Annotated in this window: 49 protein-coding genes (1 of these 49 only partly in view); 4 read left to right on the top strand and 45 right to left on the bottom strand. The window is 57.5% G+C overall.

The annotated features are described in order from the left end of the window. The 25 genes from BRA1253DRAFT_RS29460 to BRA1253DRAFT_RS44625 all read right to left on the bottom strand — a co-directional run. Positions 1-699, bottom strand: the 5' portion of a protein-coding gene (locus BRA1253DRAFT_RS29460) for a hypothetical protein (protein WP_007600426.1). Its footprint begins 168 nt before the window's first position; 699 of the gene's 867 nt are visible here — the first part of the coding sequence; its start codon is at positions 697-699; its stop codon lies off the left edge, out of view. Between the two features lie 175 nt (positions 700-874). After that, complete coding sequence (locus tag BRA1253DRAFT_RS29455; protein ID WP_007600424.1) at positions 875-2,266, bottom strand: PLP-dependent aminotransferase family protein; 1,392 nt, start codon at positions 2,264-2,266, stop codon at positions 875-877. Positions 2,267-2,301: 35 nt separating this feature from the next. Further along, the gene (locus BRA1253DRAFT_RS29450) at positions 2,302-3,735 is read right to left on the bottom strand and encodes an NAD-dependent succinate-semialdehyde dehydrogenase (protein WP_007600423.1); all 1,434 of its coding nucleotides are present in this window, start codon (positions 3,733-3,735) and stop codon (positions 2,302-2,304) included. A gap of 234 nt (positions 3,736-3,969) precedes the next feature. Continuing rightward, positions 3,970-4,869, bottom strand: a complete 900-nt coding sequence (locus tag BRA1253DRAFT_RS29445) for a dihydrodipicolinate synthase family protein (RefSeq protein WP_007600422.1) — start codon at positions 4,867-4,869, stop codon at positions 3,970-3,972. Between the two features lie 12 nt (positions 4,870-4,881). Further along, a complete protein-coding gene (locus BRA1253DRAFT_RS29440; RefSeq protein WP_007600421.1) occupies positions 4,882-5,721 on the bottom strand; it encodes an amino acid ABC transporter ATP-binding protein in 840 nt (279 codons plus the stop codon). Next, positions 5,721-6,374 carry an amino acid ABC transporter permease gene (locus BRA1253DRAFT_RS29435; protein ID WP_007600420.1) on the bottom strand — a complete coding sequence of 218 codons (654 nt, stop codon included), beginning with the start codon at positions 6,372-6,374 and terminating at the stop codon, positions 5,721-5,723. Before BRA1253DRAFT_RS29435 ends, BRA1253DRAFT_RS29440 begins: the two co-directional genes overlap by 1 nt. Before the next feature lie 11 nt (positions 6,375-6,385). Then, a complete protein-coding gene (locus BRA1253DRAFT_RS29430; RefSeq protein WP_007600419.1) occupies positions 6,386-7,357 on the bottom strand; it encodes a proline racemase family protein in 972 nt (323 codons plus the stop codon). Between the two features lie 4 nt (positions 7,358-7,361). Then, complete coding sequence (locus BRA1253DRAFT_RS29425) at positions 7,362-8,204, bottom strand: transporter substrate-binding domain-containing protein (RefSeq protein ID WP_007600418.1); 843 nt, start codon at positions 8,202-8,204, stop codon at positions 7,362-7,364. Positions 8,205-8,839: 635 nt separating this feature from the next. Next, positions 8,840-10,183: a serine hydrolase gene (locus BRA1253DRAFT_RS40570; RefSeq protein WP_007600417.1), complete on the bottom strand. Its 1,344-nt coding sequence runs from the start codon at positions 10,181-10,183 to the stop codon at positions 8,840-8,842. A 78-nt stretch (positions 10,184-10,261) separates the two neighbouring features. Next, positions 10,262-11,497, bottom strand: coding sequence for an FAD-binding oxidoreductase (locus BRA1253DRAFT_RS29415; protein ID WP_007600416.1), 1,236 nt, complete (start codon positions 11,495-11,497; stop codon positions 10,262-10,264). An 852-nt stretch (positions 11,498-12,349) separates the two neighbouring features. Further along, positions 12,350-12,736, bottom strand: a complete 387-nt coding sequence (locus BRA1253DRAFT_RS29410; RefSeq protein ID WP_007600415.1) for a tautomerase family protein — start codon at positions 12,734-12,736, stop codon at positions 12,350-12,352. 107 nt (positions 12,737-12,843) lie between these two features. After that, entirely contained in the window at positions 12,844-13,404 is a 561-nt protein-coding gene (locus BRA1253DRAFT_RS29405) for a cupin domain-containing protein (RefSeq protein ID WP_007600414.1), read from the bottom strand. Positions 13,405-13,794: 390 nt separating this feature from the next. Continuing rightward, the gene (locus BRA1253DRAFT_RS29400; protein WP_007600413.1) at positions 13,795-15,219 is read right to left on the bottom strand and encodes an amidase; all 1,425 of its coding nucleotides are present in this window, start codon (positions 15,217-15,219) and stop codon (positions 13,795-13,797) included. A gap of 179 nt (positions 15,220-15,398) precedes the next feature. Then, positions 15,399-16,625, bottom strand: a complete 1,227-nt coding sequence (locus BRA1253DRAFT_RS29395) for a RidA family protein (protein WP_007600412.1) — start codon at positions 16,623-16,625, stop codon at positions 15,399-15,401. A gap of 1,325 nt (positions 16,626-17,950) precedes the next feature. Then, on the bottom strand, positions 17,951-18,298 hold the full coding sequence (locus BRA1253DRAFT_RS44630) for a hypothetical protein (RefSeq protein WP_051058470.1): 348 nt from the start codon (positions 18,296-18,298) through the stop codon (positions 17,951-17,953). Continuing rightward, the gene (locus BRA1253DRAFT_RS46320) at positions 18,204-18,398 is read right to left on the bottom strand and encodes a hypothetical protein (protein WP_371261376.1); all 195 of its coding nucleotides are present in this window, start codon (positions 18,396-18,398) and stop codon (positions 18,204-18,206) included. The genes BRA1253DRAFT_RS44630 and BRA1253DRAFT_RS46320 overlap by 95 nt, the downstream gene beginning before the upstream one ends. A gap of 120 nt (positions 18,399-18,518) precedes the next feature. Continuing rightward, a complete protein-coding gene (locus BRA1253DRAFT_RS40560; RefSeq protein ID WP_051058469.1) occupies positions 18,519-18,806 on the bottom strand; it encodes a hypothetical protein in 288 nt (95 codons plus the stop codon). 18 nt (positions 18,807-18,824) lie between these two features. Further along, positions 18,825-19,049 (bottom strand): hypothetical protein, encoded by a 225-nt coding sequence (locus BRA1253DRAFT_RS40555; protein WP_051058468.1) that lies wholly within the window; start codon positions 19,047-19,049, stop codon positions 18,825-18,827. Next, positions 19,046-19,456: a hypothetical protein gene (locus tag BRA1253DRAFT_RS29385; protein ID WP_035994185.1), complete on the bottom strand. Its 411-nt coding sequence runs from the start codon at positions 19,454-19,456 to the stop codon at positions 19,046-19,048. The genes BRA1253DRAFT_RS40555 and BRA1253DRAFT_RS29385 overlap by 4 nt, the downstream gene beginning before the upstream one ends. A gap of 415 nt (positions 19,457-19,871) precedes the next feature. Further along, complete coding sequence (locus BRA1253DRAFT_RS29380; RefSeq protein WP_007600409.1) at positions 19,872-21,653, bottom strand: ABC transporter permease subunit; 1,782 nt, start codon at positions 21,651-21,653, stop codon at positions 19,872-19,874. Positions 21,654-21,675: 22 nt separating this feature from the next. Beyond that, positions 21,676-22,674, bottom strand: coding sequence for an ABC transporter ATP-binding protein (locus BRA1253DRAFT_RS29375; RefSeq protein WP_371261375.1), 999 nt, complete (start codon positions 22,672-22,674; stop codon positions 21,676-21,678). 209 nt (positions 22,675-22,883) lie between these two features. After that, positions 22,884-23,987 carry an ABC transporter substrate-binding protein gene (locus tag BRA1253DRAFT_RS29370; RefSeq protein ID WP_007600405.1) on the bottom strand — a complete coding sequence of 368 codons (1,104 nt, stop codon included), beginning with the start codon at positions 23,985-23,987 and terminating at the stop codon, positions 22,884-22,886. A 472-nt stretch (positions 23,988-24,459) separates the two neighbouring features. Further along, positions 24,460-25,629, bottom strand: coding sequence for a Xaa-Pro peptidase family protein (locus BRA1253DRAFT_RS29365; RefSeq protein WP_007600403.1), 1,170 nt, complete (start codon positions 25,627-25,629; stop codon positions 24,460-24,462). A 158-nt stretch (positions 25,630-25,787) separates the two neighbouring features. Beyond that, positions 25,788-26,948: a Xaa-Pro peptidase family protein gene (locus BRA1253DRAFT_RS29360; protein ID WP_007600402.1), complete on the bottom strand. Its 1,161-nt coding sequence runs from the start codon at positions 26,946-26,948 to the stop codon at positions 25,788-25,790. A gap of 361 nt (positions 26,949-27,309) precedes the next feature. Next, positions 27,310-28,017: a hypothetical protein gene (locus BRA1253DRAFT_RS44625; RefSeq protein ID WP_007600401.1), complete on the bottom strand. Its 708-nt coding sequence runs from the start codon at positions 28,015-28,017 to the stop codon at positions 27,310-27,312. A 758-nt stretch (positions 28,018-28,775) separates the two neighbouring features. On the opposite strand from BRA1253DRAFT_RS44625, the gene BRA1253DRAFT_RS29350 reads away from it, so the two are divergent. From BRA1253DRAFT_RS29350 to BRA1253DRAFT_RS29340, 3 genes are all read left to right on the top strand, one after another. Next, positions 28,776-29,936, top strand: a complete 1,161-nt coding sequence (locus BRA1253DRAFT_RS29350) for a Xaa-Pro peptidase family protein (RefSeq protein WP_007600400.1) — start codon at positions 28,776-28,778, stop codon at positions 29,934-29,936. A gap of 196 nt (positions 29,937-30,132) precedes the next feature. After that, positions 30,133-31,128, top strand: a complete 996-nt coding sequence (locus BRA1253DRAFT_RS29345) for a succinylglutamate desuccinylase/aspartoacylase family protein (protein WP_007600399.1) — start codon at positions 30,133-30,135, stop codon at positions 31,126-31,128. A gap of 349 nt (positions 31,129-31,477) precedes the next feature. After that, the gene (locus BRA1253DRAFT_RS29340; RefSeq protein ID WP_007600398.1) at positions 31,478-32,242 is read left to right on the top strand and encodes a class II aldolase/adducin family protein; all 765 of its coding nucleotides are present in this window, start codon (positions 31,478-31,480) and stop codon (positions 32,240-32,242) included. 543 nt (positions 32,243-32,785) lie between these two features. Here the strand turns inward: BRA1253DRAFT_RS29340 and BRA1253DRAFT_RS29335 are convergent. The 20 genes from BRA1253DRAFT_RS29335 to BRA1253DRAFT_RS29245 all read right to left on the bottom strand — a co-directional run bounded on the left by BRA1253DRAFT_RS29335 (position 32,786) and on the right by BRA1253DRAFT_RS29245 (position 56,634). Continuing rightward, positions 32,786-33,877: an ABC transporter ATP-binding protein gene (locus tag BRA1253DRAFT_RS29335; RefSeq protein ID WP_007600396.1), complete on the bottom strand. Its 1,092-nt coding sequence runs from the start codon at positions 33,875-33,877 to the stop codon at positions 32,786-32,788. A gap of 32 nt (positions 33,878-33,909) precedes the next feature. Continuing rightward, positions 33,910-34,746, bottom strand: a complete 837-nt coding sequence (locus BRA1253DRAFT_RS29330) for an ABC transporter permease (RefSeq protein ID WP_007600394.1) — start codon at positions 34,744-34,746, stop codon at positions 33,910-33,912. Beyond that, positions 34,743-35,537 (bottom strand): ABC transporter permease, encoded by a 795-nt coding sequence (locus BRA1253DRAFT_RS29325; RefSeq protein ID WP_157158642.1) that lies wholly within the window; start codon positions 35,535-35,537, stop codon positions 34,743-34,745. Before BRA1253DRAFT_RS29325 ends, BRA1253DRAFT_RS29330 begins: the two co-directional genes overlap by 4 nt. Before the next feature lie 235 nt (positions 35,538-35,772). After that, positions 35,773-36,864, bottom strand: coding sequence for an ABC transporter substrate-binding protein (locus BRA1253DRAFT_RS29320; RefSeq protein ID WP_007600391.1), 1,092 nt, complete (start codon positions 36,862-36,864; stop codon positions 35,773-35,775). Between the two features lie 615 nt (positions 36,865-37,479). Beyond that, positions 37,480-38,310, bottom strand: coding sequence for an ABC transporter permease (locus BRA1253DRAFT_RS29315; protein WP_007600386.1), 831 nt, complete (start codon positions 38,308-38,310; stop codon positions 37,480-37,482). Between the two features lie 5 nt (positions 38,311-38,315). Then, the gene (locus BRA1253DRAFT_RS29310) at positions 38,316-39,566 is read right to left on the bottom strand and encodes an ABC transporter permease (protein ID WP_007600385.1); all 1,251 of its coding nucleotides are present in this window, start codon (positions 39,564-39,566) and stop codon (positions 38,316-38,318) included. Positions 39,567-39,641: 75 nt separating this feature from the next. Next, a complete protein-coding gene (locus tag BRA1253DRAFT_RS29305; protein ID WP_007600384.1) occupies positions 39,642-40,661 on the bottom strand; it encodes an ABC transporter substrate-binding protein in 1,020 nt (339 codons plus the stop codon). Between the two features lie 63 nt (positions 40,662-40,724). Beyond that, positions 40,725-40,946, bottom strand: a complete 222-nt coding sequence (locus tag BRA1253DRAFT_RS46315) for a hypothetical protein (protein ID WP_083869958.1) — start codon at positions 40,944-40,946, stop codon at positions 40,725-40,727. A gap of 82 nt (positions 40,947-41,028) precedes the next feature. Next, positions 41,029-42,066: an ABC transporter substrate-binding protein gene (locus BRA1253DRAFT_RS29300; RefSeq protein ID WP_245285989.1), complete on the bottom strand. Its 1,038-nt coding sequence runs from the start codon at positions 42,064-42,066 to the stop codon at positions 41,029-41,031. A gap of 87 nt (positions 42,067-42,153) precedes the next feature. After that, positions 42,154-43,248 (bottom strand): ABC transporter ATP-binding protein, encoded by a 1,095-nt coding sequence (locus BRA1253DRAFT_RS29295; RefSeq protein WP_035995492.1) that lies wholly within the window; start codon positions 43,246-43,248, stop codon positions 42,154-42,156. Positions 43,249-43,594: 346 nt separating this feature from the next. Next, complete coding sequence (locus tag BRA1253DRAFT_RS29290) at positions 43,595-45,022, bottom strand: amidase (RefSeq protein WP_007600381.1); 1,428 nt, start codon at positions 45,020-45,022, stop codon at positions 43,595-43,597. Positions 45,023-45,894: 872 nt separating this feature from the next. Beyond that, positions 45,895-46,659 carry a hypothetical protein gene (locus BRA1253DRAFT_RS29285; protein WP_007600375.1) on the bottom strand — a complete coding sequence of 255 codons (765 nt, stop codon included), beginning with the start codon at positions 46,657-46,659 and terminating at the stop codon, positions 45,895-45,897. Between the two features lie 965 nt (positions 46,660-47,624). Further along, a complete protein-coding gene (locus BRA1253DRAFT_RS29280; RefSeq protein ID WP_007600371.1) occupies positions 47,625-48,590 on the bottom strand; it encodes a glyoxylate/hydroxypyruvate reductase A in 966 nt (321 codons plus the stop codon). Positions 48,591-48,852: 262 nt separating this feature from the next. Then, positions 48,853-50,031, bottom strand: coding sequence for a M20 aminoacylase family protein (locus tag BRA1253DRAFT_RS29275; RefSeq protein ID WP_007600369.1), 1,179 nt, complete (start codon positions 50,029-50,031; stop codon positions 48,853-48,855). Between the two features lie 488 nt (positions 50,032-50,519). Continuing rightward, positions 50,520-51,998 carry a gamma-glutamyltransferase gene (locus tag BRA1253DRAFT_RS29270; RefSeq protein ID WP_157158640.1) on the bottom strand — a complete coding sequence of 493 codons (1,479 nt, stop codon included), beginning with the start codon at positions 51,996-51,998 and terminating at the stop codon, positions 50,520-50,522. Positions 51,999-52,115: 117 nt separating this feature from the next. After that, entirely contained in the window at positions 52,116-52,880 is a 765-nt protein-coding gene (locus tag BRA1253DRAFT_RS29265) for an ABC transporter ATP-binding protein (protein WP_007600366.1), read from the bottom strand. Positions 52,881-52,887: 7 nt separating this feature from the next. Next, positions 52,888-53,880, bottom strand: a complete 993-nt coding sequence (locus BRA1253DRAFT_RS29260; protein ID WP_007600364.1) for an ABC transporter substrate-binding protein — start codon at positions 53,878-53,880, stop codon at positions 52,888-52,890. Between the two features lie 33 nt (positions 53,881-53,913). Continuing rightward, the gene (locus BRA1253DRAFT_RS29255) at positions 53,914-54,690 is read right to left on the bottom strand and encodes an ABC transporter permease (protein WP_007600362.1); all 777 of its coding nucleotides are present in this window, start codon (positions 54,688-54,690) and stop codon (positions 53,914-53,916) included. Continuing rightward, complete coding sequence (locus BRA1253DRAFT_RS29250) at positions 54,690-55,451, bottom strand: aspartate/glutamate racemase family protein (protein WP_007600360.1); 762 nt, start codon at positions 55,449-55,451, stop codon at positions 54,690-54,692. The genes BRA1253DRAFT_RS29255 and BRA1253DRAFT_RS29250 overlap by 1 nt, the downstream gene beginning before the upstream one ends. Before the next feature lie 10 nt (positions 55,452-55,461). Beyond that, positions 55,462-56,634, bottom strand: a complete 1,173-nt coding sequence (locus BRA1253DRAFT_RS29245; RefSeq protein WP_007600358.1) for a Xaa-Pro peptidase family protein — start codon at positions 56,632-56,634, stop codon at positions 55,462-55,464. A 91-nt stretch (positions 56,635-56,725) separates the two neighbouring features. On the opposite strand from BRA1253DRAFT_RS29245, the gene BRA1253DRAFT_RS29240 reads away from it, so the two are divergent. Continuing rightward, complete coding sequence (locus tag BRA1253DRAFT_RS29240) at positions 56,726-57,661, top strand: LysR family transcriptional regulator (protein WP_007600357.1); 936 nt, start codon at positions 56,726-56,728, stop codon at positions 57,659-57,661. The last annotated feature ends 10 nt before the right edge of the window (positions 57,662-57,671 follow it).

The raw sequence follows: 57,671 nt of genomic DNA, 5'->3' as shown, positions 1-57,671 counted from the left end.
TTCGGCTCGTTGGGACGACTTGTTGCTGCCGAGCGATCGCCTCACCAGTTGTTTGAATAGGATGTCTTGGAGCTCATCCTTGAATTGAATCGGAAGCCGCCCCGCCTCCAGGCTTTTCTCGACCGTTCGCGACAGGGCCGATCTCAGAAGCGTCAGAAGCGGGCCAGCAAGAAGCGTAGTAAGATCATAAAGGGCTTCTTCGTCGATCCATGTCACCGGTCCAAGCAACTCTGAAGCTGCTCTTGCCAAATCCAAGCGGTGATCCGCCAAAGCGGATGCATCTAAAAGTCCAACGCATGCGATTTCGCCGCCGCCCGGCGGGATGGCCGGACTCAGTCGAACGACCAAAGCCTGTGGTAATATTTCTCGGACGCGTTGAACCTGCGCATCGATTCCTAATGCAAATATGACTCCATTGAAGCTGCGCCACCACTCGCATGAAGGAAGGCGGAAAAGAGCTTGATTCGGTATAGCGGAAAACAGAACATCAACTTTAGCGAGATAATCAAAGCTCACTGGCAAGTAGGTGCCTGCAGTAATGGCGCGCAGCTGAGCACCATTCTCGTGTCTTCGGCTCCAAAGCGGCACATCCAGCCCCAGGGATTTCAGTCGACTTGCCAGGGCTAAGCCAAGCCTTCCCGCGCCTAAAATGCCCAAGCGGTGAGAAAATTCGTCGCATAGGTCGTTCGCCATGGTCATTCAATAGACCTCAAGGGTAAAGGCGGAATCGATGTCTGGGCAAGTCGGCGATCGTGTCCGGCATGCACCAAGCCGGCCTCGCCGGTCATCTCATAGTTGAGCTCGGAGCACGGCCACTGCTGCTACATCTCGCCCGCTTCAGGCAACACCCAGGACGGACCGCATCGATCAGCGGTTATGCGACAGAAACAACGTTTACCGGGCGGCGCCTCAGGATGTCGTCAAGAGTCTGAAGGGCATTAGAGAGCTCATTGGTATCTTTCGGCGCACCAAGGCAGATGCGAACTGCGCCGGGTTCGGTCTCTCCCACCGCGGAGGCAATGCGGGGGGTTACAAGAATGCCGCGAGCCCGCGCAGCGGCTGTAAATTGATCTGCGGACCACTCTTGTGGCAGCGGCAACCAGCCGTAGAAGGCCGGAAACTGAAGTCTTTCGGCTTTCGGAAACACGTCCAGAAACACCCGATACCTCTCGAGCGCCTGCACGCGCCGCTCACGCAGAAGTTCTTCAAGCTTGCCACTCTCAATCAACCGCAACACTGTCTCGCTCAGTATCGGAGCCACGAACCAAGCGGATGCGTGGAGGAGGAGCTCGGCTTGCGCAATGTAGGCCTTCGGAACTGTCAATGTGCCGAGCCGGAACGCCGGTGCAAGGCATTTGGAATAAGACGTGACGTAGAAGGTGCGGCTTGGTGCCAAAGAGGCGATCGGCACAGGACGCTCAGTGAAGAAAAAACCATAGACATCATCCTCGATGACGGTGAGATCAAGCTCCTCGACAACTTCGGCGATACTTTGCCGACGAGCAAGACTCATGGTGCGAGCCGTCGGGCTCTGCAAGGTCGGCATGCAATAGAGCACCCGCGCTCCGGACGTGCGGCAGGCCTGTTTCAGCTCCTCCGGATCCATCCCCTCCCCGTCCATCTGCACAGGGACCAAGTTGAGGTGACTAGCAGCGGCGATGGCTTTGAACCCAGAATAAGTGTACGCATCCACCAATATACTGTCGCCGGGCTTTGCCACCAGGCGTAGGGCGACGTCTATTGCATGCTGAGCACCATTGCACAGGAACAGGCGTTCAGTTTCAACCGCGAACACTGTATGAGACAACGAGGCTGCGATGATTTCGCGGTGTCTTCTGATGCCGCCGTGTGGATGATAGCCCAGCAAAGGTGCAAGATCACGCTCGCGCACCACCTCGCCAAATAGCGCGGACAATATCTGCGTTTCGCTTCCTTGGGCAGGCACATTCAACGCTAAATTGAGCGCTTCATGCCTTGCTGATGCCACCTCGGCACTGGCAGCGGAACGCCGCCGCACAAAAGTGCCCTGCCCGACATGGCCGCTGACGATGCCGCGCTGTTCAGCTTCCTGATAGGCTTTGCTGACGGTGCCGACAGAAAGATTGAGCTCTCGTGCCAAGTCACGGTGTGGCGGCAGACGGTCGCCATCAGACAGCCGTCCGTCAGCGATGTCCTGCTCCAGAGCACCGACGACGGCAAGGTAACGCGGTCCCTCGGAGGCGAGTTTCCGTGGCCGCCACCCCGAAAATGTACCATCCAAGCTCACGTGCCGCGCTCCTTTCCCGTTCCTCTCATCACCAGCTAGACATGAAGATGGCCGACATACTTTCTTACAGTGTAGGCTTCCAACCCCTCGATGCCGCCTTCGCGGCCCCAGCCGCTGTCGCCGATTCCTCCGAATGGCGTTTCTGGGATCGTCACCACCATCTGGTTGATGCCGATGACGCCCACCTCCAGCTCGCCTGCGATCCGATTGGCAATAGCGGCGGAACGGGTGAAGGCATATCCGGCCAGACCGTATGGCAAGGCGTTCGCCCGTGCGATGCCCTGCTCTACGTCATCAACAGGTTGTATCAGTGCAAGCGGGCCGAATGGCTCCTCGCTCATGGCCCTCGCCTGGTCGGGCATGTCAGCCAGGATGGTAGGCTTGTACATTAGGCCCGTCGCCTTCAGCCGCTCGCCTCCGACTACAAGGCGCGCCGAATGCGATAAGGCGTCGGAAATCAGGTTATCCATGGCAGCGACGCGGCGAGTGTTTGCGACAGGCCCCACCGTGGTGCCCTTTTGTAGGCCATCCCCTACAACCTGCTTCTCCACGAACACGCGAGCGTGTTCGATGTACTCTTCGTACACGGAGTGCTCCACGAAGAAACGTGTCGGCGAGGTGCAAACTTGGCCAGTGTTACGTAGCTTGATGGCCATGGAAAGCTCCGCCGCTCGCTGAACGTCAGCGTCTTTCGCGACAATCACGGGCGCATGGCCGCCCAGCTCCATGGTGGCGAGCGTCAACGTCTCTCCTGCCAACCGAGCGAGATGACGTCCAACCGGGGTCGATCCGGTGAAGGAAATCTTGCGGATCACTGGCGAGCGAATGAGGTACTCAGAGACGTCTGCCGGTACGCCGAAGACCACGTTCAGCACGCCTTTGGGTAATCCTGCATCGGTGAGCGCCCGTGCGATTTCGAGCGTGGTGCCGGGCGTTTCCTCAGCCGGCTTGATGATGCAGGTGCAACCAGCGGCAAGAGCGGGCGCGATTTTGCGGGCCGGCGTTACCGCCGGGAAGTTCCACGGCGTGAAGCAAGCGACGGGGCCGACCGGCTCCTGTGTGACTGTCTGGCGCATATCCGGCAGACGCGCCGGAATAACACGCCCATAGGTGCGCCGGCCCTCTTCGGCGAACCAGTCAAAAAACTCTGCCGCAGCGGCGATCTCGCCTTTCGCCTCCGCCAGGGTCTTACCTTCCTCCAAGGTTAGCACGGTTGCGATGTGCTCCACCCGCTCCCGCATGAGATCAGCGGCGCGGCGCAAGATCTGGCCACGTTCGTAAGCCGAAGTACGCTTCCACCCCTCAAAGGCCCGGCTTGCCGCCGCGAGTGCGCGGTCAAGCTCGGCCTTTCCGGCGTGCGGCAGCGTGCCGAGAGGCTGTTCGGTCGCAGGATTGAGTACGATCTCGCTCCCAGCATTGGTCTCCTCGATCCATTCGCCGTCGATGAGGAGTGCAAGTTTGGTATACATCTTTTATTCCTTGAATGAGGTGAATTGGGCTCAGATGCTAGTAGCCAAGCCCGACTGCATGGACCTTGCGTCGATGCAGGTATGAAACGAGTCGTTACGTCGGTCGCGCCACGCAATTCTTGATTTGCAGCCGCTAGTTATCTGCACATCCGAAAATCCACCTCTTCCGTCGTCGGCGCCGCCATAAACCCTCGACCTCTCCTGCGATCAGATAGGACCGCATGTCGACTCTCCTTAAGCGTTGGCCCAGCGAGCAAGTCCGGACTCGGCGATGATCTTCGCGATGGCCGCTTTCTGCTCGGCTGCCAACGGCAGCAAGGGCAGACGCGGGCCACCGGCGTCGCGGCCAAGCTGGCTCATGGTCTCTTTGATCGCGGCGTAATAGGCGCCGGACTGGAAGCAACGGTAGAAGGCGAAGACGTCCCGGCCGAGGGCATCCAACGCTTTATCGCCAGTGAGCGCCTTGTCCCAGTAGTCCCGGATCAACGGACCGGCGATTTGGTGGGCCATGGCGACGACGCCATGGGCGCCAACGGCGCGGGCGGGAACGATCATGGTTTCGTAGCCGACAAAAACACGAATTCTATTGCCCACGCGCTGCACAAGCTCAGCTACCTGAGTAATAAGGCCGGAGCTGTCCTTGATGGCGACCACAGTTGGCAACAAAGAGAGCTGCTCTACAAGAGCCGGCGTGATGTCAACGCCCGCACGGCGGGGGCTGTTGTAGAGCATCAGCGGCAGCGAGGTGTTCCGGGAGATGTGCTCGAAGAAAGCGACGATCTCACGGGGGCTCGGCATAGCGTAAATGGGTGGAAGGATCATGCCGCCTGCGCAGCCCGCAGCGACCGCTGACTGACACGCTTCCAGTACGTCTTCTACACGCAAGTCGGCGACGCCTGCCAGTACTGGCACGCGCTTGGCCACATGATCAACCGTCAACTTGTAGAGCCGCGCGCGCTCGGCCGTCGTAAGTGCATAAAACTCGCCAGTGCTGCCAGCCGCGACGATGCCCTGTGCGCCATTGGTAATGGCTTCGTCGATGAGCGCCTTGTATCTGGACTCATTGATGGAGCCATCGGCTCCGAACGGAGTGACGAGAACAGGGAAAATACCGCTCCAGTTTGTACCAGTCATGATCTGTTATCCTTAGTTGGGAGATGTGAATGAAGCTGCGGCGGGTTGCCCAGCGAGAGGGCCGAGCAGACGAGCCTGTTCTGTGAAACGTCCTACAAAAGCGGCGAGCCGCGGATTGGCGGCTGACAGCAGGAGCTCACGGGGAGCACCGCTGGCAGCAACGACTCCTTCGTCCATGAAGACAACGCGATCGGCCAATTCATAGGCGAAGCCGATCTCGTGGGTAACGATGACCATGGTCATTCCCTCGCTGGCGAGCTGGCGGATAGCGGCGAGCACTTCGCCTACTAACTCCGGGTCCAGCGCCGAGGTCGGTTCGTCGAAAAGCATTATGGTGGGCTGCATAGCGAGTGCCCTGGCGATGGCGACGCGCTGCTGCTGGCCGCCGGACAATTGCGAAGGGTATTTATGCCCGGCGTCGGGAAGACCCATACGGGTGAGGAGTTCGCGTGCTCGAGCCTCCGCTTCGGCACGCGGCACTTTCTTCACTACCAGTGGAGCTTCGATAATATTCTCGAGCGCGGTGCGGTGGGGGAACAAGTTGAAGCTCTGGAACACCATGCCTGTCTTGATGCGCACGGCGCTGACCTGCCTGCCGGAGAGCTTCAGCCGCTCGTCACCCGTGCTGCGGAATAGGGGCGCCCCCTCGATGACGATCTCGCCCTGATCGGGCTCCATCAACAGATTCATGCAGCGCAACAGCGAGGTTTTGCCTGAACCGCTCGCACCAATCAGGCAGACCACCTCTCCGCGATGGACATCGAGATCGACGCCGCGCAGTACATGGTTCTTCCCGTAAGACTTCTCGATGCCACGCACGCTCAGTACGACTTCGGTGGATGTTGCGGTCATCACGCGGCCTCCTTGCGTTCGAACCGGCGCGAAAGAGCGCTAAGGGGAAACAGCATGAGGATGAAGACGGCCCCGATGACGGTGTAGACCTCCATCGGCCGGTAGGTGAAACTGGCAATGTAGCCGGCCTGATAGAGCAGATCAGGAATAGTCAGAACTGAGAGAAGGGTCGTGTTTTTGAGCTGCATGATAGTCTGCCCCATTAGCGGCGGCACCATGCGGCGCAGTGCCTGCGGCAAGATGATCCGCTTCATGCGTTGGAAGTACCCCATGCCCAACGCAACGGCGGCATCAGTCTGGCCGCGGTCGATAGACTGGACTCCGGCGCGCAGGATCTCGGCATAAAAGCCGCTGGCATAGAACCCGAGGCCTAGGATACCCGCCGTTTCCTTGCCAATCTGGATCTGAAGGAAGATTGGCAACGCATAATAGGTCCACATCAGCAACACCAGCAGCGGGATGTTGCGGAAGAATTCGACCCAGATACGGCCGGTCCAGCGCAAGAATGGCCACGGGGTGAGCTGAAGCAGCGCCACAAACAGACCGATCGCGAGTCCGATAGCGCAGGTGTAAATCGTGTACTTCAGAGTGACCAGCAATCCGTAGGCAAGGATGTCCCAATTCGCCAAGACGATGGACGGATCGAATTTCATGGTGCTCTCCGTCAGGTGGGAAGGAAGCCTGCGGGCAGCGGGTCGTCCGCTTCCAGCACAAGGGTGGAGAATGCGCTGATATGAGCCATGCCTCGCACCTCCGGAATCACGGCGGGTTTACCGTCACTAGCCTTAGCCAAGCTCGCCACTTTAGCTTCGAAGGGAACGCCGAGGATGTTCTCTGCACGGTATGAGGCGCCTATTTCCAACTGCCCGCGGGCGTGGAGTTGGGCCAGCCGAGCGGAAGTACCTGTGCCACAGGGCGAACGGTCGAACTTGTTGGCGGCCAGAATGACCAGATGGCGCGCACCACCCTCAATGGAACGATGAAATAGCACGCTATCGACCTGGGGCGCTTCGCTGCGACCATTAAGCGCGTGCTTGATGGACATGCCCGAGCGGCACCACCCGGTCGCATGGTCGATGTCGAAGGGAAGATCGACTTGGTCAGCGTCGACAAGCGCGTATATGATACCGCTATAAGCGATGTCGCAAGTCACTCTGCCGACGCCCGCGATGTCCGAAACAACGTCGGAGGCAAGCACGAAGGAGGGAACGTTCCGCAACAGGACAGACGTCAGCCGACCGGCCTCAAACGTACCGGTCACGTGGATGATCCCCGCCGGTGTCTCGATGGACATGCCGTTTTGCTCGAAGCCCTGCGGGAGAGCTCCCATAGCAGCGAGACTGGCGATGTAGCCGATCGTGGCGTGACCGCACATGTCGGCGTAAACGTAAGAGAAGATGAAGAACAGCCCTTGGTCCGCCTTGCGCGAGGGCACGGGCACCGCCGCCGCCATGGCGGCATGCCCGCGCGGCTCATGGAGCAGTAGTGCTCTCAAGCCGTCATGGGTGTTGCGGAAATCGTCCCGCTGCTCGCGCACACTCTGCCCGCGCAGCGGAGGGATCCCCGCGATGACCGTGCGGGTAGGATGTCCTGCGGTGTGGCTGTCGACGACAGTGAACAGACGGCTCGTACGCATGACGTCAGCAATACTTGCCGGACTGAGGAACGACTTTCATGTCGATGCCGCGGTCGAGCATGTAGCGAGTGATGCGCGAGCAGGCGAGGCCGAGAGAATTCTGCTGCGACATCCAGTTGGCCAAGAAGTTGGAGAATCCCTCGTTGCCAGCTTCGCGGCGGATGCCGATCGTCGCAGGATTGCGCAGGACCGGGGTAGGTACCACGGCCTTGCCGACACCTTTGGAGTCGAGGAGCGCGGCATCCTGGTCAGCGACGATGATTGCGTCGATCTTGCCTGACTGCAGTTCCAGCACCGCTTGGTCGCGCGTGGGGACCACGACGATGGTGGAGTTGGGGATCACGGACTCGGCGATCACCTGCATCGTGCCGCCCTTCTGCACGGCGACACGCACTTCCTTCTTGTCCATCTCACGCCAAGTCTTGGGCGCGAAGCCAGGACGCGCGACAAGCGCCCAAACGCCATCGACAATGGCGCCTGGCACATAGTCAATGACAAGGCCGCGACGAGGGTTGGGATTCAAGGCCACAGCGAGGTCAATCTTGCCAGCCTGGAAGTCGGCCGCGAGGTTGCCCCAGGTAGTCTCGTAATACTCCATCTGAACGCCGAGCAGGCCGGCAATATCCTTGCCCCAGTCGACGAAGAACCCGCTCCATTCGCCGGTGCGCGGGTCCTTGATGTAGCCGGGCTCCTCCGCGACCATGACTGGAAACTTCAACTTGCCGCTCGACTTGATGCGGCCAAGTACCAGAGAGGGGTCTTCGGCCCAAGCTGGCACGGATGCCGGCCCGATCAGAGTGGCCACACTTATGGTGACAGCCACGATCGCACTTACCCATCGGTTCATTGAAATCTCCCTGCTCGTTATTGATTTATGTCATTTTCATATTGCACTATATCATTTGCGCGAGATGATGCAATAGCAAACTTTGCACAAGTGATCCTTTCAATGCAGAAGAAAGTGCACCAGGGGCGGGTTGCGGAGGCGCGCGAGGCGGTCGGCGCTTACGACACTCTAGGCGCCGCTGATACCCTGCGGCCTGATCCATCGGGCGGACCAGCGGACGCGCGCATAATCGCTCGGGAGTGCAACGCCGGCCGTTCGCCCCTCCCCGACAGTCAATACCGTCACGGTCGGAGATGGCTCGCCCGCTTACCGAAAGCAAACTTAGCTACCGATGCACTTGTTCGCGAACGCGAGCTATGCCGCTGACTGTCCCGCCGATGTTTTTCGCCTATCCAATCAGTCTATGTATCGCGTGGTTGTGCGGCCTCATGAGCGCACCATGTTGCTTTACTCTACGTTGCGCTGCGGATCGGTCGCCTCGAAGTTTCGTAATGCCGACGATCCGACGAAGGTGATGGCTACGACTGTCAACGGACGCCGAAAATTCCGAGAGCAACGCGCCGTGACGGCCTTGCGATACGAGCTTAATGAGAACTGGATCGCAATGGTGTGGTCCCGTATTTGTTTGCAGCGCACTACGTTCTGTGTTGAGTTCGATAGCCAAATCCGGCCCAGCAACAGATGATGGAGATACCTTCCATGGCTGCATCGGGCGCCTGGAGGTTGCGGAAGCAGCCATAGGAGCAGTCCGCCCGCTCAGCGAGTGCGGCAGCAGCTGTGTGCAAAGCCTCTATAAAAGGCTGCTCCATTGGATAGTAATCCTTTGCATGATCTTCCGGCCAAACCGAATTGAGGGCGATTACCACATTGTCCTTGGGATAGATGAAGATTCTTTGGCCGGCGTGGCCAATGGCCGCGAAGTGATCCTTGTAGGTCCACCAATTGTAGCCATAGCCCACCGCGCCCAGAAACCCGAAGCCGTCGCTAGCTGACAAGATAAGTTGAGCTTCAGTCGCTTGCGCCAGCCAATCCCGCGGCAGCACTTGGATGTCGCCCGCTTTGCCGCCCTCCAACACGAATTGGCCGATGCGCGCGAAATCGCGCAATGTCGTGAGAAGGGTGCCACCACCGCGTTCGATGCCAGCCGCGTCAGTCACCCAATATGCCTCTTTTTCCATGCCGTAGGGCTGCCAAATTTTTACCGAGAGATACTCGGCCAACGATCTGCCAACGGCTCTGGAGACCAATATCCCGGCGAGATCGCTATCGGCGGAGGAATAACTGAACTTGGTGCCCGGTTCATTTGCTCGTGGTAGACGACTCATGAAAGCGACAGTCGGATTGACGCCATTTACGAAGGGTTCCTTCCACTGCTGATCGAGGAGTGTTTCGTCCCACTTCACGCCCGAGGTCATGGTGGCAAGTTGGCTGATTGTAACCCCCTCATAGGCACTCCCTTTGAGCTCGGGAATGTAGTCAGTGACTAGCGAACCCATGTCTTTGATGTAACCATCCTGGATCGCTGCGCCGATTAAGAGCGCGGTGACAGACTTTGTGGTGGACTGGCCATCCCAGTGGTCCTTTGCCGTGCGCCCGACGCCATAGCGCTCATAGAGTATCTTGGCGTCTTTGAGTACAATGACGCCCGAGACGCGTGTCGCTTCCATGTAGCGATCCACGTCCATAGGCTGGCCATGCCAGGTCCAGTGAGGTGAGATCTGATGCACTACTAGCGGCAAGTGACGCACATTGGACCCATCGCCCACTCCCACCATACGGGTTGGCTCGATCTGCATCCGCTTCATGTAACCGACGATCTGCTGCTCGGGGGTCCAGTGATAGGCTACGCCTCGAGGCGGTAAGGGCTCCACGCCAGTCGCCTTGGAGCGCTCATCCGCGCGAGCCGCCAAGCAGGCCGGCCCGAACAGCGCGGCCGCAGCGATGACACCAGAACCGATCGAGATTATCCCCAGGCTCATTGACAACCCCTCGATTGAACTATGTCAACCTAGTAATTGACCCATTAATGGGACGACGCAAGATTAAACCTGCGCTGCCTATCGCAGCCGATAAGGCGCGTTTGAAATTCGGGGCGCGCGACCCGCCACGAGGTCGGAGATGATCGCCGCAGTCATAGGGGCCCCACTGATCCCCATGTGGCCATGGCCAGTGGCGAACAGGACACTGGCGTGCCTTGGATGGGGACCGATGATCGGGAGGCTGTCTGGCGTTGAGGGCCTTACGCCCATCCAGTCAGTGACTTGGGCGATGGATATGTCCGGCAGCATAGCGCGGGCATATGCTTGCAGCTTTTTGCTTTGCTTTGGGTCACGCGGCGCATTGGGTACGTCGAATTCGGCGATACCTACGATTCGCAGCCCTTCGTCGAGTGGCGTGGCAACGAAGGCAGAGGCTGCATCGGTCACGGGTCGGCTGATGACACCGGAAATACCGGGCATGGTAATGTGATAGCCACGCTCACTGGCCATCGACAGGGAAATTCCGAGGGAGCGCGCCAGATCGCGGCTGGCGATACCCGCCGCGATAATCGTTATGTCGCAGTGATGGTGCCCGCTGCTGGTCTGCAGCGTTACACCTTCCGTGCTGGGCTCTATAGATTGGACCCGCGCGGCCCGCACTGAAACGCCAAATGTGGCGGCTCGATTCATCACCCCCTCCACCAGCGAGGGAGGCGAAATTACATGGCCGCTGCCTGGAAAGAATATTCCGCGCTTGTATTCTTGGGACAAGGCCGGCTCTAACTCGTGCAGCTGCTCGGCGTTGATGCTCTCAAAGGCGACGCCATGCTTTCTCCGCAGACTGTCCACAAGCATATCGAGGGCGGTTGGTGATAGATCGCGCCACACATGGAGAGCACCGCTGGGCCGGAATAACCGTTTCCAGTCAGAGTCGCCGAGCATATCGCGATAGAGGGTAGCACAGGGCTGGTTCAGAGCGTGCAAGGCCGTATACGCCGCCTCCCAAGACTCCAGCCGTCCGGTGCGCAGGAAACGAACGAGCCATGGGAGGGTGCGGGGCAGCTCACGCGGGGCGAGGCGCACTGGGCCGTTAGCGTCAGCGAACCAGCGAAGCGCACGCCACATGACACCAGGATGAGCCATGGGAAAAGCCGATCCCGCATTGTATTGGGCTCCGTTGCCCCAAGAGCAGCCATGGCCTATGCGGCCTTCCTCGATCACGGTGACGCGGTGCCCTTCCCGCGCCAGCATGAGCGCGCAGCTTACGCCAACTATGCCCCCGCCAACTATGGCAACCGTGCGAGCTTCAGCCATTCGACATCTCCTGTTCGCCGCGACCGAGACCCGCGGCGCCTCGACCATCACCGAGATGCGGGCCAATTTTCATGGTAAACTCTCTCTGCGGAGAATTGACCTAGTTCACTCTTCGATATCCCACAGATTGACCCAATACAAACACACCTAATTCTGGGATTCAATGGCGATTTGTTTAGGCGCTGTCATCTCGGTTTGATGTTATCGCGATTACGGCCGACGCCGTCGCTTGCAGCGGCAACCACGAGGCGGAGCGCGACCTGACGAGCTGTCCCACTCGACGGCCGTCACGTGCTCGAGGCCTCACGGTTCTGGGCCGGTGAAGCCCAAGCAAATTGCGGCCGATAGCCCACAATCCTGCAAGTGACAGCAGAGTTGCGAATTGCCGTCCCTATCGCAGCGATCGCAACAGCGATGCAACCCAGTCCTACTGTCGTTTCAGGGCTCGACTGAAGGAGGCGCTGAAGCAGCGGCACGCAAGAAAACACTGGTCACAGACAACTCACCAGAAGGCTTCGACCACGCCACTGGAATTTCGAGGTCTTCGCTCGGCGACGGCCGCGCCCCAACATTGAAGCCTCCAGCCAGCGGCAGACACTGACCATCAGGCAGTCGCTGGCATCGGTTGCCCTGGCGAGACGAAGAAAAGGTTGGACATACGCGGATCAGTCTGCCGACCGGGCCATTAATGGGCGCGATGCGAGAGCCCCGCTTGTCAAACGGGGCGACGCGGGCCATGCGGCGATCAAGGAAATTCGGCTCGAAAGGAATTGGGAAAAGGCAGCGAGTTTCAGTGCGCGACATCGTCGTATGTCTCATAGCCCGATCCGAAGACCAGTCCTGTTCACCAGTCTAGACATCAACCGTGAAACCTAAGTCGATCTCTGATGCGGGATAGCCACCTCTGAGTCCCCAGTTCTCCGCCGGCACTTCAAGCAGGATGATCTTGATTTCGGTCGCCGGAACCCCGAGCAGGGAGAGATTCGTCACGAGTCCCTTATAGAGCGCGCGTTTCGCTTCAAGTGATCGGCCCGAGAACATCATCACCTCAATACGAGTGTAGTGCTCCGAAAGACCAGTCGGGACGATCCGGGCGGCGGCATCGCTGATGTCCAAGACTACATCACGGTCGTATTCAGGTATCTTCAGCGCAGAGAGGAGCGCTGATTGGACGGCTTTGATGATCTCTTGCTCACTTCCACGAGCCCAGCCGCCCGTCGTGATCCGTGTACTTGGCATTCGGGGATTTCCTTGAGAGAATTGGCCTCAAATGTTGCAGCCTGAAGCAAGGGAGGCTGGTATCCGACGCTCAGAGCGCCGTTCTTAACAACGGCGCTTCGTTACTTTCAAAATGTTGGCGGGGAGCACGCACTCACGACTTCGCATGGCTCTCCTCCGATGCATCTAAATCGATGCGGCAGACGGCTCGAGAAATAGTATGCATCGCCAGGGCCAAGTACGCGCCGTTGATCTTCAACAGTGATCTCCAGGCGCCCCTTGATGATAATACCACCTTCTTCACCGGCGTGAGTGAGCCTAACCTTTCCTGTATCGGATCCGGGCGTGTATGTTTCCTTCAGGATCTGAATTGAACGACCAACCATATTGTTTCCAATCTGAAGGTAAGAAATTCCGCCTTTGCCGATTTCCGTGAGCTCTTTGTTTCTGAAGAAGATCTGCTCCCCGCCTGCGTCTGTCAGCGAGAAGAAATCAGCCACGCTGATCGGAATCGCGTCCAATATGCGTTTCAGTGCTCCCACCGATGGATTAGTCTGCCCGGATTCAATCAAGGAGATGGTTGAGTTCACCACGCCGGCCCTTTTTGCAAGCGCGCGCTGTGAGAGCCGATTGTGCTGTCTGACCTGACGGAGGCGAGCACCGATTTCGTCGTTGAGACAACCATTCATGCTACCTGCGCCACGGCATTAGGTTAACTGTACGAGTTCAGAAACAAGATTTGGCAGTCACATCTCAAGCAGCCCGAGTTGTGGCGCCGCAATTTCTTTGGGCCGGCGCGGAAGCGAGCCTAGTGTTTGCGACGCCATCAACTGAGCATAGCTAGCTTTAAAGCCGAAAATCTTTAATCGCGATCCAGTTTTGCAGAAATTCGGCGATCATAGGGCGGTCTCCTTGCAATCACGCGAGCATTGTGAAAACGCTTGCGTAGCTTCCCACTGGCGAAATCCTATGTGTTTCGCTAGTTCGTGAGGCTAACGTTCGATTGGCGCCGCCAATTTTCTTCCCATGGTCCACCTAGCCTCGTTGCGGCTGTGGCTGCGCGCCTATGACTCGACGGCCTAGATCGCCGGCACTCGATCAAACCAAGGTTGCGCGGTCTCCAATTGTGCGGCCAGAGCTAACAATGTCGCCTCCTCCCCGTAACGGCCCGCGAAATGCACACCGATCGGCAAGCCACGTTCCGTCCAATGCAAGGGTACCGCCATCGCCGGGGTCCCGGCAGCATTGTGTAGAGGTGTGACGCCCATGTACTCGATCGTCCGATCAGCATGCAGTTCAACGTCTCCACTCATATCGAAGTATCCGAGTTTTTTGGGGGGGCCGCAGGTTGCAGACAAAACCACATCATATCTCGCGAGGAAATCTGCCAGCTTCCGGCCGGCCGCATGAGCCACCGCTATGGCTTCGACATAGTCGACCGCGGTGATACTGAGCCCGCGCTGGTAAGCCGCCCATGTGACGGGCTCCATATCATCGGGACTTGGCTCTCGACCGAGAGCTTTCCAGCGAGCGTTGCAAACGCGTGCAATGTTCGCGGCCGAGATTCTGCGATTCATGGGGTAGAGCTCGGCGAGGTCGATTTTGGGGCTGTCTTCCTCGATCGCATGTCCTAAATCGGCGCAAAGCTTTGCAGCGTTTTCAACGGCTTTATAGCACTCGGGATCAAGCTTGGCGTCTCGATGATCTTTTAGCATGAGCGCGATCTTGAGTTTGGGCGCTCTTCGCTTTGTGGCGCTCAGGAAGCTGCCCTGGAGCACCGGTACAGTGTAGGGATCGCCAGGCTCAGAGCCTGCTGTGCAATCGAGTATAAGGGCAGAGTCGCGCACGCTTCGGCTAATCACGTGGATCGTCGAGAGCCCACCCCAGCCTTCGCCAGCGTCTGGCGCCATTGAGACGCGCCCTCGCGAGGGCTTGAGGCCGAAAAGGCCGCAGTGTGCCGCCGGCATCCGAATAGAGCCGCCGCCGTCTGTCGCGTGCGCAACAGGCAGAATCCCCGCTGAAACTGCCGCCGCCGCTCCACCAGAGGACCCGCCCGGAGAAAACTCAAGGTTCCAAGGATTGCGGCAAGGTCCATACAGACGCGGTTCGGTGCTGGGATTAATCCCGAACTCGGGTGTGGAGCTACGCCCCATGATGACTAACCCGGCTTGCTTGCAGCGCTTTACATATGCCGAATCATGATCAGCAACAAAATCTTTGAATAACCCACTAGAGATTGTCGCCGGTTCGCCGTTCTGGAACGTGCCTAGGCCTAAGTCCTTGATCAGATACGGTACCCCGTTCAGCGGAGCTTCGGCAGGCGCTGCGCTAAGAGCTTTGCGCGCTTGCTCATATTGCTTGTGCACGATCGCATTGATGAGCGGGTTGACCTGCTCGGCTCGGTCAATCGCGGCATCCAGCACTTCCTCCGCACTGATCTTTCGCTTCCTAACGAGCTCCGCTAAACCAATCGCGTCATATCGACGGTATTCCTCAAACTTCATGGTTCGAATATCCTCTCTTAACTGCAGTGTCGCACTTGTTTGAAACTCCATTTGTAGATGTATTGGGGATCGAAATTGAACACAAAGTGGCTCTGCACCTGGCGAGTGCGGCGCGGTCTGGCCAGACCCCCTCCTGGTATCCTTTGAGCTGCGCGCAAAGGCGGCCACGCGAAGCCTCCTCAACCCTGCGCCACGCCCCAAATCTCGAGGCTCGTTTCCTGAGTGTGCAGCGCGGGAGTCGGCACGACCGTCACGGGTGGAAGCGCCCCAGGTATGCAATCGGCGAGCGTCTTTAGGAAGGCGGCCGTCTCGGCCTCGCTTCCGGTCGAGGTGAAGTAGCAGACCAACAGCTTCAGATCTGCAAGCGTGCGGCCAAACGGACGTAGCAGGTCCTCGAGCAGGCTCGTGACGACGGCGGTCTGGGGCGTGAGTTGGCCCTCCGCGACGCGGAGGCCAGAGTTGACGTAGGGACGGCAGGCGCACTGGCCACCCAGCCACACTACGTCGCGCAGCCTGATGGCTTGTCGATAGGGCAAAGGAATCGGCCAATCCCAAACGCGCTCAGGCCAATGGTCCTCGCGCGGAATGTATTTGTCGAACCCGCTCCGCAGCGTGCGCATGCCCATGAGTTCGATTTTGATCAGGGCTCCCTTCGGATTGAGGCGGTGACAAGGCACTACGGTCCCTACCGGTCCTGGGTCGCGGAAGTGGCTCGCCCGCGCCTTGGCCAGCGGCATCCAATCTGCGCGCGTGGTACCGAAGTAATAGCCTTCCATCTTGATGCTGTCCTGCGTAGAAGCACCGAGGCCAGCCAGCGTCTCCTCGTGCCGCTCCATGATGAAGTGTGTCTGACCCACACCGTCGTCCGGATGGTGCACTGCACCATCGGCGCCCTCCGCCGTGCGGTTGGCCACCGCGATGAACTCGCCAGCGCGCAGACCTGCGGTGACGGTGCGGTCACCGAATAGTGCCTGTTTGGGATGCGGCACACGGCGCGGCACCACACGTAAGTCGGCGTGCTTGCGCCAACCACGCTGGGCGATGGCCTGGATCTGGATCTTCTGACCGCTAAACGGCTGGAATGGGTCTGGCACGGTGCTGATTACAGGCATGGGGTCCTTCCCGAAGAACCGAGCTAGCGCTGCAATGACGTCCCAGTCGTCGCGATCCGCGGTGAAATGCGCCTTCAGCCGCACTATGTCGTCAAGCGTGCAGTTTTCAATGTCGAGCGCGTCTTTTACGTTCGCCATCGCACCTTGGATCTGCTTGTCGAGATCGCCTGGATTGCGAATTCGCCCCGCTGCATCCAAGTCGCCCGCGCCGCCGACGAAGCTCAACGCGCCTGCGCTGGCGCACAGAAGGTGCGTCTTTGCAATTGGCAGATTCCAAATGACTGGCGCTGTCATCTTCACATAATCCTCCACAATGTCGCCATCCGATATTCGTGTAGCAAGGCTAGGCTCGCCTCACGCAGACTTGCACGAAGGTTATCGTCGCCCTCATACTTGAAAAGACGTTTTCTTAGATCCTGTAACCTGTTGATTTGTATGGGCCATGTTTTATAGATCGAACATCGTACTCATTTAGCTCACGCTTTGGCGCAAGACCTTGCGACCAATTGCGAACTTCCGGACAAGGCTCCGCGGGGAACAGAACAGTCGATCACTGATGAACTTGATACGACCGCGGCTGGACACTGCGCTTGCCGTTTTGTCGGCTCGAGCAGAGTGAACTTAACCCGTTGGCCGCGCAGCCTTGGCGAAACGGATTGCGGCTGTCGACGCCTCAATAATGAAACAGCGGTAACCCACTCGCGGCGCGGATTTCGAGGATGACCTTTGGATAGCGCAAGATGCGCTCGAATATCCAGCGAGGTTGGAGCGTACAGTTCGGCGGCCTCAATCGCCCCGGTGCAGCGACCGCGTTGATGACTGAACATTCATCAACGGTCCCATCCTGCCTATTGTGTCCGCGCTTGCAGCTTCTGCTGCTACCAAGAATTCGCATCGTCCTGAATGCCCACATGGGCGAGATCCGCTGTTATCCGGGCAGCTGAGGCTGCTGCCATCACCGGGACACCTAGATGAAAGCAGAACCTGCGCAATCGTAGCAGGGAATCGTAGTCTGGCGTAGAAGACGAAAGCCACGAAGTTAGCCCGGCACAGACCTCACAGTTCCACTGTCATCCGCTTCCAGGGTACCACGCTCAGCCGGCGGAAAAGCTGCCTGAACAAGCGTCGGGCCGCTCCCGTTTGACCCTCGACCAAAACGCGTACCCTTCCCTCCCGGCCTCCGCGTCAAACGGCAAACCTACCTACCGCCGTGAACTGCATCAACACGTTGTACGCCTTCCGTTGCTCCGATGGCTGCATGGGCCGCCTTGCAGTGAGGGTAACCCGCACGCAGGGCCACCGCCCCGCTAGCGATCGCAAGCTGGCGCTGCAGCCTCGCTGACTGACCGCTGATCTGGTTCAGAGCCTCGCCAGAAGATTGACCGATACAACGAGTGGGCACGCTGGGTTGCCTTGTCGAGACCCGTTCTCTCCAGCTTTCCTGGGAAGTCGCACTTGTGTGAGATTAAAGAGAGGCGCACGGAGAGAGTCCCTTCCAGCACGAGGCTGACAGCTTGCGACTTGATCCGCTAAGCCGCTTGCATTCCGCTCAGGAAGCTCTCCAGTTCGTGCCTCAGCTGAGAGCTTTCCTCGGATAGCCGTTCGGCAGACGCCAGCACCTACACCGAAGGCCTTCCGGTCTCATTCGCACCCTCGGTAACTTCGCAAGCCTTGGCCGGTCTCTCAGTGGTTCTGGCCGCCGCGCCCTGTACATTGAATGCGATGCTTTTGCTCGTTGCTTCTTGCTCTTCAACCGCGCTGACCACAGTTCTGGCGATCTGGGAGATCCGACCGATAAGCGCGGCGATTTCACCAACTGCGCCGACCGACTCAGTTGTCGCTGCCTGTATACCACCGATCTGCCCCTTGATCTCAACGGTCGCGTGCGCGGCTTGCTTCGCAAGACCTTTGACTTTTTGAGTGACAATCGCAAACCCTTTGTCGAAATCGCCGGCGCGCGGCTTCAATCGTGGCATTGAGCGCGAGCAAATTAATTTGCCGTGCGATTGCGGCAGTAAGCTCGACTACGTTGCCGATCCGCTCAGACGCTACTGCCAAACTTGTCATGTGCCGCTCGCGGAGTTCGACTTTGCGAACTGCCTCGCCTGCCATATTGGCCCGTTTGTTCAACTTGCCGCCGATATTCGCGATAGTCGCTGCCATTTCGTCAGTCGCTATTGCAACACGCTAATCCTTACTGGAAGCTTCTTCCGATGATGAGGCGACCTCGACCGAAAGTCGCCGGCTCAGATCAGCAGTGCTGGTGAGACTTCGCGCTGATGCTTCAAGCTCGCAAGAAGCGACCGAGACCCTGTAGATAGTCTTGCCGACGGCCGCTTCGAATTGGTTGCCCAATCGCGCGATATCGGCCTTGCGCTGCTCTCCGGCGGCACGATCCTGTTCAGCCTTGGCATCGAGCTCGGCCCGAGATTTTTGACTGGCTTTCAGCTTGAACATTTCGGCCGCTTCGGCCATTTCGCCAAGCTCATCTTTTCAGCCAACTCCCGGCAGAACCACTTCAAAGCGACCTTCGCCGCACATGGCCGCTGTCATCGAAGCGCCCATCTTGGAGATGCGTTGGCCAACGACTAGGGCGAGCAAGCCGAGGAGGATCGTCGTTGTTCCGATAATCCAAATGAGTTTGTGCCGAATCTCCTCAGCTCGCGTTTCCGTCGCGTGCGAACGTGCGTCTGCAACAGCGATGATTTTCAAGATCATCGGGTGAATCCGGTCGTAAATCTGCCCCAAGATCTTCGATTTCCTTTGAGAGAGCGCCTGGTGTCCGCAATCGACAGGAAACTCGATTTGTAGGCGCGGATCAGCTCAAGCACATGGGATCTGACGTCTGGAACTAGGTTGGCCTGAGCGAGCGCAGTTTCGAATTCGCCCGCTAGGTCTACCAGAGAGTCGCTATCTCTGTCCCCCCCGCGCAGGATGAAGTCCTTCTCTAAACGACGCATCAGCAGCATTAAAATCGTGAGGCGCGGCTCGTTCACTTCCGCTAGCCGTTGCTCAAGCGTATGCACGGCCTTGCGCGATTTGCCTTGAAGTGCGTCATCTTCATTGAAGCCGAGGTCACGTTGGGCATCCGCCGCAAAGCGGCACAACTCAAGCTTCACGCTCACTGAGCGCGTCACTACGAGTATGACTCAATATTCCACTTCAACGATTCGGGATTTTTTTCGCAGGACCGAAAGAACCGATAGACAGATTTGTCTGATATCTGAGGGCCACCTTCGTGCGAAGCGGCAGGTGGTTACGATAAGGAAGGTTGGTGCAGAGAACGTGAGAGACCCTTCCTCTCCATATGCCTCCGAACTCATGCGCTGGTGCAGCGGCTTAACATAAGACTGCTACGTGTATTCGGCTGTGTTTGAACACGCAAGCAACGGCTGCCTTCATCACGCGCGCGGCGCGCAGCCTACGCCGGCTCCTCGCGAAAGATGCGGTCCGCTCTATGAGGCTCACGCAGCAGTGGCTATGACTGGTTCTATGTACCGGTCAGGGTCTCTATTTCCGACGCTTCGTCAGGCGAGCGGCTCAGCTCGCGGCGTCCGGAAGCACGTTTTGCCCCCGTGGCCTCGGCCGCCAGCCGGACACGTACAGGGCAACTAGCCAGAGCACGGGCAATAGTATCAGCAGCGATGCCACAGCCGCGATAGTCGGGTCGATCTGGTTGCGTATGTTCTCCCACATTTTCAGCGGCAAGGTACGGATCGAGAACCCACTGACGAGAGATGTTTTGACGACCTCATCAAAGGAGTGGATGAACGCGAATAGAGCCCCGCCGATGACACCAGGTCGGATCAACGGCAACGTCACCCTCCTGAAGGTCTGGAGAGGCCCAGCCCGCATGCTCTTCGCCGCTTGCTCGAGCCGACGGTCAAAATTCGCCAGAGTAGCCGAAACGATCACCACCACATAGGCAATGCCGCCGATGCTGTGTGTCAGGACAATGCCGCTCTTCGTGCCGATCAGTCCGAGGTTGAGCAGCCCAAAATAGGCAGCAATGCCGACAACGATGCTGGGAAAAGTGATTGGCGCGAGTAAAATCAGAGTGAGAAAGCTGCGAAGCCGCGGATAGGTGCGGTTAAGTCCGTATGCCGCTAGCGTCCCGACGATGGTCGACAGGACGGCGACCGCCGCTCCGATCTGGATGCTCATCCAGGCTGCGCCGGTCCAGGAAGGATCGCCGAAGAAGGACCTGTACCATTTCAGCGAAAGGTTAGAGGGCGGGAACTCCAGAAACTCCCCGCCACTGAACGACATGATGATGACTACAACACTCGGAAACAACAAGTAGAACATAACGAGCAGAATGAACAACGTACCGAGGATCGTCCACCAGCCGCTGCTGCCGCCCGGCTGGTAGAGCTTAGCCGTCCAGCGCTTCGCCCGATACGGACTCGCAAGCTCACTAAGATACCGTGTCAAAGTACGGAATGAAGGCAGACCTCTGCTCCAGGATTTTCGCGCTAGCCGCGTCCCGTGGGTATTCGTATCAGCAAGGTCGAGTCCAAGAACAGAGAGCACCACCGTGGCGATACCAAGGAGGATAAACGCCGAGGCCGCGGTTTGCGCCATATTGAAGGAGCTCGCCACTTGCGCGGCGATGAAGGTCGAAAGCATGGCGTCCCGTAACCCGCCGAGGGCTGCGGGCGTGATGTAAAAACCGAGGCAAAACACGAAGACGAGCAACAAGCCGCTGCGCAGTCCGGGCAGGCTGAGCGGGAGGAACACACGCCAGAAGGCGGCAAAGGGGCGCGCGCCCATGCTGCTAGCAGACGCCACTAACGATTTGTCGATGCCCATCATGACGCTGACCAACGGCAGAATCATCACCGGCAGCATAATATGGACCATGCCGATGTAGACAGCCATTCGGCTGTAAATGAGTGCCAGCGGGCTAGAGATCAATCCGAGCCAGAGCAGCAGGTTATTAATCAATCCGCTGTCGCCGAGTATCACTATCCACGCATAGGTGCGCACCAAAAGGCTGGTCAGATAGGGGATGATAACGAGCACGAGCAGAACCATACGCACGCGCTTCGAAGCGGCCGTGATCAGATAGGCCATAGGATAGCCGACGATCACGCAAATGGCCGTCGCTACTACGCTGACCTGAATGGTTTGGAATAGTACGCGCACGTTTGCCGGCTGACGCAAAAACGCCTGGTAGTTGCCGAGCGAGAAGGCCGGCGCATTTATGCTGGCCAGGAAGAGCAGAACGATCGGTAAGCCGAAAACAACTAGCAGGATCGTGAAGGCTGGCACCGTGAGTCCGATAGGCATTCGCCCGAGTTTCTGAAGCGTTTGCATCATCTGCCTTGAACCTCTCAGCGCCTCACGCAGCAACGAAGCGGATATCGGAGCGTAACCATTCGAGCCGCACTTCGTCGCCGGGTCGGAAGATCTCCTGTCCCGAAGCAACATGCTCGCGCACCATGAGCAAGCTATTCCCAACGCGCACACGGTATTTGCGCAAAGGACCGGCGTAGATCATGTCGTCTACCGTGCCGGTGACGGATTGGCGCTGGTCAGCATCCGCGCGTTTCGTTTTGTCGGCAGGAAACAGGCAGATGCGTTCCGGTCGGATCATGGCGAGGGTGCCAAGCGGCTGAGATGCAGCGGATTCGACGTCAAAACCGGGATTTTCGAGAATGTTGGCTTCGCCGAGAAAATTGGCCACAAACCGGCTTGCTGGTCGATCATAGAGGGCTTCCGGCGTGTCAGTCTGCTCGATCCGCCCTTCTCGCATGACGACGATGCGATCCGACAGCGTGAGTGCCTCCTCCTGATCGTGCGTAACGCAGACGGTGGTGATGCCAAACTCTTTGTGCAGGCTCTTGATCTCGCCCTGCATCTGTTCGCGAAGATTGCGATCAAGCGCCCCGAGCGGCTCGTCAAGCAGGAGGATCGGCGGATCGGCGATCAGCGCGCGGGCAAGCGCAACGCGTTGCTGCTGGCCACCACTTAGCTGCGATGGCATGCGCTCACAGAGACCGCTGAGGTGCACGCGCTCGAGGATGCGATCGACCCGCGTTGTCCTCTCGGCTGCCTTGACGCCGCGCATTTCTAGCGGAAACTCGAGATTTCGTCGCACCGTGAGGTGTGGAAAAAGCGCATAGCTTTGGAAGACGATGCCTTGGTCGCGCCGGTATGAAGGCACTGCGGCAACGGATTTTCCGGCAATTAGAATATCGCCATTGGTTGGTGCCTCGAAGCCGGCGAGCAGCATCAGTGTGGTGGTCTTGCCCGAGCCGCTCGGACCAAGAACGGTCAGGAATTCACCGCGATGAACCACCAGCGAAAGATCCCTGACCGCCGCAACGGGGCCGTACATCTTTGTGACGCGGTGAAATTCGATTTGCGTCGCCGGAACCAAGCTCTTCTCCAATGCTACATCCCGGGCAATTGAGAGTGGATTTCTGACATGCACAGTTTGCAAATTGTGCTCCAAAGTAATCTGATTGTATATCTAACCGGACTGGCGCGCCCGACGTGCGGACCAGGCGCGCTGTCCGACTTACTGGCTGATGAATAGTGATTATATCAGAGCAAAACCCACTCGTTCCAGCGCTGACGGAGCTGCTCGGCGTTGGTCAGGCCACCCGCGCCAACCTCACCGTACCACTTCGCATTCCAAGGAAGGCTGATCGCCATGTAGTCTGGATGGCTGGCTAGATTGCGCGCTACCTTCTCGGGGATTAGCTTGAAGGCATTACGGTTAGTTGGGCCGTAGTTGAGCAGCTGGGCGAAGACGGCCTGGCGGTCGGCGCGGGTGGCGAATTCAATGAACTTCTGCGCGTTGGCGGCATTCGGACTACCCTTTGGGATCGCCCAGTAGTCCCATCTCAGCTTCGCCTGATTTCGATTGATCTCGAGCGGCGCGCCCTGATTGATCAACTGGCTAGCCCGGCCATCAAAAGCATTCACAAGGTCGGCCGTCTTGTCGTGCATTATTTGCTGGATCTCGGACCCAACAGTCCACCATTTGCGGATATGCGGCTTTATCTTATCCAAGCTCTTGAAAATGCGGTCAATGTCCATGGGATAGATCGCGTTCATAGGAACGCCATCCGCCAGCAGGGATTCCTCCCAAGGGCCCTCAACGCCACGCTGGCCGGTCGGCAGCACGCGGACGCCAGGAAACCTGTTCACGTCCCAGAACTCGGCCCAAGACTTGGGCCGCGGCTTGCCGGCCGGAAACTTCTCCGTGTTGTAGACCATCACGTTCGCATACATGAGCGATCCGACGGCGAACGGTTCTTTGGCGAAGTCAACGATGCCATCGAGCTCGTCCTTTTTGTAGATGGAGTAATCAATCTGTTCAAGCTGACCTCTAGGGCCTGCGATGGCAACCGACGGCGCGCCTAGGTTGATCACGTCGAGGGTCACGTTTTTTGTGGTCACCATTAGCTCAAGCTGCGCTATCGTCGAATCATCGGTGATTGGATTCACCTTGATCCCCGTTTCGGCTTGAAACGGTTTCACATACGCTTCGATGTTCGCCTTCCCCCATTCGCCTCCGCCGACGGATACCCGAAGCTCGTTCGAGGACGCCCAAGCACGACTGGTGACAGAATTTAGCGTCCCCAGCATGAGGACGGACGAACCCGCCTGCATGAGGCGCCTACGATTGATCAAAAAACTCATGTTTCCCTCTCCAGCGTTTCATTCTGCTATCCGCGTCTCTTTCCCGTGACGGTCTTTTCTTTGCTTTGGAATAGAGTATTCGGGTCATCGAGGTCGATTCTCCCAAAGTAACAGCGAAACCAGCCGGAATCCTGCGCCTCATTAGGAAGAATGCAAGCTTTTCTGCGGTGACGCGTCCCTGTCGACCTGAACAAGACTCAAGAGGGGTCAGGCTCACGGACACCTGCACGAGCGGTAAGTACCGCATTCAACTAGGCGTAGACCACGACATCTGCATCGCCGAAGTTGCGCTTGGCGAAATAACCTCGAGCTGAACTCCCTGAAAGCTAAACGCGGCAAGCGTAACCGTAGAGCCGTCCAATCGGCCTTCCCGAGACCGGTGCCTATTGCGGTCACTTCTTGAAGAAGGGACGCCTCAGACCAGCCTCCAGACCGCTATCACGCTCTGCAGGCTGGCCCTCATGTGTCGAAATTAGACTTCGAATACTTGCCGTGGCAGTTTGGAAAAGGTTTCTGCTCCCGTGTCGGTAACGCGCAATGTTTCGCTGATCACATAACCGAAGTCCTCATCGATCCAATTGCCGAGCATCAGATGGAAAGTCATGTTTGGCTGCAGGACAGTCCGATCACCTTCCCGAAAGCTGGCCGTTGGCTCTGTCCAGTCGATTCCGATGGCGTAGCCGCACCGGGATTCTTTCTCAAAACCATGCTTTTTTAGAGTGCGGTTAAACGCCGTCGCGACATCGCTACAGGTCGCACCAGGTTTGACGGCAACGAGCGCGGCTTCCAATCCGGCAACTTCACCTTCGTGGAGTCGACGCAGGCGATCTGAGGGCTTACCAATCGAGACTGTCCTCATCAGAGCCGAGATATAGCCATGACGCACGCCGCCAAATTCGAGATTGATCTGTGAACCTTGGCGGAAACTATCTTCGCTCCATCGGATGTGGGCGGTGGCCGAACGCGGTGAGGCACACAGAAAAAAGGCGGACAGATCCGTGCCGGGCTTGCCATTCGCGCCGCGCACTAGTGTCGCGATGATTTCCGCGGCCGCATCGGCTTCTCTCACACCCGGACGGATTACCTCCTTTGCTCGCAACATACCAGCATCTGCAATTGCAGCGGATTCGCGCATCACGGCAATTTCGAGGGCGGACTTAATGCCCCGAATCCAGTGGATTGCATTTCCGAAATCAACCACCGTGGCTTTCGGCATCCTCGTCTTGAACTTGTCGACAGCTTGAGCCGAAATGAACTTGGCCTCAAGACCCACGCCGGCGTCGGCAAGGCGCTTGTCATGCAAGAGATCGATCACCGCATCAAAGCCGTCCAGGTCGGGATGGGCGATAAAATGTTCCGGATAGCCAATAACCCGAGTACTGTCGATGAACATTTGATGCATCGCCGCCGGCGCATCCATACGTCGCGTAATGAACGTCGGCTCCTCCTCCTGCAGGCTAAGGATCAGGCCTTGCGGCACATAAGCAGATTTGCTGGTGTAGCCAGAAAGATAGGTGATGTTGGCGGGACTCGTGACGATCAGCGCCTCGATCTCGCGTCGTTCCATTTCCGCCTTAACTGCGGATAGTCTCCGTAGATATTCAGCCCGTGGAAAAGCCAGCGGTGCTTTTGGCATTGCCATTGTGCGTATCTCCTTCTGTATATTCTGCCGTAGTAGCGCCGAACGGAAGCAGTCGCAGGCGGCGATCGATCGTTTGCGGTGCGCGATCCGTTCTACCCGAGACAGGCGCGATGCGCGCCCGCTGATCAAGATGTCAAAAACCCGCCCAGACTAGCGTATCACGCGCGGTAGAGGGTCGGAGGCGTCTTGCTGAGTATCTCCGCTCCGCGCTCGGTCACTAGGACGCTCTGGCTACAACCCGACAGGTAGTCGCCCGCGCCGATGAGAATTATTGGCATGTGAAGGGTCATCCCAGCCTTAATGACGTCGCCCGCGCCTGGCTCCAGGCTCAGATTGCCGCGCTCGCTCCAGGGGGAGCCGATCTGATATCCTACCCGATGGTTCAAGCCCTGCGGACGAACGGACCGCTCGACCACCTTGCGTCCGGCGGTGTCCACGTCTCCCGCTGTCACGCCCGGCTTAATGGCTGCGATAGCGGCCGCAAGGGCTTCCTCGGCCACAGCGTGGAGCGTTTCGGCCTCGGCGTGGCGCCCAAGCACGGCGCTCCGGACCAGCCCTGCCGTGTATCCGTTCTTCGCCCCGCCGAGCTCGACCATCGCGGGCTCGTCGTTTCCAATGGGATGGCGCGTCAGCTTCGTGTGTGGCAGCTTCGTGCGCTCGCCGAAGCCAATGGAAACCAACCTGGGGTCATCCCCCCCTGTTCTCCTGACCTCAGCGAGGATCGCCGCGGCCATTTCCACTTCGGTGATTCCTTCTCGAAGCGAATTCTGGAACGCCCGCACTGCAACATCGGTCATGGCCATCGCCTCGCGGAAGATCTTGATCTCCAGCTCATTTTTTACGGCCATGACAGAGGAGACCAAACGAGAGGCATCGGTAACCTTCATCTCCGGAAGCAGCGACTGGAGTGCGGTCACATCGGCGTACGCAAGGTTCCAGCAGCCGAGTTCGAAGCCGACTCGCTTGCTCGCTAGCCCGTACCGTCTGAGCACATCGGCGCAAACCTTCGCAAAGTCCGTCTGCTCGGTATATCCGATGATTTCCTCGATACAGCTTTCCGCGCGAACGCCAACCAACTCGAATTCACGGACCACATAGGTAGGCGCTCGGCCCGGAACGAGGATCAATGGAAACGGCATGAAGTACCCACCCATCCCATCGTATCCCGTGAGATATCGTAGATGGCCGTGGGCAGTAACCAGGAGGGCGTCGAGTTGGGAACGCTGCACAACTTCCAGCACGTTTCGTTGCCGGCGTTCGTACTCTGACTTTGCAAATGGCGGATGAGTAAACGGAATTGGCTTGAAAGTTCTGGTCATTGATTAGCTCCTTTTCGTTTTCCCTGTTTCGTTGTTATTCGGCCAGTCGGTCGGACACCTTGCTATCTGTTGGCGACCTCGACCCGGCCAGGGCCGGAATTCAGTTGAAGTTCGCGCATCATGTCGTCTCCGTTCTCCTTCAGCCCGGGGGGACTGCTGAACTAAGGTCGTGAGTGCACTGCTCAACGGATCCAAAGCGACCCCACTCTCTCTGGTCCATCGGACTGTTGCCGAGATTGCCGCGCTGTCCTATTTCAGTCTCGATCACTGCACAGACCAGCGCGCCTACGCGCAATGTGCGCGTTTGCTCGCTTCGTCTCAGATTCCTCTGCGTCAAGCTGGCCGAACGAGAGAAGTGACCTCAGCCAAGTGACATCAAGGTCATCCGACAGAGGGTGGAGATATCGTACAAGGGCAGAGTCGTGACGCGACGGATTGCTTTGGTTACTAGCGGCGCAGCCGTACATTCGAACACAATCGCCGCAATTTCCGGATGGGCCTCGCACAAGCGCACAACACAGGCGACGAACTCCGCCTCTACATCGGCGACGTCGGTCGGCGGCGGCGGGCGCTTCATTTCGTTCTCCAAGAGCTTACCGCCTTCGATGCCTCCGACAACAACCCTCGCCCGTTCGGCGGGATCATCTACGCAGAGCAGATCTTCACCGCAATTGGTCGAGTCGGCTGTCACGACGGCAAGCTTTGCAGATCGTGGCAGCTGACGGAGTAGAGTCGGCACCAAAAGCAGACTTGAGATCACCACAGGAACATTCACCGATGCCGCCACCGCCGCCTGATGCCGAATAGAGAAGCCGCAGTTCGCGGTTATCGCGACCGCGCCTCGCTCGACCAAACGCCGGGCAGCAGCAACGTACGCCGACTCGAGGGCTGGGTCACCGCAGATGACTCTGTCAGCCCAACCTCCTACTATAGTTTCCGAAATGACCGGGAACCCGCAGGTATCCGGATTCAGGAGCGAGCCGGGCTGCGGCGGCGGCGGCGGCGCCTCGGGCGGCCTCCCGCGTTCGAGGTTCAGGACTCCGAGATAACGTGAGATCTTCGATGTCATTGTAGAACTCCAATAGAGCGATGCGATTGCAGTGCCATGGTGCCATGCGCCTTGCTGCGCAATTTGGAAGAATGAGGCATGGCGGCTGGCCAGCGGAGCAGGTAAAGTCGCTTGCGGAGGCGCATGTCGGTCGCTACGTAGCTCGCCAACTCCAGACCTCATTCTTCATCCACTGATGATCAGACAATGTCTCGCGGGGCTTTGTGCGTTTTTCGACGTGAATTTGCAGCATATCCGCATTCTACCTGGCGCAACGCCGGAAAGCGGCAGCGGTAAACTTCCGCCGCATGCACGGACCGAGTGCAACCTTCAGTTAAGTTGGCCGGCAAGGTTGAAGACCTGCTAAGCTTGGTAAGCTAACTGCGAAGCGCGCTGTTAACGGGCGCAGAGATTTACTTTAGCGCCCGTTTCCTTCGCAAACTTTTTGCCAACGCTGGAAATCGGCGCCAAGTTTCAAATACGATCTCGCTATCTGCAAGCCGCCTGGGAGCATCTGCGTTCGAACCTGAAGATGGAGCTGGTGGCGATAATCATAGCGGCTCGTCCGCTGTCTAACCAGACTTCGCCCCGCATCGTTGATCGGGCGAGGCGCTCCGGTCGAAGTCCTTCCATCGGACACTGCGTTTGACTCGAACCGCTGTTGCGAGTGAACTTCTGGCAAGGCCAACACACGAGTTGCGCTATGTATTCAAACAGCGTCGAACTCTGACTTCGGATGGCGCCCCTTCAGAACAACAACTCTTCAATCGAGGTGATAAATGACTAGCACGTCTTTAACGGCACCTAGCGCCCTTGCATTCCCCACTGCCGAGTATGAACTACGTCAGCGGAAAGTGTTCGAGGCTATGGAAAGAGCCAAGCTCGACGCTCTCGTGGTAACCGCTCACGGGCATCTTCAGTATCTTAGCGGATACGATGGACTCGGCGCATATTTCATGCCCTTCCCATTGATCCTCGTCCCGGGGCGAAAGCCGACCTATGTCATCCGAGAGTATGAACTAAGCAGTGTCCGTCCAAATAGCTGTATTCAGGAAATCCTCACTTACGCGGATCACGAAGGCTTTGCCCCAGCCTGCGCCGAAGCGATTCGCCGATTTGGTTTGAGCGGCAAAAAAATTGGGCTCGAACTCGGCTGCTGGAATCTTGCACCAGCGGACGTGAGTGCGCTTCAGGCCCACCTGCCGGATGCGAACTTCGTCGATGCGACTCGGCTGGTAGCGACGGTCGCAGCTGTGAAGACGCAGTTGGAGCTCGAAGCCATGCGCTTTGCAATGAAATTGACTGATGTGGCTGTTAGAACGTTCCAGCAGTCCTTGCGTGAGGGCATTACCGAAACCGAAGTGCTTGCGAACATGGACCGAGAAGTCGAAAAGGCTGGTGGTGTAATCAAAAAGCCCTCGGTGACTCTGCTTTTCGGCGAGCGGACGAAGCTGTCGCACGGCAGACCTCAGGATAATCCCATACGAAACAACGAACCGGCGTTTACTGAGCTTGGCGGTCTCAAAGCCGGTTATCCCTGCGGGTTGGTCCGGTGTGCTGTACTTGGCCGACATCCAGAGACTGAATTCCTGCACAGTCTATCGATCGAAGTCCTCGAGGCCGTTATTTCGGCGATCAAGCCTGGTGCAACGGCCGGCGACGTTGATGCCGCTGGACGAGCTGTACTTAAGCGCCATGGGCGTCCAGAGTTGCTCAATCATCGGGTGGGATACCAGACCGGCATCAACTGGTTGGAGCGCGGTAACATAAGCCTTGAGCCTGGTGCTACGGACATACTCGAACCAAACATGACCCTGCATATGCCAATTATTCTGCGCGGAGAGAACGGTTACCAATTTGGCACTAGCGAGCACGTTGTGGTGACGGAGAGAGGCGCAGAAATACTCAGCCGGACACCTCATACTCTGCATTTTGCATAACGGAAGGGGCGGAACGGGCTGTACGACCGCTAATCAATTGCTTCCGACTACTTTGCAGATGCAGGCTACGAACGAGCGCCTTTCCTGAGATCGGCGGTCTGTTTGGCAAGGCGGCACAATTTCTAACGTGGCTTCAAAAGGCGATCGATCCCTGGTGTTGTCATGTTAGCTCGACGGATAAAGGGCGAATGAACTAATGAGCAAAACATCACAGGTAACTTGCGATTTTAACGCGCTTGGCGTGAATACGGGACATGTTGTTGTCGGACAAGGCGAAGATTGCGAAGCGCTCTCGCTTCCGGTTATCAGTATCAACAGAGGAGAAGGTCCGAGCCTCTTAATCACAGGCGGATGCCATGGCGACGAATTGGAAGGGCCAATAGTCGCTCGAAGGGTTGCTGAATGGTTGCCGGAAGCGCAAACCTGTGGAAGAGTCATTATCTTACCCGCACTTAATCCACCTGCCGTGCAGGCATGGACCCGTAACACACCGATTGACGGCTTGAATCTCAATCGCGTGTTTCCGGGCCGTGCCGACGGATCGGTGACTGAACGCATCGCGGATGCTGTTTCGCGCCTGCTTTTGCCTCTGGTCGACATCGTGTTCGATCTGCACAGCTTTGGACCGGCTTGGGATTTTCCGCCCGCGACCACGACGCATCCCATTGCAGATGCTGATCTGATGGCCAAAACGCTCCGGATGGCACAGGCGTTCAGACTACCGGTGTCGTTGGTCTGGGAATCCAACGAGACGCCAGGAATGTTCGACACATGGGCGCAGAGTCAAGGCAAGGTATTCGTTTGCGCTGAGTTCGGCGGCGGCACGGTTGGCGCCGAAGTTCTGGCTATCTATGAAACCGGCGTCCGAAACGCTCTTATCACGCTCGGACTGGTTAACGGACAAGTCGCGCTACCAACCTTCCGTCAGCACAAGTCGAGCCGGACACTAGAATCGCTTTCGTCTGACGTACTAAAGTCCCCCGCAGTGGGGATCTTCGAGCCTCGCTGCTCAGTGCTGAGCGAAGTGAAGCAAGGAGACCTCATAGGGATCCTGCATCCGATGGATTCTCTATCGACCGGCTCCAGTTATATTCGAGCGCCTAGCACGTCGACGGTCTGCGCAATTCGATCCGGAGGACACGTGCGCCCTGGCGTGGGGGTAGCGTATCTGGCGAGACCCCTAAACTCCTGAGGTTTGGGGAAACACAATAACGAAGCCGCCGCCGGCCGATCTCGGTCTTATCGTTGAAACGGGGCTCGCAAACGGACCTACTGCGCTCGGCGAGCGCATAGCCGGGGCGATTCAATAAAGAAAATCTGGTGTTGGACAATCGTACCCAACCGCACAACCAGTTACGCAGAGCGAGGTGGCAACTCCTGCGGTGAACGCAATCACCGGCGCAATCGGACAATGTTAAAAGGAAGGGCAAATATCTCCTGTCTCTCCCGGCAGATACACAGGTCCGGTTGCAGGACTGCAATATGGGAGGAAACTGCCCGTCGAACACGGCTACTCTACATAGCTCGAACGGAGACACGACATGACTTCAAATACGCTACGGACCCATAATTCTGACCGCGAGCAACAGATAAATGCTCGGATCGATTTGGCCGCGGCGCATCGCCAAGCGGTGAACGACGGGTTCATGGAAGGGATCGACAATCACTTCACTCTAACCGTGCCGGGGCACTCGGATCGCTTCTACTTAAATGCATTTGGACTGCATTGGTTAGAAGTTAAGGCATCAAACCTTATTGAAGTCGGCCTTGATGGCCAAGTCGTCGCCGGCAATGGCATGGCCAATCTCTCAGCAGTCAGCATTCACGCACCCATGCATCGGCGGGGAATTGCCTGTGTTTTGCACACGCATATGCCGTACGCGACCGCACTGTCGCAGCTGGAGAATATGACGTTGGAGCCGTCTAGTCAGAACGGGATGGTTCTGCACGAACTAATCGCATATGATTATGATTACAAAGGCCTGGCGACCACCCAGGAGGAGGGTGAGAGACTGGCCGATGTGCTCGGGAACAAGAAAATACTAATGCTCGCGAACCACGGAGTTGTAACGACAGGAGAAACGGTAGCGGAGGCGTATCACAGGCTTTACTTTCTTGAGCGTGCGGCAATGACCCAAATGATTGCGTCGGCAGCGGGAAAACGACGAATGATAGCCGGTGAGGTTCTCGCAAATTCACGTACCCTTTTGCAGACCGCCAAACAGGAGTTCTCGGACGAGGTCAACCTATACTTCAACGCTGTCAAGCGTGTCCTAACTGCCGGCGGTTCGGACTATGCGGAGTGACCTGAGCCTCAACTCTCGCTCGCAAGCATGTTACGGTCTGGCCTTAGGAGGCTTGTTTTCCAGCAGTGTTTCACTGCGAACTCCGCCGGCGTTAAGTTGGCGAGGGCTGGGTCGCTCAGTGGCGCTTGCAATATCCCGATGAGGTGATCGCGTTGTCGTCTGCGGCAACCAGCCCCTGGGAATGGCCGAGGCAGCTGCCGCCGCTCACGTGCGTCATTCGGTGATGTGGTGGTTGGCATCGTAGGGTGGTGGTTTGCGCTACGGTCCGTCGGCTTCGTGCTCACAAACTCAACTCGCCGGGAATGATCCGATCTGTCGGGTACGACGGCGGTCGCTTCGACAAAAATTAGCCGTCCCCACCACGAGTAAGTCAGCATTGCCTATCATCGCATGCTCGTCTTGGCATCTCGATGAAGCTGGATCCGCTTGTGTGGTGTAGCAGTCTTCAAGGTCAATGGGGCGCGAGTGCCGGCAGCATACCCCCAAGGCGTCCGCAAACGGGCGTAGCCAGCGCGACGGGCGCCTACATGGGGCGCCTCAGCACTAGTTGCCCGGGACGATCGTCCCGCGTTCAGTCCGCCACTCGATACTGACTTCCTGACCCAAATTCGGCGTGAAGCTCAAAGCATCAGTCTGCAAGCGAGCATAAACGGTTTGATTTAGTGCTTGCAATTCGTATTTGAACGTATCGCCGAGGTATACCACTTGCCGCACACATCCGGTGATACGCTGGCTTCCAGGGGCCCGCGGCGAGTCGAACGGAGCCAACGTCAATTTATCGGGTCGGATCACCAATGCAGCTCGGCACCCGGGTGCAAGGCCATCATTGGACTGAACCGGTCCACACAGATCCCAGCCATTGCCTTTGATCGTGGTGGTTCCTGAGTCTTGGCTCATCACTCCGTGGAAGATGTTGGAGTCACCGACGAAGTCTGCGACGAAGACTGTCTTGGGGTTATCATAGAGCCCTCTCGGACTGTCCAGCTGTTCAACGCGCCCACGACGAAATACTGCGATTCTGTCGGACAGCACGAGGGCTTCCTCTTGATCATGTGTCACGTGCAGAATTGTTATACCAAGCTCCTTATGCAGGCGCCGGACCTCTAGCTGCAAAGTCTCCCGTAGCTTCTTATCAAGCGCGCCAAACGGTTCATCCATGAGCAAGAGGCGCGGGCGATAAACGACGGCACGTGCGAAAGCCACGCGTTGTTGCTGACCGCCCGAGAGCTGCCGCGGGAACCGATCCTCGAGACCTTCCAGGCCAACGAGGCGCAGTGCCTCATGAATTAATGCTGCCCGCTCAGATTTCGGGACGCGAACTAGTGGGAAGGCTACGTTCTGAGCTACGGTAAGGTGCGGGAATAACGCATAGTTTTGAAACACCATCCCAATGCCACGCTTGTGGGATGGAATGTGAGTTGCGTCCTGCCCATCAATGAAAATCCGCCCCGACGTCGGCTGAACAAACCCTGCTACCATGTTGAGCGTGGTCGTTTTACCGGAGCCAGAAGAGCCGAGAAGGGTCATAAATTCGCCCTTTCGTAGCTCAAGGTCGATCGCATCGACGGCGATAAGGCTTGCAAAGGCCTTGGTAACGGCTTGCATCCGCAGAGCCGGCTGCGTTACTTCCGTCATTATCTCACTCCGTCGGACGTCGGACAGGATGTTCATCGCTGCTCGCTTTCTCCAAGGAGTTGCCTGCTGCCGCGAAGAAGCATTAACCCGAGGACGAGGGAGCTGATTGCCAGGAGAAGGCTAGAAACAGCGGCGGCTGTCGGATCGACTGAAAGCTTCACCTGGGAAAAGAGGCCAACCGGAATGGTATTGACCTCCGCGCTCGAGAGAAATGATGCAACGATATATTCGTCCCAGGATCCCAGAAAGGCAAAGACGAACCCGAATAGAATCCCCACCTGTATCAGCGGAGCGGTTACACGAAAGAACACTATGAGTGGGCTGGCGCCCATGATTGCTGCGGCCCTCTCTAGATTGCGATCCACCGTAACGAGGGCGGAAGTTATCATGATGATGGGGAATGGCAGATTCATAACGGCATGTGCCAAGATCAGCCCTGTCACGGTGCCTTGGAGTTCACCTCCTAGCGTAACTGGCCCGATCGACCACCCAAGGGTCCACACGAAGAACATGCCGATGGCGATCACGACGGTTGGGACAACGAGGGGCGACAGAAGAAGTGCCGACACTAAACGCTTCCCCGGAAAGCTGCCCCGGACGAGGCCTAGCGCAGCCAACAACCCAAGCGCGGTCGCGAGCGCAGCCGAACCCATTCCGATCTCGAGCGAGGTCACAATACGCTCCCGCCAGTCAGAACTCATCAGCACGGTCTCGTACCAGCGGGTGCTGAAGCCGATCGGTGGCCAAATCATTTCTTCGGCATCTGTAAAGCTCAAGGGCACGATAATAAGCAGTGGCGCCGCCAGGAAAAAGCAAACCAGCACGCCAAAGACGCCCAGCAGCAACCAGGTGGAACGCTTAGGGGTCATTCGGGGACTGCCACGCCGAAGACATCACGGAGTCGTACGGCAGCGCTCGCTGCAAGGAGCACGCCGAACGTCACAATGAGCAACGCCACACTAAGCGCGCTACCGTATCCCCACTCTACATGTCGAACCGCTAATACAACCTGCTCAGTGACGTACAGATCTCGGCCGCTTCCCAGTAGGGCTGGCGTAATGTAAAAACCTAGGGAAAGAACAAACACGAGCACGCATCCTGCGAGCACACCAGGTACGCTGAGCGGCACGATGACGCGCGCAAATGCGCGGGCAGGAGGTGCGCCGAGTATAGCCGCAGCCCGCCAATAATCGCGATCAATCCGACGCATGACAGCGTAGATTGGAAAGACCATGTACGGCAACAGGACCGCCAGCATTCCGAACATCACTGCGAAATCGTTGCGAATTAGTGGCAGGGGAGTGCCAATGAGCCCGAGATCGATCAGCGTCTCGTTTATGACGCCCGTGTCGCGGAGAAGCACCGTTAATGCATATGTTCTCACAATGAAGCTGACCCAGGACGGGATTAGCACAGCCAGCTGGAGGACTGCCGCGAGCCTCGCTGATGATATGTACATGAGGTAAGAGTATGGATATCCGACGAGCAAAGATCCGAGCGTCGCCACGAGAGCCGTCTCAATAGTCGTAACGAAGGTCTGAACGACAAGTGAGGAAGTGAAAAGACGGACGTAGTTCTCGAAGCCCGGATCAGGCTCCACAAAACTTTGGACAACCACGAACGCCAACGGCCACAGGAAGAACGCGATAAGAAATACCAAGGCGGGTAGCACCAGCCAACCCCATCTGTTGGCTGAGGCCCCTTGCGCTCCGGCATTCCGCAGCATCCCACAGATAAGTCGGAACCGCTGCCAGAATAAACCGTGAGGGTCGGACTTTTGATTTTCGATGCGATCAAGTTGTGAGTACATCTCTATCGAGACTCCGAAGAGAGAGCTGTTCCAAGGTCCTGAGATGTTTTCTGTCGTCCGTTGGCTCAATGGAGTTTAATGCTGACTATTTGGATTTCCATTGCTGGTAGCGACTGTTCATTTCATTGTAGTAATCGCCAAGCCACGCCGCGACCTGCGGAGTGTCAAGGAGCACATGCGGCTCGTTCAAATGATTGACCGGATAAGCGTCCTGCCATTTAGGGTTGGCTTCCGCGTGTATATTTGCAGGGCCGAGCGCGATGCAGTTGGTCTGCTGACCATTGATCTTTTTGCTAAGAACAAAGGCGAGATACTTCATTGCGGTTGCCTTGTTCGGATCGCCCTTGGGCACGGCTCGCATGTCCGAGCTAACGATGAAGCCGTTCCACACCTGCCCTACGGGCTTGCCATCGACGCGTGCCGACGCAACGCGATTGGCATAAGCCATGGTGAGCGGCGTTTCTCCAGATATGAGGAGATCCTGTAGTTGCGCTCCCGTTTCCCAAAAGACCAACTGCTTCTTTATGGTATCAAGCTTTTTGAAGGCGCGGGCGAAGTCCAAGGGCACAATATCTTGGGGAGCTACGCCATCGGCGAGCAAAGCCATTATGAGAATTGTGGCCGGGCCATCTCCCACGCCGCGTTTTCCTGGAAATTTCTCCAGGTCAAAGAAATCCGCCCAGCCGGCCGGAATCTTCCCCCCTGTTTTCTGTAAGTTGTAGGCGAGAGTGAAGGCATAGTTATCGAGCGCGACTGCGTAGGTTTGCGCCAAATCTGGGATTAGGTCCTCTTTATTGATGATAGAATAGTCGATGGGCTCGAGATATTTCGGCCCATTCGGGGGTTGAGCAAAAGCTGAACCCAAACCCATTACGTCGGCGGTGTAGTGACGAGTGGTCACCGAGAGTTTAAATTTGGAATTATCAGCATTTTCGGGGATCGTGAGGATTCTGATCCCCGTCTCCTTTGTAAATGGTTCAAAAAATGAAGTACGTAGACAGTCTGCATACATGCCGGTCCCATTTTCGACCGTGAGCGTTGGGCTGTCCGCCTGCACTCGATCAAGCGATCCTTCTAGGGCAAGGGCAGCTGAAAGCGTAACTCCACCGACCAGCAGGCAAGTTAACCTCTGCCGCCGTATGGGTTGACCACACATTTTGGACATTTCCGGTACCATCGTGCCCCTCCTTTGCAATTTGCTGTTGTTCTCTGATAAGCAATTTCCGAGCGCTGGGAGACTTCGCAGCCTGGCTTAAGTGGGTCTTCGAGAGTCTAGAGCGGGAACGCCGACCACAGTCGCCTGACACTTCTCCGCAAAGCGCGCCAAACGCGACTTGCAAACGATCGCGAACACGCCTTCAACTTGGCGCGGAAATAGTGCTAGCAATTCAATAGCACCCCTCCCTCGCATTCGCTGCGAAGTTCGTTTGAAGTCTTATTGAAGCATAGTAGCTTGGTAAGGCTAGCCTACGGCTCTGCTTTTCTCGTGCGATTTCGAGCTGGACGCGCAGTATCGCGGCTTTCTCGACTGTCATTCCGCGGGAAAGCGGCGAAGTGACATCGAAGTCGTCCGTCTAGGAACACAAAGCTCTTGCGCGGAAGGCCAGCCTAGATTCTTATCGCGATTAGACCATGAGAGGTTATGAACCTTCGACGGGTCAGTACTATTTCCGAATCTGATTTCCGGGATCTTCGCTTCGGGGGCAGCCTTGTCTAGCCGATCGAAACTCTGGCAGAGACGTGCAGAGTTTTCGAACGAAAAGAAATAAGTGCCTCAATCGGACAGGCACTTTTAGCTGTTGCGGATCCCGCGCAACCGCTCCGAGCGTCGGCGCAACAGCTCGACGGTAGTTAGCATGACGACGGTGAATAGCACCAGGACGGCGGCGGCCGCTATCATGGTTGGGTTGTACTGCTCTCGGATGCCGGAATACATGACCATGGGCAAGGTGCGCTGTTCAGGGCCAGCAACGAAAAGGGCGACTACCACCTCGTCAAAGGAGGTGAGGAAGGCGAAGAGGGCCCCGGTGGCCATGCCAGGCAGGATGAGCGGCAGGATGACCTTGAAGAACACGGCGATCGGCGGCGCCCCCAGACCGGCCGCCGCGCGTCCGAGCGACTCATCAAAACCTGTCAGGGTGGCGGACACGGCGATAACGACAAAGGGTGTCGCCAAGGTCGTGTGTGCTAGGATCAGTCCGGCATAGCCGTTCAGCAGCCCGATCGCCGCATACAAGAAATATACTGCGACCGCAGTGATCACGATCGGCACGATCAGCGGCATAACCAGTATGTTCATCGCTAGGGTGCGCCACCGGGCGCTTAAGCGGACGAGTCCAATTGCGGCTAACGTACCCAGCGCCGTCGACAGCAAGGTGACCGAAACTGCAACGAAGATTGAGTTCAGCAGCGCGCTCTGCCAGAGCTCCGTTAGGAAGAATTGCTCGTACCATTGAGACGAGAATCCTGCCATTGGATAGGTGAAGAAAGCGACAGAATTGAAAGACAGCGGAAGGATCACTACGATCGGTGCGACCAGGAACAGCAACACTGCCGCACAGATCAGCCGATGCAGATAGTGCCAGCCCTTTTCTATGGGGGAGGCGTAAGTGAATTTGGCCATTTTTCTTACCTCATCATAAGCCGGTCGGCGCCAGCAAGCCGATTGTAAACAAGGTAGAGCAACATCGTTGTCGTAAGTAGAATTGCACCAAGGGCCGAGGCCATGCCCCAGTTGAGCTCTTCGTTAGTATAATGCGCTATGAAATAGCTAATCATCTGGTCGGCTGGCCCGCCCACAATCGATGGAGTGATGTAGTAGCCCAGACACAAAATGAACGTCAGCAGGCAACCAGCGACGACTCCTGGCAGGGTCTGGGGGAAGTAGACCTTCCAGAAGGCGTAGAATGGACCAGCGCCGAGCGAGCGCGCGGCGCGCACGTAGTTGGGCGAGATCGTTTTCATGACGCTGTAGATCGGCAAGAGTGTAATAGGCACCTGAATATTAATCATCGCTCCGACCGTGCTGAACCGGTTGAAGATGAGCTCAAGGGGTTGCGATATGATGTGCAGTTCCAATAGCACGTTGTTGATAACCCCGTTCTTCTGCAGGAGCACGACCCAAGCGATGCTGCGTACCAGGCCCGAGGTCCAGAATGGCAAGACGACCATGATCATTAGCAGATTGCTTGTCTTGGGCGGCACCGTCGCAAGAAGATAAGCTACCGGGAAGCCTAGTAGTAATGTCGCGATGGTCACAGCAGTGCTGATACCAAACGTGCGCAAGAAGACGTCGCGGAAGATCGCGGTCTCCGCGGGAGCGGAGACGATCTTTCCATCGGGGTCGTATTGATAATCGACGGAACGTAGCAAATAATATGCGGTGTATGGTGAACGGGCGCGCTTCAAAAGGCTCCAGACATCGTGATGTCCCCAGAGGGGGGCGAATGCAATTATGGCCTGCTTGTAAGGTCCGGCAGTCAACACGCTTACCTGGCGTGCGCTGGATAGCACAGAGCCTGCTGCCCCCGGCAATTCGTAGTTAATTCGATTTCCGATCTGAAATGCATTGTTGTGCGCCCAAGCTTCTTTGAGATCGCCCGCCAGCGCGGCGAATGCGGATTCGTCGGGTACGTCCGTGCCGTCCCACGATTCAATCGCAATCATAGTCTGGGGCATCAACGTCAGCAGTATTTTATCGTAGACCGCGTTCTCGAGCATTCGGCCAATCGGGAAGGCAAAGGCGGTGAGGACAAATAGTAGGAGCGGAAGCAGGAGGGTGAAAGCCCTGAGCTGGCGCCGGGACTCGACTCGCCGAAATTTGACACGTAGCGGCACTCGTTCAGGACTGGCTGAGAATTTGACCGCAATCGTGTTCATCGGGTTCTTCCTCACTCGCTTAACTTCAGTTGTTTCTTTAGCGGCGAGGAGAAGACCTCCTCGCCGCTCTTTTCATTACTTCGCGAGCCAAGCGGTAAAGCGCTGACGCAACTCATCGCCGTGAATAGCCCAGAAGTTTGGGTCGAACTTCAGGGCCACGGCTGCATGCTCGGGCGAGGTTGGAAGCTCGGGCAGCACCGCCGGATCGACAAGCGCCAGCGCGTCCTTGTTGGCGGGGCCGTAAGGCGCGTAACGTGTCAAATCGGCCTGCGGCTGGGCTGAGCCAGCGAAGGCGAGGAACTTGTAGGCATCTTGGATACGTGGACTCCCTTTAGGGATGACCCAGTAATCAAAGGCTCCTTGCGCAGCGTCCCACATGATGCCGTATTGCTTGTTCAACTCGTTGTCGGTCCAAGCCGCCGTCATGATGACTTCGCCACTAGCGAGTAGCTGCGTCATCTGTGGGCCGGTCGTCCACCAGATGATATCATTTTTGACGGTGTCGAGCTTCTTCAACGCGCGTTCGACACCTTGCGGCGTGCCGAGGACCTTATAAACGTCGTCCCTTGACACGCCGTCAGCGATCAGCGCCCATTCGAGAGTTGGATAGGGATTCTTCCACAGTCCGCGCTTGCCTGGGAATTTCTTGGCGTCAAATAGGTCGGCGATCGTCGTCGGAGCGGGCGTCAGTTTCTTGCCATAGTAGACGATCGTGGCATTGGTCTGGCTTGGCACCCCGCACTCAAACTTTCCAACTTCGCCAAACTTTGCCCGGTCAAGACCCAGCTTCTTCCAGTCTATCGTCTCGATGAGGCCTTGGGCACACATAGCCCAAGCATTTGAACCGGCATCGACTACGTCCCAGCTCACACTATTGGTTTCGACCATGGCACGAACCTTAGCTGCCTCGCCCGCGTACACCCCTTGGATGACCTTGATCCCAGTGGCCTTCGAGAAGGGCTCGAAAATGTACTTGGCCAGCGCGTCCTGATAATTCCCACCCCAGCTGACGATCGTCAGCTGATCGGCCGCCAAAGCCGGAGTTCTTAGGGCACCCAACGCCAAGCCCACGGCGGCCAATGCGCCGGCGACCATTATATGCGTCCTCATCGTATTCCTCTCTCCTTTTAGTCCGCCCCCAGACTAGGAGCGGCGCTGTCAAAGTCCCTGCCCGCCAGGTCCACGGCGCTTCGGGCCACTGTCAAGACGCATCGAGCGCTCGACAATGGTCCGTTTTCCATCCATTGATCGCTGCCCGGCTCGCCAACCTCGCCCGACGAATTGGGCGATGTAGGCGTTGCTCGGCTGTTCGTACAACTCGGCGGGCGCAGCGAGTTGCTGGATCGCCCCCTTATTGAACACCGTGATGCGGTACGACATGGTCAGCGCTCGCTCTGATCATCCGTCACAGACCACGGTGACACCGGATGCTTAGAGATATGCTTGATCTCAGCTGCTTTGATTACTTCGCGAGCCAAGCCGTAAACTGCTGACGCAGATCATCGCCGTGAACAGCCCAGAATCTTGGGTCGAAAGGCAGAGCAATGGCTGCATGCTCCGGCGTATTCGAAAGGTTTGGCAAGGTCTCTGGATCTACTAGAGCCATTGCATCCTTGTTGGCCGGCGCCAAGGGCAGCTCGCGCGTCATGTCTGCCTGCGGTTTGGCTGAACCGGCGAAGGTGAGGAACTTGTACGCTTCGTCGAGGTGTGGGCTACCCTTGGGAATGACCCAGTATTGATACGCCCCTTGCGCAGCGTCCCACATGGTATCATACCGCTTGTTCAATTCGTTGCTCGTCCAAGCCGCGGTCATGATGACTTGGCCACTACCGAGTAGCTGGTCCGCTTGGGCGCCGGACGTCCACCAGATGACATCGTTCTTGATCGTGTCGAGTTTCTTCAACGCGCGATCAACTCCTTGCGGCGTGCCGAGGACCTTATAGACGTCATCCCTTGACACGCCGTCAGCGATCAACGCCCATTCGAGACTCGGATAGGGATTCTTCCACAGCCCGCGCTTGCCGGCGAATTTCTTGGTGTCAAACAGGTCGGCGATGGTCGTCGGAGCGGGCGTCAGTTTCTTGCCATAGTAGACGATCGTGGCATTGGTCTGGCTTGGCACCCCGCACTCAAACTTGCCCGCTTCACCAAATTTTGCCCGGTCAAGGCCCAGCTTCTTCCAGTCTGTGGTCTCGAGGAGTCCTTGGGCACACATCACCCAAGCATTTGAGCCGGCATCGACTACGTCCCAACTAACAGTCTTGGTTTCGACCATGGCACGGACCTTAGCGGCCTCGCCCGCGTACACGCCTTGAATGACCTTGACTCCCGTGGCCTTCGAGAAGGGCTCGAAAATGTACTTGGCCAGCGCGTTCTGATAATTTCCACCCCAGCTGACGACCGTCAGCTGATCGGCCGCGAAAGCCGGCGTTCTCGACGCGCCCAACATTAAGCCCATGGCAGCCAACGCGCCGGCGACAATTGAATGTGTCCTCATCATATTCCTCTCCCCTTTTAGTCCGCCCCAGAATAGGAGCGGCGCTGTCAAACTTCCTGGCCACCTCGCCGACGGCACTTCGGGCCACTGTCAAGACGCATCGAGCGCTCGACAATCCTCCGTTTTCCATCCGATCGTGATCGCTGCGCCCGGCGCGATCTGCGCCATGCCGTCCGAATTCGGCAGCTTGATCACAAAGTCGTCTTGGCCGCAGACGGAGACCCGGGCCCGCACGTGGTCACCGAGGTAGATCACCTCCGCAATCCGCGCGCTGAAGATATTTGGTAAGGACCCCGGCGTTGGGTTGAGCTTCACCCGCTCCGGCCTTAGCGATAACACTGTCGGTCCCCCGGCCACCTCGATGTTGACTGCGAGCGCCTGCACGCCACCCGAGCCAGGAATCTCGACCTTGCACGTCGCACCATTCATCGAGACGACCTTACCAAGAAGCCGGTTATTCTCGCCGACGAACTGGGCAACGAAGGCGTTGCGCGGCTCTTCGTACAACTCGGCGGGCGCAGCGAGTTGCTGGATAGCCCCATCATTGAACACCGCGATGCGGTCCGACATGGTCAGCGCCTCGCTCTGGTCATGCGTCACATAGACCACGGTGACACCGAGATCCTCATGGATATGCTTGATCTCAAGCTGCATCTGCTCGCGCAACTGCTTGTCGAGGGCGCCGAGCGGCTCATCCATCAGGACGAGCTTGGGATCAAAGATGAGCGCGCGAGCAAGGGCGACGCGCTGCTGCTGTCCTCCGGAAAGCTGGCCAGGCCGCCGCTTGCCATGGTCCCCGAGCCGAACCATGTCGAGCGCTCGCTTGATTCCTATCTCGCGCTCGGCCCTGCCGAGCTTTCGAACTTTGAGCGGGAAGGCGAGATTCTCCTCCACCGTCATGTGCGGAAAGAGCGCATAGTTCTGAAATACCATTCCAATGTCGCGCTTGTGTGGAGGGACGTTATGAATGGAGCGCCCCTCCAGATGGATGGAACCTTGAGTAGGCACCTCGAAGCCGGCGAGCATCATAAGCGTCGTCGTCTTGCCCGAGCCGGATGGCCCCAGCAACGTCAAGAACTCACCCCGCGCTACATTCAGGTTGAGATTCTTAACAACGAGCGCTTCACCATCATAAGTCTTCTGGATATCGGAAAACTTCACAAACGCGGTGTTCGTGTCGGCCATGGAGACCCCCGTCAACGCTGGCGTTTTCCCCGTTAGCGTCTCATCGCCAACCAGCCCGCGGCGTTCTTTTTTGTCTGATCGCAACTTGTCCACCTCGCAGTCGAGACCATCGGGACAGCTCCGCGTTGGACGTGTGCGATTAATCAACTGGCTCATTCTTCCTCCCACGCTTAGTTCTCCGTCCTTGGTGCTGACACACGATTGTCATCAAGACAACGCGACGTGTCTGTCACCTCAGGTATTGCATTCCGCGCGCTACCAAGTTGCTCATCGAAATGGTCCCCTCCTACCAACAACGCGCGTCATGGCTGGCGAGGGTGAAAGCCATTCTCGCCACATGTTGTAGTTACTTCGCGAGCGGGGCAGTTGTTTGCAGCTTTAACGCACATGGCCTCGGCGGGACCAGACGCCCAAATGCACTTTCAAGAACCTGTGCTGCGGATAGCACAGTCATATCGTTGTAGCGCGCAGCGACCAATTGGAGGCCGACGGGAAGACCATTGCTATCTAATCCAGACGGCAAGGAAGCTGCTGGTTGCTTTGTGATGTTGAAAGGGCCGGTGAATGGCGTCCAATTTGGATGGTCTGGCTCATCACGCCCAACTGGGAAAGGTGCGATCGGCATCGTTGGCGTGACTAGGAGATCAAATTCTTGGTGAAACGCAGCCATCTTAGCCGTAAGTTCGAAACACGCTTCTTGAGTGTCTTGATATTCCGAAAGAGTGACCGACAAACCTCGCTCTGCGTAATCCAAGAAGCTGGGTTCAAGGAGAGAACGTTGCTCGTTGTTCAGTCGGCGAAGGATCCGGGCCACGCCGGCAAACCAAATCGTTCGGAGTAGTGGTCGCGGATCATCGAAACCTGGATCTATCTCGACTACTTCTGCGCCGAGGGACTCGATCTTCTGAATGGCCGCATCCGTAACCTTCAGAATGTCTCTGTCCACATCCACAAACCCGAAGTCTCGGCTATAGGCTACTTTCAACCCTTTTAATGTGGATCTGAGAGGAACGTCGCCGAATGGATATTCCGGACCCGCATATCCGTCCCTGACATCGTGTTGGCCGATAACCCTCATCATGAGGGCCGCGTCGGCCACTGTGCGAGTTATCGGCCCGGTATGCGAGAGCGTGGTAAATACGCTGGGCGGCCACTGGGGGACATACCCGAAGCTCGGCTTGAAGCCGAACGTGCCTGTGAAGCTTGCGGGAATCCGTATCGATCCAGCGCCATCGCTTCCTTGATGGAGAAAACCGAGATTCAACGCTGCGGCAACTGCCGCACCACCGGACGACCCACCTGGCGTGAGGTCTGGATTCCAAGGGTTACGAGTAATTCCGAAAAGTAGACTGTCGGTAACACCTTTCCAGCCATATTCCGGGGTAGTTGTCTTTCCAAGAAGGACGGCTCCCGCCTCCCGCAGACGTGCAGCGGCCGGGGAATCGACATCCCAGGGCCCCCCCTCACTGGTCGACTTCGAGCCCCAGCGTGTAGGCATACCGCGAGTGAGCGTGACGTCCTTTAAGGTTACGGGCAATCCATCAAGCAAACCCAATGGCTCGCTCCGGATCCACCGGGCTTCTGAGACTCGCGCTTGGGCTTTGGCCTGTTCGACGCCGATGAAGCAGAATGCGTTGAACTCGGAATTTGTTTCATCGATGCGCCTCAAGCAGTCATCGGTCACTTCAACTGGAGACAAATCCCGGCTCTTATAAAGCGCAAGGCAGTCATGCGCAGTAAGATCTGCAATCTGTGTTGCCGGTTTCGTAGACATTATAAGTCCCCTTGCCTCCATTGCGCTGGAGTTCGCGGTCGTTGTCGCTTGAGTGTTAGTAGATTTCACTTCAGCGCCCGTTTCCTGCAAAAGATATCAGCGCGCGACTAAATCCGGCGTGCGCACATACTGTTGCGCAGGTTATGAATGTGCCGAGTAGTGGCCTATCGTCCACGCGGCAGAAATGCATGAGTTCCCTCAAGCAGGTATACCGACGTGGTTATCGCCGTAAGAGCCGGCGCCAGCTTCTTTCCCTTGGAGCACGGCGCCACTCGCGATCGATTCAGGCCCAGTTCGATTTTGCTGCCGAGCTGCACAAATGCGTGCTTCCGATTGGTGATCTGATCGAGCCTGCCTCCTGTCGGGGCCCGTCCTGGTAATATCCAACCGAAGTCTGCTATCGACCCCGGACCGGCGCGAGGTCATCCACGTCGTCATGCAAGAGGTGGGAAGCCGCGGCACGAAGCCTGGGGGCTGCACAAGGCGAGTGGTTTTAGGAACGCCAGATCCCCACGGCACGGTGTCCGTCGATGAAGAAGATGATCGCCCTATGGGATCCGCCGTCCCAAAGTACGTAGATCTTGCACAATATTCATTGCGCCTCGCGAACCTCCGGCGTCTCGAAGGACGTGCATTCAGCTTCTGGAATGGCGGTCCATCCGTCCCAGGCAAGCTTTCGGGCTTGCATGGTGGCCGCAACGTCGCTCGCAATCGAGCCGGCGAGGTAAACCGCGCGAGACCCTCTGGCAAGTCCCAAAAGACGCCAACGCGCTCCTGTAGTCTCGCGTGTTGTGCACTAGCGCGCGCTTGCGTTATTACAGGCCTTGTGTGCTCTCAGAAAGAATTGGATGCCCCCGCGCGCTGTCTACAATCTAGCCAACGCCGGTGAACGGTCTGCGTATCAAGCCACGGACAAAGAATTCCACCATTGAAGTGAAGTCGAAGACCGGAATGCCGGTAGCGCGTTGGACCGCTGCTGCGAAAGGCGGCAGCTCTGAGCATTCGAGGAGGAGCATCCCGATATCCGGGCGTGTTTCAAGTAGTGCCACCGCAGCATCAACTGTCTCGCTCTCGACAGCGGCAATGTCCAAATCGGCGTTGCAGGACAAAAAAGCTGCGCTAAAGGCCGGAGCGCCTTCGAGGCCCGAAATTACAACTCGTTCAGCGCGCAGCCCTGCTGCCGCCAGCAAGTCCGGTGAGAGAGAGGACGCGTTTGCGGTAATGATGCCTAGTGCTTTGCCCTGAGGAAGTGCTCTTTCAAGAAAAGGTCCGAGGAGCAGGCTGGACAAGAGTACGGGCACATCGACCGCGGCTCGAACCGGCTCTTGGTAGCGAATCATGAACCCGCAGTTGGAGGTGATGAGTTGAGCACCTTCGTCGACGAGTTCGGCCGCGGCGTGTGCCACGATCTGCGCCACGTCCCCAGCGTTAGGCCCAAGAATTCGGTCGAAGCTGAGGCCGGGCATCGTCTTGTATCGCACTGGGACACTCCAACTGCTGGCGTTGCCGACGCTCCCTGGAATGAATGGGCGGTCAAAGGGGTCGCGAGGACGCTCGAACATCAGAATGCCCACAGGCGCCCCATAGAACTGCGGTTTTGGCTTCAGCGAGGCTTTAGTTTGAGCTGGATCGATCATCTGTGTCAGGTCCCTTCCGCAGTAGGACGTCGTAGAAGCGGCAATGGTCGCTCAAAGCGATCCAGTCTAAGCTCACGATCGGCCCTTGGAAATATCTTAGAGCCACTTCAACGCCTAATGGTTGCAGACATAAGCGCTAAATTGGAGAAATACTGCCAAATCATAGATGGATGACTTTGTAACCGGCATCTAAAGCAGTACCGACAGCACGCTTCCCTCTTCGTCCGTGATTGCGTCGTTCCCCGAACCGAAACTTTTTGGGTGGGTTGGATTGCCCAATTGCGTGCGGATGCCAGACCGAAAAAACAAGCATCATGCGGCCCCGATCTCTGAGACCGAAGCAGATTGAGCGCTGCCCGAGGAAATGGCTGAGCTGTTGCTCCAAGGTGTGCTTCAGGACGTCACATATCCTCCTGGAGGCTGGATGTTGACTCACTCCGATCGATCCCGATTGGGTGGCCACATCGCGTCTCTCCAGCAAACCCATTCAGAGTTGAGTTGAGCGCGCTTATTATGTCTACTGCAGGTGAAGGCCGGGCTTGGCCACCGCGCACGGCGACCACAGAGCTTGCCTTGGTGGCCCCGCAGCAAGCGTTCGGATGGAGCTCCAACCAAAATTGTGCGCATTAGGCCCGCCATATACCCGTGCCGCAAGCCCCTGAAGCTAGAATTCCATCCCTACCGGAAATAACCTCAATCCAACGAATCGCATGATGGCGGAGATTTATGCAAGGAACTCCCCTGCCCCGTTTGCCTCGGCCGATTCTGTGATCATCGAACCTTGTGAATCATGTACGCCAACTCTGGGCCCCTATCGCGCAAGTGCGCGGGTCGAATGGCCTGATCTCGAATCTCGGGCCTTTCGTTCGGCGCGAGCTTCACCCAGCAATCGTCCGGACCGGTCGATAGCGACATCAATCACCGCGGCGGCCGGGCGCCTCGCCGCTGCCGGTCAGCTGAGGGCTTCAATACCCACGCGCCCGATCCACCACATTCTCTAGCGTTCCGCCGGCCTCGAACCGCGTGATCTGCGCGGCGATGTATTTCGAGATCTCGTCGGCATCAGTGTCGGCCGCATTGTGCGGCGTCAGGACGACATTAGAATGAGTCCAGAAGCGGCTGTCCTTGGCCGGCGGCTCCTGCACGAAGACGTCGAGCGAAGCGGCGCCGAGTGTGCCGTCGTCGAGACAGGCCAAGATATCGTCCTCTTTCTGCAAGCCGCCGCGGCCGGCATTGATCAGCACCGGCGCGCCGAGCGGGCTCATGCGGTCGAGCTTGGCAAAGACATCACGATTGAGAATGCCACGGGTATCGTCCGTCAGCGGCAAGAGACAGACAAGGATATTGCTCTTGTGCAGGAAAGCCGTCATTTGCGCGGCGCCGTGAAAGCATTCAACCCCGCTGAGGGTGCGCGCGCTGCGGCTCCAGCCGACGACGCGGAAGTCGAACCGGGCCAGGACCTTGGCGGCATCAGCGCCCAGCGTGCCAAGCCCCATGATCCCGACAGTAACCGCACTGGCCGGCCACTGATATCTCGGCTCCCAGATTTTGTCGCGCTGCGACTGCCGCAGATACAGCTCCTGCCGATGATGCATCAACACATGCAGCACGACATATTCGGTCATGCGGCTCGTGAGATCAGGCACAGCGATGCGGACCAGCGGCACGTCCGGCAGCCTCCTATCGGCCATCAGCGCGTCGACACCGGCACCCAAGTTGAAGATTGCGCGCAGGTTCTTGAATGCGGCAAGCTCGCCTGGTAGTGGCTTCCACACCGCCGCATAATGGACCTCGGTCGGGTCGAGCCGGGCATCGGGCAACAGCACCACGGGTCGGTCGCCGCAGACCGCCTCGAAGCGTGCCTTCCAGCGCTCCGGCAGCCAATTCTGCGAGCGGCTGTTGATCAGGAGCGCCATCGCGCCGTTAGCCATTCAGATTTCCTTTCAGTTCCGTGTCTCGCGGCTTTTCTACGCGCCTCGAAAGTAAGGGGCGAGCAGCTAGAGCTACAGGGTGACGAGACTGATGTACGCACGCGAAGGCGATCCGACGATTTGGATTTCGCCAATCAATTGAAAGTCGCATTATAGCGCAATCCCAGAACCAGCCCGCGCAACAGACTATCCGCGGCGACACAAAGGTTAGATTGAGCCGGATGGGGTTCAACTCCTCCAGGAGAGCTGGAATTTCTTTGCCTCAGGCGGCTAGCGCTGTCTCGACTAGATTCACCCAATAGCCAATGCCATAGGGCAGCGCTTCGTCGTTGAAATCGTATGCCGGGTGATGCACACCGGCGCCCGGCCCGTTGCCAACGAAGATGTAAGCGCCCGGGCGGGCTTCTAGCATGTAAGCGAAATCCTCCGCTCCCATGCTAACAGCTTGCTTGTTGTTGACGGCACCTGGCCCGACGAGCCTACCGGCCGCCCTGATCGCCAGTTCGGTTTCCTCCGCATGATTGAGCGTGACGGGCACGTAGCGCCGGTAAGAGAATTCAATATCAGCGCCATATGCCGCAGCAATTCCTTGCGCGGTTACGGGCATTTGTTCTTCTGCAAAATCTCGGAGGGCAGGCACGAGCGTCCTAACGGTGCCGCCCATCTCCACAGTATCTGGAATGATATTGTTGGCCTGAGCGGCCCTGAGTTTGGTTACGGATATCACCAGCGACTCGATCGGATTCGTCCTGCGCGAGACCAGGGTTTGCAGACCGATGATGATCTGTGCTGCAATGACAACCGGATCGATGGCTTGATGCGGCTTGGCCGCGTGACCTCCTTTACCTTTCACGGAAATTTCGAAATCGTCCTGCGCGGCCATAATTGGTCCGTGGCAGATACCGAATTTGCCCACATCCATCCCAGGCGCGTTGTGCATGCCAAAAACCCTGGAGATACCGAAACGCTCCATAATTCCTGCTTCGACCATCTTTTGAGCGCCCAGTTTGTCGCCCCCACCATCCTCCTCCGCAGGCTGAAAGATTAGGGCCACCGTACCTTTGAATTTGCGCGTGCTCGCGAGATATTTAGCAGCGCCGAGCAGCATGGCCGTGTGGCCATCATGGCCGCATGCGTGCATTTTGCCAGGTGTTGTCGAAGACCACGGCTTGTTTGTAGCTTCCAAGATTGGCAATGCGTCCATGTCTGCTCTCAGACCAATGGTCGGCCCCTCGCCGCCTTCACCCTGAATCAACGCAACGATGCCGGTTTCAGCTATGCCGGTTTCGATGTGATTGATGCCGAATGAAGCCAGCTTCTCGGCTACGAAGGCAGCTGTGTTGTGGACCCGATAGTCGAGCTCAGGATTCTGATGGAGGTAGCGGCGCCAGGAGATTGTCTCGCTCTGCAGAGAGCGGAACCTTTCAACATTGTGGTGCATGCCTGCTCCCATTCTGAATATCAGCTAGATCTCTTCGTTTTCGACCAAAGTGCACAACGCATCTCGATCGGTAGCGTCACCGCTCTAGCACTTTCTGCGGCTGGCCTGCGCAGGGACGCACTGCCCTTGCGAACCTGAATTGCTCGGAATCTATCGTCTCACATCATCTCGGTCGCCCGGCGAGATTGAACCCGTCCTAGGGTTCTCATCCTGCTTTTTTTTGGGTCGCCCGCAGTATTGCTGCGCTGTATCTAAGATGACGCTGGAAAACTACGGCAGGTCGGCAGCTACGATAGGCTGACAGCGTCACGCCATCCCGCGGCGTCTCGGGAATAGCAGTTGCGAACAACCTGCGAATTCACCCCACTTTGGTTGGTAAACAACCGCAGACATACACTTTGGGGATCTCGTCCGTTTCCGTTCTCATCATCATTCACGCGCCGCATCTGCCTGCCGCAGCAAAGCACGCCCACATCGTCAGCTTTTGATCACTCCGCAATTGCGTACGAGGACCGCCGCGGATCGGCACCACCGAATAGCTGGCCTTCGGTTCTCCGGATCGCATTGACTCCGCCCATCACACGGGACCAGCTATCTACTCGCTTCACTGCCCAACCGGCTTTCGACAGAGTCGAGTCCCAGCTCGACGGACATCTGCGCTCCAGCATAACGTCCCGACCGGCGTCATGGCGTAGACGCGGCCACTCGATGGCCGATTGAATGTCCAGGCCCTGCTCAAAGTGGCGCCGCATGACTTGGAACAGCGACTGCGGTTGGCCGTGATCCCCTGGCGTAGCTATGGCAAGCTCCACGCCTCCCGTCCCGGTGACCAAGGCCGGGCACAGGGTGTGAAAGGGACGAAACCCGCCGCGTAGACCGCGCACCGGATCATCATCGAGGCGCTCGAGCATGGCGCGATTGTGCAGGACGAGGCCGTGATTTGGGCAGACCACGCCGGATCCAAACGCCTCGAACAACGACTGAACCCAAGACACAGCGCGACCGGCAGCGTCTACAACGACCAATGTCGACGTATCGCCGCCGCCCGCGAAGCTCATGGCGGGACCTGCATCGAGGCTCAATGTCCGCAACCGATCAGGCGAGAGGAGGTCTGGCGGCATACGGATTCTTCGTGGGTCCGCACAGTAGGCGTCGCGCATCGCAAACGCGACGGTTTTCCGCCTCAGATATGCAACGGGATCTATGAGAGGATCCGATCTATCGGATGGCGGCGGGGCAGGCTGAGCCTCGGCTAGTCCGAGCATTGCGAGCAGTGCTAGACCTTGAGAATTCGGGGGCGCCACATGCACTTGTAACCCTCGCCACCACGTCGACAGCGCGCGCTGAAACAAAGTGGCGTGCGCTGCGAGGTCTTCCGAATCGATCAGAACGCTCTGAGCGCGGGCTTCGGCTAGCCATTGCCGGGCAAGATCGCCCGAATAGAACGACCGCCATCCTTGTGTGGCTAGAACCCGCATCGTCTCGGCGGCGCTGGGCTGCTTTAAACGCTCTCCGATTTGGCGTCCGCCAGCTGGACCGAACTTGGCGGCAAGTGCAGGGAACTCGCTGACGAGAGCGGCGTATTCGGCACCGTTGAAGAACTCCACCGCCGAAACGTCGAGCGCAACGCCCTGCTCGGCGAGCGCAATCGCCGGTTCAAGAATTTCCGCCAGAGGCCGGCTGCCAAACCGATTGAGCGCCTCGCCCCAGGCTGCGACCGCGCCGGGCACCGTAACCGGAAAAGGGCCTCGCTGTGGCATTGCGGTCAGACCGTGGCTGCGCAAGCTAGCAACCGACATCGCGCGTGGCGTTGCTCCGGAGCCATTGATCGCGGTGACATCGCCTCCTGGCATTGTGTAAAGACCGATGGCGTCTCCTCCGAGACCGTTCATGAACGGGATGGCGATCGCAAGAGTCGCAGCGGCTGAGATCGCCGCATCCATCGCGTTCCCGCCGTTCCGCAGCATGGCCGCTCCCGCTTCGGATGCCTTGGGGTGACCAGCCACTACCATCCCGCGGTCGCCCATGACGACCGGTCGATGCGACCTGAAGGTCTCGCTTTCAATTGTTACATTCACTTGGGACTACTCCATAAGTCCAGACGCGTTCATCAGCAGGCGTATCCGCTCACAGGCTCTATGAAATTCTGGGTCGCGCAGAGAAGAGAAGTCACGAGGGCGCGGCAGTCCGATTTTGATGATCTCCTGGATGCGTCCGGGGCGCGGGGTCATGACCACGACTCGATCGGCAAGCATGACCGACTCCGTGATACTGTGCGTAATCAGAAGGACGGTCTTGCCAGTCTCGATCCAGATCCGCTGGAGTTCGAGATTCATCTGCTCCCGGGTCAGTGCATCCAAAGCCCCGAACGGCTCGTCCATGAGGAGCAACGACGGATTGGTCACGAGTGCGCGGCATAGTGCCACCCGCTGTTGCATGCCCCCAGACAATTCGTAGGGCCTACTTCTCTCGAAACCACGGAGGCCGACCAGCGCCAGCAGCTCGTCAATCCGCTTTGGCTCTTTGCCAGATCGTTGAATGTCCAAGGGTAGCTGAACATTTTGTTGTACGTTGCGCCATGGGAGAAGCACTGGCGTCTGAAACACGATTCCGATCCCGGGTGAAGGCTCAGTGACGACTTTACCGCCGATCAGGATTTGTCCATTTGTCGGCGCCATCAGGCCAGCAACAAGTCGCAGCAGTGTGGATTTTCCGCATCCCGAGGCGCCAACGATGGCTACGAATTCGCCGGCGTTCACTTCAACATCGATGTCCTGCAGGGCCTCAATCTTCCCCTTGCCAACGCCGAACGCTTTCGAGACATGGCGTACTACAATCGGCTGAGCCATACCGCACTCAGCCCTCGATCAAGTCGTTTGTATAGAGCTTGCTGGGCTCAACGGCTCGAGACAGTCCTCCATACTTTAGCAATAAGTCTTGTGTGTCATGCCAATCCTGATCGGCCATAGAGCCAAGCGGTTTTCCCACTGTGTTGCGTGTTACAAGAGACGGGAACGTCAGGTCGAGTTGTCGACGTAGAACATTTCTGTTACGCGCCTGCTGTGGCACCCGTTTGATGAGCAGGTCGATGGCCTTATCTGGATCCTCCTTGGACATCATGAACGCATCCAGAGACGTACGAACGAACGCCTTGGCTGCATCGCGGTTTTGCCGAACCCAATTGGTGTTAGCGACGATCCCATTGTTCATCATTTCGACGCCGAAGTCGCTGAATAGAAAATGATAGAGTTTGGCCCCCTGCTCCTCGAGTTGCGCGATTTGTACGTTCACGTTGGCGGGAATGGCGTCGGCGCGCCCCTGCAGAAACACCGCATTTTTTGCTCCGGTAGCCGGATTGAGCACGTTGATCTTGCTGGCATCGACATCCGAGCGCTGCAACAGCGCAGGAAGCATCTGGCCGGTGCTCTCGGTAGCTCCATACGCAACGACCTTGCCCTCGAGCTCCTTTGGCGCGCGGATAGGCGCCTCCGCGTGACTAATGACACACATGACGTTCGAAATCACTCGCCCGATCGCAACCAGCGGAATACCCTGTTCGACAGCCCTAATGGTGCTGGTGAAATCGAGAAAGCCGACCGGATCATTCCCTTGCCCGACGATTTTGGCCACCGTGGCCGAACCCTGCCCCTCACCGATGGTGACGTCTAACCCGGCCTTCTCGTACATTTTCTCCTGGAGCGCCAGGTAGAACGGCGCATGCGAGCCGTAGATCGCCCAATCAAGCCTGAAGCTGATCGGCGTAGATGCTTTCGCTCGCCTGATTAATGGCCCCGATAGTGCGAATGTCCCCGCTCCAAATACGGCGGTCCGTCTTGAGATCTTCTTCATTGTCTCCACCCTTGTATCGATCCGTTGGGAAGATCACGCAGCCATGTTTTGTAGACGTATCGTGCTGTGCCACGGTATGACTAACTGCTCGATAAATTCGACCAGATAGTAGAGCACTACGCCGATAATCAGCAGCATCACCAGCACGGAGAACAACAGACTCGTATCCAGATTGGCATTAGCCTGCAGTAACAAATATCCAAGTCCTGAATTGGTCCCTACCCATTCGGCAATCACTGCGCCGACCACGGAAAAAGCGATTGAGACTTTCATGCCTGCGAAGATGTTCGGCAGGGCCATTGGGAGTCGAAAATGGAAGAACATCTGCAGCGTGCTCGCGCGAACAGAACTCGCGAGCTCAATCATCTCCCGCTCGATGCTTCGCAGGCCAACGATGGTCGAGATCAAGATCGGGAAGAAAGCGACCAGAAACGTAATCACGAATTTCGGCCCCAGCCCTAGGCCGAACCACACCACGATGAGTGGCGCCAAAGCGACCTTTGGGAAGGTCTGGCTCAGGATTAGCCAGGGCATTAGCGCACGCTCAAGTATTCGCGACGCTACCAGAGCGATCGCGAGCGGCACACCGAAGGCGATCGACAACAGAAACCCGCCCAAAGTGATGCAAATGGTGATCCAGCTGTGATGAAGCAGAAACCAACAATCTTCTCTCATGCGCTGGATTACGTCACCCGGCAGAGGCAGGAGATATGGTGGGACGCGAAAGATTTTCACCGCGGCGTACCAAATCGCGAGTAAAGCAACGAGCGTACTGACGGGGTAGAGAGCAGATATGATCCGGCTAAGCATCAGAGCAAACCCGAAAAGGGCGTCCGCGCACACGCATGATGAACAAGAGACACCAAATGCGTGAAATCGAATACTGGTAGGCCAATTTCCGCCTGAACCGCGGCGGCATAGGGCGGCAGCAACGAGCATTCCAGGAGGAGAGCTCCTGTATCGGCAGCCTCGTGAACCAGTCGCTTGGCGACGGTAACCACTTCGTTGCTCACGCGTCCAAAGTCTAACGTCGTCTTGTCCTCCCAAGCCGTTGCCGCAAACTCAGGGCAGTCGTCCATCCCGACAACGTGGATTCTCGCGGGGTCGATAGCTGCCGCGAGAAGATGACGCGCGGATAGGCTTCTTGCATCGGCAGTAATTACTCCGACGCGACGTCCCTTTCTCAAGGTAGACGCGACGAACGGGACCAACATGAGTGATGAGGAGAAGACTGGGATGTTGACCGCCTCTAGCAGGTATTTCTGAAACAGAATGGCAAAGCCGCATGACGTTGTAATCGCCTGGCACCCCTGGTCCTCGAGGTAACGAGCACCGTTGACCCAAGGCGCTATTGCCTTTCGGAACTCGTCGCTTTCGGGATCGAGGGCGGCAAGATGGCGCACGGTTCGGTTGCCCGAACATCCTTTTACGACGTGGTGCATCACCGGAAATGGGAATGATGACGCGTTCCCGATCGCACCAGCTGGTCGCGGGAAGCGGCCTTCGATCATCAAAATGCCAATCCGATGACCGTAGAGGTTATGCCCTCCGTTGAGCAAACCGCTTTCCATCAGAAGCTCCTCAGCTCTTGTACAGGAGTTCGCGGGGGTATTCGGCGAAGACATCGGCACCTCGATCCGTCACCGCGAAGGTCTCTGAGATCACAACACCAAAGTCCTCAGTCCAAATGGCCGGAATGCAGTGGAACGTCATGTTTGGCTCCAGTTCAGTGCGATCACCTGCACGAATACTGGCGGTGAGCTCTCCCCAGGTTGGCGGGTAACCAATGCCCACAGGGTAGCCAATTCGGCTTTCCTTCTCGACGCCGTATCGCGAGATTACCTTCTTCCAAGCGGCGGCAAGTTCTTCACATACGACACCGGGCCGGACCTTCTCGAGAACGGCATTCAAGCCTTCGGCGATCACCTTGGCGGTAAACATCATTCGCTCGGTCGGCTTGCCAAGGTAAATGCACCGGGAAAGAGGCGAGTGATAACGATGCCTTACGCCACCGAGCTCGATATAGAATAGATCGTTTCTGACTAAGGGCGCATCAGTCCACGACAAGTGAGGCGCGGTACAATATTCACCCACCATGGCATTGGGAGGCTTGCACGGAAACGTTCCACCAAACTCAGGTAGTCCCGCCGTGGTGACGCGGTAGACTTCAGCCATGACGTCGCATTGGCGGACTCCGGGTTGCGCCGCATCAAATGCGGCCCTCTGGGCTGCAGCAGCAATGCGCCCCGCTTGGCGCATGTACTCGAGCTCGCGCGCAGATTTTGCCATCCTGCAGCGATTGACTAGCAAGAACGCGTCGACGAATTCGGCATTCGGAAGATTATTCTTTAGGATCGCGTCCCACTTGGCTGTGTAATAGTAGTCATCGGTTTCAACACCGATTCTGCCGCGATCCCAGCTGCGACGCTGCAGCTCCTCGCTGACGAACTGAATTGGATGAAGTTCTGACGAGCCGACGTATTTATCGGGATAGGGCACGACGTTCTTGGCTGCGAGAAACGCCGTAAACTTGGCCCCGACGGCATCCATACCACGGCCGATCCAAATCGGCTCTTCATGGCGCTGACTAACCACCACCATCTGGGGGGTGTAGAATGACCATCCGTCGTAGCCCGTCAGCCAGAATTGGTTTGCCGGCGAAGCTACCAACAGAAGATCGATGCCACGCTGCGTCATCGCTCTTTTGATCCGGGCGACGCGTGTCAAATATTCCGATCTCTCGAAGAGCAGCATGTTGGTCCTTCTCGTTGAATGTGCCCAAGAGTTGCGCGTCCCGCATATTCTGTCTAATGAATAGTTCTGCGGACTACATAATCGATTGGTAATGAGACGCCTCAACCTAAGACTGCTGGAAGTGTTCAGAGTTGTATTCGAGACGCGCAGCGTAACGGCCGCCTCGATGAGGCTTGGAGTCACGCAGCCCGCAGTTAGCAAAGCCCTGGTCGAGCTAGAGCAGGATGTGGGCTTGGTGTTGTTCGGGCGCGAGCGACGACGGCTGATCCCGACAGAAGATGCGACTCGACTTTACGACGAAGCAACACGCCTTTTCACGCACGTGACGGCTTTCGAAGATCGGGTTAAGGAGTTCCGGTGCGGACAAGCAGGGGAAGTTTCCATCGCCGTGATCCCGACATTGGCGACATCCGTTGTTGTTCAAGCAGCCGTGGCTCTGCAGCTAAAAGCACCGCATGTGAAACTGAGAGTGGTGACGGGATCGCGCGCCGAGGTGATAAAGGCGGCAGCTCATCATCAGGTGGACCTTGGGCTATTGCACGGGCCCGTAGAGGATCGCGACCTGGACACTGAGATAATCGGTGAAAGCGAGATCGTTGCGGCTGTTCATCGCGGCCATGTCTTTGAGAGGTATGAATTCCTGACTCCACGCGATCTGGAGGGCCACCCCCTCATAATTACGTACGTCGGCGCGCCGGCGAGTTATTTGCTGCGGGAGTGCTTCGAAGCGACCAGAATAAGGATGCAAGTGGCAATGGAGGCAAATAGCTCGGCTGTAGCATTCGCGGCTGCTAGTTCTGGGCGCTGCATAGCGCTGATCGATCCCTGGCCCAGCTGTGTCATCCGCGATGATCGATGCGTGCTGGTTAGGTTTAGACCGCTCATACCTCAACGCGTCGCGCTGCTGAACTCGAGCTTCCGACCGCCATCGCATCTGGCCCGGCAATTTGCCGAGGAACTAAGGCAACAGATGAACACGGCTGCGGCTTCGAGTCATTTTGTAAGAGGAACGGTCAATAGCACCTAGCGCGGCGCTA

Origin of the sequence: Bradyrhizobium sp. WSM1253 (assembly GCF_000244935.1) — a bacterium.
Classification (GTDB): Bacteria; Pseudomonadota; Alphaproteobacteria; order Rhizobiales; family Xanthobacteraceae; genus Bradyrhizobium; species Bradyrhizobium canariense.
Note: the sequence above shows the minus strand (reverse complement) of the source record. Positions and strands in the feature narration are given on the sequence as shown.

What these genes read in the sequence shown, in the direction of transcription:
- BRA1253DRAFT_RS29330 (WP_007600394.1), bottom strand. Translation starts at nt 34,746, where the DNA reads ATGACCCCTAAGCGTTCCACCTGGTTGCTGCTGGGCGTCTTTGGCGTG.
- BRA1253DRAFT_RS29365 (WP_007600403.1), bottom strand. Translation starts at nt 25,629, where the DNA reads ATGGCAATGCCAAAAGCACCGCTGGCTTTTCCACGGGCTGAATATCTA.
- BRA1253DRAFT_RS29335 (WP_007600396.1), bottom strand. Translation starts at nt 33,877, where the DNA reads ATGACGGAAGTAACGCAGCCGGCTCTGCGGATGCAAGCCGTTACCAAG.
- BRA1253DRAFT_RS40570 (WP_007600417.1), bottom strand. Translation starts at nt 10,183, where the DNA reads ATGAGCCTGGGGATAATCTCGATCGGTTCTGGTGTCATCGCTGCGGCC.
- BRA1253DRAFT_RS29405 (WP_007600414.1), bottom strand. Translation starts at nt 13,404, where the DNA reads ATGAATGGTTGTCTCAACGACGAAATCGGTGCTCGCCTCCGTCAGGTC.
- BRA1253DRAFT_RS29265 (WP_007600366.1), bottom strand. Translation starts at nt 52,880, where the DNA reads ATGGCTCAGCCGATTGTAGTACGCCATGTCTCGAAAGCGTTCGGCGTT.
- BRA1253DRAFT_RS29310 (WP_007600385.1), bottom strand. Translation starts at nt 39,566, where the DNA reads ATGAACACGATTGCGGTCAAATTCTCAGCCAGTCCTGAACGAGTGCCG.
- BRA1253DRAFT_RS29250 (WP_007600360.1), bottom strand. Translation starts at nt 55,451, where the DNA reads ATGGAAAGCGGTTTGCTCAACGGAGGGCATAACCTCTACGGTCATCGG.
- BRA1253DRAFT_RS29440 (WP_007600421.1), bottom strand. Translation starts at nt 5,721, where the DNA reads ATGACCGCAACATCCACCGAAGTCGTACTGAGCGTGCGTGGCATCGAG.
- BRA1253DRAFT_RS29425 (WP_007600418.1), bottom strand. Translation starts at nt 8,204, where the DNA reads ATGAACCGATGGGTAAGTGCGATCGTGGCTGTCACCATAAGTGTGGCC.
- BRA1253DRAFT_RS29395 (WP_007600412.1), bottom strand. Translation starts at nt 16,625, where the DNA reads ATGACAGCGCCAGTCATTTGGAATCTGCCAATTGCAAAGACGCACCTT.
- BRA1253DRAFT_RS29360 (WP_007600402.1), bottom strand. Translation starts at nt 26,948, where the DNA reads ATGACCAGAACTTTCAAGCCAATTCCGTTTACTCATCCGCCATTTGCA.
- BRA1253DRAFT_RS29410 (WP_007600415.1), bottom strand. Translation starts at nt 12,736, where the DNA reads ATGCCAAGTACACGGATCACGACGGGCGGCTGGGCTCGTGGAAGTGAG.
- BRA1253DRAFT_RS40555 (WP_051058468.1), bottom strand. Translation starts at nt 19,049, where the DNA reads ATGATCTTGAAAATCATCGCTGTTGCAGACGCACGTTCGCACGCGACG.
- BRA1253DRAFT_RS29315 (WP_007600386.1), bottom strand. Translation starts at nt 38,310, where the DNA reads ATGGCCAAATTCACTTACGCCTCCCCCATAGAAAAGGGCTGGCACTAT.
- BRA1253DRAFT_RS29295 (WP_035995492.1), bottom strand. Translation starts at nt 43,248, where the DNA reads ATGGCCGACACGAACACCGCGTTTGTGAAGTTTTCCGATATCCAGAAG.
- BRA1253DRAFT_RS46320 (WP_371261376.1), bottom strand. Translation starts at nt 18,398, where the DNA reads ATGACAAGTTTGGCAGTAGCGTCTGAGCGGATCGGCAACGTAGTCGAG.
- BRA1253DRAFT_RS29415 (WP_007600416.1), bottom strand. Translation starts at nt 11,497, where the DNA reads ATGGCTGAAGCTCGCACGGTTGCCATAGTTGGCGGGGGCATAGTTGGC.
- BRA1253DRAFT_RS29270 (WP_157158640.1), bottom strand. Translation starts at nt 51,998, where the DNA reads ATGCTGCGGAACGGCGGGAACGCGATGGATGCGGCGATCTCAGCCGCT.
- BRA1253DRAFT_RS29380 (WP_007600409.1), bottom strand. Translation starts at nt 21,653, where the DNA reads ATGATGCAAACGCTTCAGAAACTCGGGCGAATGCCTATCGGACTCACG.
- BRA1253DRAFT_RS40560 (WP_051058469.1), bottom strand. Translation starts at nt 18,806, where the DNA reads ATGGCCGAAGCGGCCGAAATGTTCAAGCTGAAAGCCAGTCAAAAATCT.
- BRA1253DRAFT_RS29240 (WP_007600357.1), top strand. Translation starts at nt 56,726, where the DNA reads ATGAGACGCCTCAACCTAAGACTGCTGGAAGTGTTCAGAGTTGTATTC.
- BRA1253DRAFT_RS29255 (WP_007600362.1), bottom strand. Translation starts at nt 54,690, where the DNA reads ATGCTTAGCCGGATCATATCTGCTCTCTACCCCGTCAGTACGCTCGTT.
- BRA1253DRAFT_RS29375 (WP_371261375.1), bottom strand. Translation starts at nt 22,674, where the DNA reads ATGTACGGCCCCGTTGCGGCGGTCAGGGATCTTTCGCTGGTGGTTCAT.
- BRA1253DRAFT_RS29345 (WP_007600399.1), top strand. Translation starts at nt 30,133, where the DNA reads ATGAGCAAAACATCACAGGTAACTTGCGATTTTAACGCGCTTGGCGTG.
- BRA1253DRAFT_RS29400 (WP_007600413.1), bottom strand. Translation starts at nt 15,219, where the DNA reads ATGAAGTTTGAGGAATACCGTCGATATGACGCGATTGGTTTAGCGGAG.
- BRA1253DRAFT_RS29450 (WP_007600423.1), bottom strand. Translation starts at nt 3,735, where the DNA reads ATGTATACCAAACTTGCACTCCTCATCGACGGCGAATGGATCGAGGAG.
- BRA1253DRAFT_RS29285 (WP_007600375.1), bottom strand. Translation starts at nt 46,659, where the DNA reads ATGATCGATCCAGCTCAAACTAAAGCCTCGCTGAAGCCAAAACCGCAG.
- BRA1253DRAFT_RS29245 (WP_007600358.1), bottom strand. Translation starts at nt 56,634, where the DNA reads ATGCTGCTCTTCGAGAGATCGGAATATTTGACACGCGTCGCCCGGATC.
- BRA1253DRAFT_RS29305 (WP_007600384.1), bottom strand. Translation starts at nt 40,661, where the DNA reads ATGGTCGCCGGCGCATTGGCCGCCGTGGGCTTGGCGTTGGGTGCCCTA.
- BRA1253DRAFT_RS29290 (WP_007600381.1), bottom strand. Translation starts at nt 45,022, where the DNA reads ATGTCTACGAAACCGGCAACACAGATTGCAGATCTTACTGCGCATGAC.
- BRA1253DRAFT_RS29260 (WP_007600364.1), bottom strand. Translation starts at nt 53,880, where the DNA reads ATGAAGAAGATCTCAAGACGGACCGCCGTATTTGGAGCGGGGACATTC.
- BRA1253DRAFT_RS29320 (WP_007600391.1), bottom strand. Translation starts at nt 36,864, where the DNA reads ATGGTACCGGAAATGTCCAAAATGTGTGGTCAACCCATACGGCGGCAG.
- BRA1253DRAFT_RS46315 (WP_083869958.1), bottom strand. Translation starts at nt 40,946, where the DNA reads ATGTCGTACCGCATCACGGTGTTCAATAAGGGGGCGATCCAGCAACTC.
- BRA1253DRAFT_RS29445 (WP_007600422.1), bottom strand. Translation starts at nt 4,869, where the DNA reads ATGACTGGTACAAACTGGAGCGGTATTTTCCCTGTTCTCGTCACTCCG.
- BRA1253DRAFT_RS29275 (WP_007600369.1), bottom strand. Translation starts at nt 50,031, where the DNA reads ATGCACCACAATGTTGAAAGGTTCCGCTCTCTGCAGAGCGAGACAATC.
- BRA1253DRAFT_RS44625 (WP_007600401.1), bottom strand. Translation starts at nt 28,017, where the DNA reads ATGACATCGAAGATCTCACGTTATCTCGGAGTCCTGAACCTCGAACGC.
- BRA1253DRAFT_RS29370 (WP_007600405.1), bottom strand. Translation starts at nt 23,987, where the DNA reads ATGAGTTTTTTGATCAATCGTAGGCGCCTCATGCAGGCGGGTTCGTCC.
- BRA1253DRAFT_RS29430 (WP_007600419.1), bottom strand. Translation starts at nt 7,357, where the DNA reads ATGCGTACGAGCCGTCTGTTCACTGTCGTCGACAGCCACACCGCAGGA.
- BRA1253DRAFT_RS29280 (WP_007600371.1), bottom strand. Translation starts at nt 48,590, where the DNA reads ATGGCTAACGGCGCGATGGCGCTCCTGATCAACAGCCGCTCGCAGAAT.
- BRA1253DRAFT_RS29435 (WP_007600420.1), bottom strand. Translation starts at nt 6,374, where the DNA reads ATGAAATTCGATCCGTCCATCGTCTTGGCGAATTGGGACATCCTTGCC.
- BRA1253DRAFT_RS29350 (WP_007600400.1), top strand. Translation starts at nt 28,776, where the DNA reads ATGACTAGCACGTCTTTAACGGCACCTAGCGCCCTTGCATTCCCCACT.
- BRA1253DRAFT_RS29300 (WP_245285989.1), bottom strand. Translation starts at nt 42,066, where the DNA reads ATGATGAGGACACATTCAATTGTCGCCGGCGCGTTGGCTGCCATGGGC.
- BRA1253DRAFT_RS29340 (WP_007600398.1), top strand. Translation starts at nt 31,478, where the DNA reads ATGACTTCAAATACGCTACGGACCCATAATTCTGACCGCGAGCAACAG.